The sequence below is a fragment of the Acidobacteriota bacterium genome, assembly GCA_022562055.1.
Classification (GTDB): Bacteria; Actinomycetota; Acidimicrobiia; order Spongiisociales; family UBA5794; genus BMS3BBIN02.
Map to the genome: position 1 here is coordinate 1 of JADFQA010000011.1, position 56,130 is coordinate 56,130.

The 56,130-nt window shown below is 59.5% G+C and carries 61 protein-coding genes (1 of these 61 only partly in view); 37 read left to right on the forward strand and 24 right to left on the reverse strand.

Annotated elements, in window-relative coordinates:
* Positions 1-570 (reverse strand): GAF domain-containing protein (locus IIC71_05115; GenBank protein MCH7668571.1); only part of this gene is annotated, 570 nt, incomplete at its 3' end.
* Positions 571-671: 101 nt separating this feature from the next.
* On the opposite strand from IIC71_05115, the gene IIC71_05120 reads away from it, so the two are divergent.
* From IIC71_05120 to IIC71_05145, 6 genes are all read left to right on the forward strand, one after another.
* Entirely contained in the window at positions 672-1,361 is a 690-nt protein-coding gene (locus tag IIC71_05120) for a response regulator transcription factor (protein MCH7668572.1), read from the forward strand.
* 29 nt (positions 1,362-1,390) lie between these two features.
* A complete protein-coding gene (locus tag IIC71_05125; GenBank protein MCH7668573.1) occupies positions 1,391-2,011 on the forward strand; it encodes a CBS domain-containing protein in 621 nt (206 codons plus the stop codon).
* Positions 2,012-2,275: 264 nt separating this feature from the next.
* Complete coding sequence (locus tag IIC71_05130) at positions 2,276-2,425, forward strand: hypothetical protein (protein ID MCH7668574.1); 150 nt, start codon at positions 2,276-2,278, stop codon at positions 2,423-2,425.
* 338 nt (positions 2,426-2,763) lie between these two features.
* Complete coding sequence (locus IIC71_05135) at positions 2,764-3,000, forward strand: antitoxin MazE5 (GenBank protein MCH7668575.1); 237 nt, start codon at positions 2,764-2,766, stop codon at positions 2,998-3,000.
* On the forward strand, positions 2,997-3,326 hold the full coding sequence (locus IIC71_05140; protein ID MCH7668576.1) for a type II toxin-antitoxin system PemK/MazF family toxin: 330 nt from the start codon (positions 2,997-2,999) through the stop codon (positions 3,324-3,326). Before IIC71_05135 ends, IIC71_05140 begins: the two co-directional genes overlap by 4 nt.
* Before the next feature lie 138 nt (positions 3,327-3,464).
* The gene (locus IIC71_05145) at positions 3,465-6,767 is read left to right on the forward strand and encodes an error-prone DNA polymerase (GenBank protein ID MCH7668577.1); all 3,303 of its coding nucleotides are present in this window, start codon (positions 3,465-3,467) and stop codon (positions 6,765-6,767) included.
* Positions 6,768-6,833: 66 nt separating this feature from the next.
* Here the strand turns inward: IIC71_05145 and IIC71_05150 are convergent, their stop codons facing one another.
* Positions 6,834-7,346 carry a histidine phosphatase family protein gene (locus tag IIC71_05150; GenBank protein MCH7668578.1) on the reverse strand — a complete coding sequence of 171 codons (513 nt, stop codon included), beginning with the start codon at positions 7,344-7,346 and terminating at the stop codon, positions 6,834-6,836.
* The gene (locus IIC71_05155; protein ID MCH7668579.1) at positions 7,343-8,464 is read right to left on the reverse strand and encodes a phosphoserine transaminase; all 1,122 of its coding nucleotides are present in this window, start codon (positions 8,462-8,464) and stop codon (positions 7,343-7,345) included. The genes IIC71_05150 and IIC71_05155 overlap by 4 nt, the downstream gene beginning before the upstream one ends.
* Before the next feature lie 76 nt (positions 8,465-8,540).
* Here IIC71_05155 and IIC71_05160 point away from each other — a divergent pair, with 76 nt between their 5' ends.
* Positions 8,541-9,740 carry a pyridoxal phosphate-dependent aminotransferase gene (locus tag IIC71_05160; GenBank protein MCH7668580.1) on the forward strand — a complete coding sequence of 400 codons (1,200 nt, stop codon included), beginning with the start codon at positions 8,541-8,543 and terminating at the stop codon, positions 9,738-9,740.
* Between the two features lie 15 nt (positions 9,741-9,755).
* On the opposite strand, the gene IIC71_05165 is transcribed toward IIC71_05160, so the two are convergent.
* The 4 genes from IIC71_05165 to IIC71_05180 form a co-directional block, all read right to left on the reverse strand.
* A complete protein-coding gene (locus IIC71_05165; GenBank protein ID MCH7668581.1) occupies positions 9,756-10,898 on the reverse strand; it encodes an aminotransferase class V-fold PLP-dependent enzyme in 1,143 nt (380 codons plus the stop codon).
* Positions 10,898-11,728, reverse strand: coding sequence for an alpha/beta hydrolase (locus IIC71_05170; protein ID MCH7668582.1), 831 nt, complete (start codon positions 11,726-11,728; stop codon positions 10,898-10,900). Before IIC71_05170 ends, IIC71_05165 begins: the two co-directional genes overlap by 1 nt.
* The gene (gene aroQ, locus IIC71_05175; GenBank protein MCH7668583.1) at positions 11,709-12,143 is read right to left on the reverse strand and encodes a type II 3-dehydroquinate dehydratase; all 435 of its coding nucleotides are present in this window, start codon (positions 12,141-12,143) and stop codon (positions 11,709-11,711) included. Before aroQ ends, IIC71_05170 begins: the two co-directional genes overlap by 20 nt.
* A 179-nt stretch (positions 12,144-12,322) precedes the next feature.
* On the reverse strand, positions 12,323-13,087 hold the full coding sequence (locus tag IIC71_05180) for a lipoate--protein ligase family protein (GenBank protein ID MCH7668584.1): 765 nt from the start codon (positions 13,085-13,087) through the stop codon (positions 12,323-12,325).
* A gap of 156 nt (positions 13,088-13,243) precedes the next feature.
* Here IIC71_05180 and IIC71_05185 point away from each other — a divergent pair, with 156 nt between their 5' ends.
* Genes IIC71_05185 through IIC71_05200 form a run of 4 tightly spaced genes read left to right on the forward strand, consistent with a single transcriptional unit; the run spans position 13,244 to position 15,582 of the window.
* A complete protein-coding gene (locus tag IIC71_05185) occupies positions 13,244-13,924 on the forward strand; it encodes a hypothetical protein (protein ID MCH7668585.1) in 681 nt (226 codons plus the stop codon).
* 37 nt (positions 13,925-13,961) lie between these two features.
* Positions 13,962-14,579: a hypothetical protein gene (locus tag IIC71_05190; GenBank protein ID MCH7668586.1), complete on the forward strand. Its 618-nt coding sequence runs from the start codon at positions 13,962-13,964 to the stop codon at positions 14,577-14,579.
* Positions 14,576-15,043 carry a hypothetical protein gene (locus tag IIC71_05195; protein MCH7668587.1) on the forward strand — a complete coding sequence of 156 codons (468 nt, stop codon included), beginning with the start codon at positions 14,576-14,578 and terminating at the stop codon, positions 15,041-15,043. The genes IIC71_05190 and IIC71_05195 overlap by 4 nt, the downstream gene beginning before the upstream one ends.
* Positions 15,040-15,582: an NUDIX hydrolase gene (locus IIC71_05200; protein ID MCH7668588.1), complete on the forward strand. Its 543-nt coding sequence runs from the start codon at positions 15,040-15,042 to the stop codon at positions 15,580-15,582. Before IIC71_05195 ends, IIC71_05200 begins: the two co-directional genes overlap by 4 nt.
* Here IIC71_05200 and IIC71_05205 read toward each other — a convergent pair.
* A complete protein-coding gene (locus IIC71_05205; GenBank protein ID MCH7668589.1) occupies positions 15,579-16,472 on the reverse strand; it encodes an alpha/beta fold hydrolase in 894 nt (297 codons plus the stop codon). The genes IIC71_05200 and IIC71_05205 overlap by 4 nt on opposite strands.
* Positions 16,469-16,981 (reverse strand): universal stress protein, encoded by a 513-nt coding sequence (locus IIC71_05210; GenBank protein ID MCH7668590.1) that lies wholly within the window; start codon positions 16,979-16,981, stop codon positions 16,469-16,471. The genes IIC71_05205 and IIC71_05210 overlap by 4 nt, the downstream gene beginning before the upstream one ends.
* A gap of 149 nt (positions 16,982-17,130) precedes the next feature.
* On the opposite strand from IIC71_05210, the gene IIC71_05215 reads away from it, so the two are divergent.
* From IIC71_05215 to IIC71_05225, 3 genes are read left to right on the forward strand one after another with little or no spacing between them, the layout of a single operon-like run.
* Positions 17,131-17,826 (forward strand): response regulator transcription factor, encoded by a 696-nt coding sequence (locus IIC71_05215; protein MCH7668591.1) that lies wholly within the window; start codon positions 17,131-17,133, stop codon positions 17,824-17,826.
* Positions 17,823-19,034, forward strand: coding sequence for a HAMP domain-containing histidine kinase (locus tag IIC71_05220; protein ID MCH7668592.1), 1,212 nt, complete (start codon positions 17,823-17,825; stop codon positions 19,032-19,034). Before IIC71_05215 ends, IIC71_05220 begins: the two co-directional genes overlap by 4 nt.
* A 31-nt stretch (positions 19,035-19,065) precedes the next feature.
* Entirely contained in the window at positions 19,066-19,836 is a 771-nt protein-coding gene (locus tag IIC71_05225) for an SDR family oxidoreductase (GenBank protein MCH7668593.1), read from the forward strand.
* 29 nt (positions 19,837-19,865) lie between these two features.
* Here the strand turns inward: IIC71_05225 and IIC71_05230 are convergent, their stop codons facing one another.
* Genes IIC71_05230 through IIC71_05245 form a run of 4 tightly spaced genes read right to left on the reverse strand, consistent with a single transcriptional unit; the run spans position 19,866 to position 21,091 of the window.
* Positions 19,866-20,273, reverse strand: coding sequence for a hypothetical protein (locus tag IIC71_05230; protein ID MCH7668594.1), 408 nt, complete (start codon positions 20,271-20,273; stop codon positions 19,866-19,868).
* Positions 20,270-20,467, reverse strand: a complete 198-nt coding sequence (locus IIC71_05235) for a hypothetical protein (GenBank protein MCH7668595.1) — start codon at positions 20,465-20,467, stop codon at positions 20,270-20,272. The genes IIC71_05230 and IIC71_05235 overlap by 4 nt, the downstream gene beginning before the upstream one ends.
* Before the next feature lie 5 nt (positions 20,468-20,472).
* Entirely contained in the window at positions 20,473-20,835 is a 363-nt protein-coding gene (locus IIC71_05240) for a hypothetical protein (GenBank protein MCH7668596.1), read from the reverse strand.
* Positions 20,819-21,091 carry a DEAD/DEAH box helicase gene (locus tag IIC71_05245; GenBank protein ID MCH7668597.1) on the reverse strand — a complete coding sequence of 91 codons (273 nt, stop codon included), beginning with the start codon at positions 21,089-21,091 and terminating at the stop codon, positions 20,819-20,821. Before IIC71_05245 ends, IIC71_05240 begins: the two co-directional genes overlap by 17 nt.
* 285 nt (positions 21,092-21,376) lie before the next feature.
* On the opposite strand from IIC71_05245, the gene IIC71_05250 reads away from it, so the two are divergent.
* Positions 21,377-22,000 (forward strand): hypothetical protein, encoded by a 624-nt coding sequence (locus IIC71_05250; protein MCH7668598.1) that lies wholly within the window; start codon positions 21,377-21,379, stop codon positions 21,998-22,000.
* Between the two features lie 14 nt (positions 22,001-22,014).
* Here the strand turns inward: IIC71_05250 and IIC71_05255 are convergent, their stop codons facing one another.
* From IIC71_05255 to IIC71_05275, 5 genes are all read right to left on the reverse strand, one after another.
* Complete coding sequence (locus tag IIC71_05255) at positions 22,015-22,779, reverse strand: maleylpyruvate isomerase family mycothiol-dependent enzyme (GenBank protein MCH7668599.1); 765 nt, start codon at positions 22,777-22,779, stop codon at positions 22,015-22,017.
* 96 nt (positions 22,780-22,875) lie between these two features.
* Positions 22,876-23,916, reverse strand: coding sequence for a TIGR00730 family Rossman fold protein (locus IIC71_05260; protein ID MCH7668600.1), 1,041 nt, complete (start codon positions 23,914-23,916; stop codon positions 22,876-22,878).
* Between the two features lie 86 nt (positions 23,917-24,002).
* Positions 24,003-24,488 carry a YajQ family cyclic di-GMP-binding protein gene (locus IIC71_05265; protein MCH7668601.1) on the reverse strand — a complete coding sequence of 162 codons (486 nt, stop codon included), beginning with the start codon at positions 24,486-24,488 and terminating at the stop codon, positions 24,003-24,005.
* Positions 24,489-24,530: 42 nt separating this feature from the next.
* Positions 24,531-25,520: an AAA family ATPase gene (locus IIC71_05270; protein ID MCH7668602.1), complete on the reverse strand. Its 990-nt coding sequence runs from the start codon at positions 25,518-25,520 to the stop codon at positions 24,531-24,533.
* Positions 25,517-27,766, reverse strand: a complete 2,250-nt coding sequence (locus tag IIC71_05275; protein MCH7668603.1) for a hypothetical protein — start codon at positions 27,764-27,766, stop codon at positions 25,517-25,519. Before IIC71_05275 ends, IIC71_05270 begins: the two co-directional genes overlap by 4 nt.
* A 64-nt stretch (positions 27,767-27,830) precedes the next feature.
* On the opposite strand from IIC71_05275, the gene arfB reads away from it, so the two are divergent.
* Genes arfB through IIC71_05290 form a run of 3 tightly spaced genes read left to right on the forward strand, consistent with a single transcriptional unit; the run spans position 27,831 to position 30,305 of the window.
* Entirely contained in the window at positions 27,831-28,262 is a 432-nt protein-coding gene (gene arfB / locus IIC71_05280) for an aminoacyl-tRNA hydrolase (protein MCH7668604.1), read from the forward strand.
* A 37-nt stretch (positions 28,263-28,299) separates the two neighbouring features.
* Complete coding sequence (locus tag IIC71_05285) at positions 28,300-29,550, forward strand: insulinase family protein (protein ID MCH7668605.1); 1,251 nt, start codon at positions 28,300-28,302, stop codon at positions 29,548-29,550.
* Positions 29,547-30,305: a 4-hydroxy-tetrahydrodipicolinate reductase gene (locus tag IIC71_05290; GenBank protein MCH7668606.1), complete on the forward strand. Its 759-nt coding sequence runs from the start codon at positions 29,547-29,549 to the stop codon at positions 30,303-30,305. The genes IIC71_05285 and IIC71_05290 overlap by 4 nt, the downstream gene beginning before the upstream one ends.
* 260 nt (positions 30,306-30,565) lie before the next feature.
* On the opposite strand, the gene IIC71_05295 is transcribed toward IIC71_05290, so the two are convergent.
* A complete protein-coding gene (locus IIC71_05295; GenBank protein MCH7668607.1) occupies positions 30,566-31,798 on the reverse strand; it encodes an alpha-hydroxy-acid oxidizing protein in 1,233 nt (410 codons plus the stop codon).
* 889 nt (positions 31,799-32,687) lie between these two features.
* Positions 32,688-33,533: a thioredoxin gene (gene trxA, locus IIC71_05300; protein ID MCH7668608.1), complete on the reverse strand. Its 846-nt coding sequence runs from the start codon at positions 33,531-33,533 to the stop codon at positions 32,688-32,690.
* A 43-nt stretch (positions 33,534-33,576) separates the two neighbouring features.
* On the opposite strand from trxA, the gene dapA reads away from it, so the two are divergent.
* Both dapA and IIC71_05310 read left to right on the forward strand, forming a co-directional pair.
* Positions 33,577-34,473 carry a 4-hydroxy-tetrahydrodipicolinate synthase gene (gene dapA, locus IIC71_05305; protein MCH7668609.1) on the forward strand — a complete coding sequence of 299 codons (897 nt, stop codon included), beginning with the start codon at positions 33,577-33,579 and terminating at the stop codon, positions 34,471-34,473.
* The gene (locus IIC71_05310; protein ID MCH7668610.1) at positions 34,470-36,101 is read left to right on the forward strand and encodes a ribonuclease J; all 1,632 of its coding nucleotides are present in this window, start codon (positions 34,470-34,472) and stop codon (positions 36,099-36,101) included. The genes dapA and IIC71_05310 overlap by 4 nt, the downstream gene beginning before the upstream one ends.
* A gap of 30 nt (positions 36,102-36,131) precedes the next feature.
* Here the strand turns inward: IIC71_05310 and IIC71_05315 are convergent, their stop codons facing one another.
* Positions 36,132-36,347, reverse strand: a complete 216-nt coding sequence (locus tag IIC71_05315) for a hypothetical protein (GenBank protein MCH7668611.1) — start codon at positions 36,345-36,347, stop codon at positions 36,132-36,134.
* 138 nt (positions 36,348-36,485) lie between these two features.
* Here IIC71_05315 and IIC71_05320 point away from each other — a divergent pair, with 138 nt between their 5' ends.
* The 7 genes from IIC71_05320 (at position 36,486) to IIC71_05350 (ending at position 41,308) form a co-directional block, all read left to right on the forward strand.
* A complete protein-coding gene (locus IIC71_05320) occupies positions 36,486-36,725 on the forward strand; it encodes a hypothetical protein (protein ID MCH7668612.1) in 240 nt (79 codons plus the stop codon).
* Positions 36,614-36,874 carry a Fic family protein gene (locus IIC71_05325; GenBank protein ID MCH7668613.1) on the forward strand — a complete coding sequence of 87 codons (261 nt, stop codon included), beginning with the start codon at positions 36,614-36,616 and terminating at the stop codon, positions 36,872-36,874. Before IIC71_05320 ends, IIC71_05325 begins: the two co-directional genes overlap by 112 nt.
* A 150-nt stretch (positions 36,875-37,024) precedes the next feature.
* The gene (locus tag IIC71_05330; GenBank protein ID MCH7668614.1) at positions 37,025-37,444 is read left to right on the forward strand and encodes a hypothetical protein; all 420 of its coding nucleotides are present in this window, start codon (positions 37,025-37,027) and stop codon (positions 37,442-37,444) included.
* Positions 37,445-37,827: 383 nt separating this feature from the next.
* The gene (locus IIC71_05335; protein ID MCH7668615.1) at positions 37,828-39,978 is read left to right on the forward strand and encodes a DNA translocase FtsK; all 2,151 of its coding nucleotides are present in this window, start codon (positions 37,828-37,830) and stop codon (positions 39,976-39,978) included.
* A gap of 132 nt (positions 39,979-40,110) precedes the next feature.
* Complete coding sequence (locus tag IIC71_05340) at positions 40,111-40,374, forward strand: chorismate-binding protein (protein MCH7668616.1); 264 nt, start codon at positions 40,111-40,113, stop codon at positions 40,372-40,374.
* 18 nt (positions 40,375-40,392) lie between these two features.
* Positions 40,393-40,734, forward strand: a complete 342-nt coding sequence (locus IIC71_05345) for a chorismate-binding protein (protein MCH7668617.1) — start codon at positions 40,393-40,395, stop codon at positions 40,732-40,734.
* Complete coding sequence (locus tag IIC71_05350) at positions 40,724-41,308, forward strand: chorismate-binding protein (GenBank protein MCH7668618.1); 585 nt, start codon at positions 40,724-40,726, stop codon at positions 41,306-41,308. The genes IIC71_05345 and IIC71_05350 overlap by 11 nt, the downstream gene beginning before the upstream one ends.
* Before the next feature lie 28 nt (positions 41,309-41,336).
* On the opposite strand, the gene IIC71_05355 is transcribed toward IIC71_05350, so the two are convergent.
* Together IIC71_05355 and IIC71_05360 are read right to left on the reverse strand one after the other, a co-directional pair.
* The gene (locus IIC71_05355) at positions 41,337-42,122 is read right to left on the reverse strand and encodes a hypothetical protein (protein ID MCH7668619.1); all 786 of its coding nucleotides are present in this window, start codon (positions 42,120-42,122) and stop codon (positions 41,337-41,339) included.
* A 26-nt stretch (positions 42,123-42,148) separates the two neighbouring features.
* On the reverse strand, positions 42,149-42,829 hold the full coding sequence (locus IIC71_05360; GenBank protein ID MCH7668620.1) for a cation transporter: 681 nt from the start codon (positions 42,827-42,829) through the stop codon (positions 42,149-42,151).
* Positions 42,830-43,006: 177 nt separating this feature from the next.
* On the opposite strand from IIC71_05360, the gene IIC71_05365 reads away from it, so the two are divergent.
* A complete protein-coding gene (locus tag IIC71_05365) occupies positions 43,007-43,903 on the forward strand; it encodes a histidinol-phosphatase (protein MCH7668621.1) in 897 nt (298 codons plus the stop codon).
* Positions 43,900-45,297, forward strand: coding sequence for a threonine synthase (locus tag IIC71_05370; protein MCH7668622.1), 1,398 nt, complete (start codon positions 43,900-43,902; stop codon positions 45,295-45,297). Before IIC71_05365 ends, IIC71_05370 begins: the two co-directional genes overlap by 4 nt.
* Before the next feature lie 64 nt (positions 45,298-45,361).
* Here the strand turns inward: IIC71_05370 and IIC71_05375 are convergent, their stop codons facing one another.
* Positions 45,362-47,197 (reverse strand): 1-deoxy-D-xylulose-5-phosphate synthase, encoded by a 1,836-nt coding sequence (locus IIC71_05375; GenBank protein MCH7668623.1) that lies wholly within the window; start codon positions 47,195-47,197, stop codon positions 45,362-45,364.
* Positions 47,198-47,671: 474 nt separating this feature from the next.
* Between IIC71_05375 and IIC71_05380 the strand changes: the two genes are divergently transcribed.
* The 8 genes from IIC71_05380 to miaB form a co-directional block, all read left to right on the forward strand.
* Positions 47,672-47,749 carry a hypothetical protein gene (locus tag IIC71_05380; GenBank protein MCH7668624.1) on the forward strand — a complete coding sequence of 26 codons (78 nt, stop codon included), beginning with the start codon at positions 47,672-47,674 and terminating at the stop codon, positions 47,747-47,749.
* Between the two features lie 107 nt (positions 47,750-47,856).
* Entirely contained in the window at positions 47,857-49,257 is a 1,401-nt protein-coding gene (locus IIC71_05385; GenBank protein MCH7668625.1) for a DUF222 domain-containing protein, read from the forward strand.
* A gap of 312 nt (positions 49,258-49,569) precedes the next feature.
* The gene (rimO, locus tag IIC71_05390) at positions 49,570-50,892 is read left to right on the forward strand and encodes a 30S ribosomal protein S12 methylthiotransferase RimO (protein ID MCH7668626.1); all 1,323 of its coding nucleotides are present in this window, start codon (positions 49,570-49,572) and stop codon (positions 50,890-50,892) included.
* Between the two features lie 73 nt (positions 50,893-50,965).
* On the forward strand, positions 50,966-52,216 hold the full coding sequence (locus IIC71_05395) for a competence/damage-inducible protein A (GenBank protein ID MCH7668627.1): 1,251 nt from the start codon (positions 50,966-50,968) through the stop codon (positions 52,214-52,216).
* Positions 52,201-52,764: an RNA 2',3'-cyclic phosphodiesterase gene (gene thpR / locus IIC71_05400; GenBank protein MCH7668628.1), complete on the forward strand. Its 564-nt coding sequence runs from the start codon at positions 52,201-52,203 to the stop codon at positions 52,762-52,764. The genes IIC71_05395 and thpR overlap by 16 nt, the downstream gene beginning before the upstream one ends.
* 134 nt (positions 52,765-52,898) lie before the next feature.
* On the forward strand, positions 52,899-53,957 hold the full coding sequence (gene recA / locus IIC71_05405; protein ID MCH7668629.1) for a recombinase RecA: 1,059 nt from the start codon (positions 52,899-52,901) through the stop codon (positions 53,955-53,957).
* Positions 53,958-54,290: 333 nt separating this feature from the next.
* On the forward strand, positions 54,291-55,811 hold the full coding sequence (rny, locus tag IIC71_05410; protein MCH7668630.1) for a ribonuclease Y: 1,521 nt from the start codon (positions 54,291-54,293) through the stop codon (positions 55,809-55,811).
* A gap of 112 nt (positions 55,812-55,923) precedes the next feature.
* Positions 55,924-56,130, forward strand: partial view of a tRNA (N6-isopentenyl adenosine(37)-C2)-methylthiotransferase MiaB gene (miaB, locus tag IIC71_05415; protein MCH7668631.1) — the beginning only. It continues 1,182 nt past the right edge of the window; the window shows 207 of its 1,389 coding nt (coding positions 1-207); it begins with the start codon at positions 55,924-55,926; the stop codon falls past the right edge of the window.

Genomic DNA, 56,130 nt, shown 5'->3' on the forward strand with positions numbered 1-56,130 from the left:
TATTGAGTCGTGGATGTCGCGGGCGATCCGCTCGCGATCTTCGATGAGGGCAAGGTGACGGATGCGTCGCTGCATGCGCGATGTGTTGACGGCGGATCCAGCGATCACGGCGAGTCCTTCGACGAGTACTTGGTCTTCTTCCGTGAAGCCGCCGTCCTTCTCGGTGAGGTACAAGTTCCCGAAGACTTGGCTGCCGGCACGGATCGGAACTCCGAGGAACGCTTGCATGGGAGGATGGTCAGCGGGCCAACCAGAGCTGTCCGGGTGCTCGCTGATGTTGGCAATCCTGACTGTTTTCGCGGTGCGCGTGATGGTTCCCAGGACCCCCACCCCGGATGGGGGTTTCCCGATCTTGTCGGCTACCTTGGGACTTACCCCGATTTGGAGGAACTCAATGAGTGCCCCGTCGCGTCCGATGACGCCGAGGGCACCGTACTTCGCACCCGAAACTTGCATCCCTGTTTCGATGACCTGGCGTAATAGCTCCGTAAGATCAGTATGCGACATTGCAGCGGCGGCGCCCCTGACGAGGTTGAAAAACTTTTCCTGGCGGAGGAATTCCTGTGGCATGGGTACAGGATACTCCGCTTGTTCCTGGGGCCCCCATCGGTGTTTGCCCTAGGGGCATTTGGCCCTGTGGGATTTGGCAACGCAGGGAGTAGCCTGAACCCATGACAGAGAAACCGCCAGTTCGGGTGCTACTTGTAGACGACCATGAGGTGGTGCGCAAGGGGTTACGTGCACTTCTCGAAGCGGCGGGCGGATTCGATGTTGTGTCAGAGGCGGGTTCGGTGGTCGAAGCGGTCCGCCGGGTCGGTTATGACTCTCCCGAAGTCGTCGTAATGGACGTCCGGCTTCCCGACGGATCAGGTATCGATGCCTGCCGAGAAATCCGCAAGAGATGGCCCGACGTCAAAGTTCTGATACTGACCTCCTACGCGGATGAAGAGGCGCTTGTCGGCGCAATCCAAGCAGGGGCTTCCGGATACGTTCTGAAACGGATCCGTGCTGATGAGTTAGCGGAGAGTATCCAGCGTGTTGCTGCAGGAGAGTCTCTCCTCGACCCAATAATGACCGAGCGACTGTTCACAAGAATTCGCGGCGGCAATTCTGACCCGCTGCTGGCGCGGCTCTCTCCTCAGGAGCGGCGCACTCTCGATCTTATCGCTGCGGGGATGACGAACAAGCAGATCGCCAAACAGATGTTCCTCGCTGAGAAGACGGTAAAGAACTATGTATCAAACATGCTCTCCAAACTTGGGATGAGCCGTCGCAGCGAGGCAGCAGCATACGCTGCCCGCCTCTCTGTGGGATCCCAAGTTCGCTACCCCACCGAAACGTGGGGCGAAGAGCAGCCCTAAGAGGATGACACCCGCCAGTACTTGATGTAATGACCACGAATGTCCTGACGATCGGCCCCGACGAGCCATCAAAGGCAGCCGCTCGGATTATGATTGCCAAAGGTGTTAGCGGGCTCCCTGTTGTTGACAGCGATAACAACGTCATCGGTATCGTGACCGAGGCGGACTTCGTTGTTCAGATAGCCGCGCGTAGCGTTGTTCAACAACATCGCTTTTTCGGTACCGGTAAGTCTCGGAAACGCATTGACATCGTGCGCGATATGATGACTGCTACGCCTGTTGTTATCACGAGTGACGCTCGGATCGCCGATGCGGCACAGGTCATGAACGATCGCCGCGTTAAGCGCCTTCCTGTCGTGTCAAGTGACGGCGCGCTGATCGGCATAATCTCACGGGCCGATATCGTTGGGGCTTACGCACGACCAGACGAAGTCATTGAAGACGCGGTCAGGCAAGATGTTATCAAACGTATTCTCATGATTGATCCGGATGAGCTTGACGTTTCGGTCGTTGAAGGTGTCGTGTCAGTGGCCGGGCGAGTTGACACGCGAAGTGACGCGCAACTGTTAGAAGAACTGACCTTACGCATTGAGGGTGTCGTTGTTGCTGACATCAACGTTGAATGGCGACACGGCGAATCGATCGTGTAACGATCTCACCACAGTGGGTAGGTGGGACTCCCAGAGGTTCGCCGGGTGTCCCGCGGCGGCACCCTATGGCGGAGGTGTTCTGGGTCCAATTCGGCTCGCTGGATCTCTTGGAGGTGGGTCACGGGCAAAATGACCAAGCGTACGTTGGGACGAGCCGAAGCGACGCGGAGCATTCTGGCGCCGCCGCACGTGGAATCGGTCCACCCGACCCGTCTGCGGCTATCACCCGCTGCTGCCGGTGAGATACTTTCGGATGATTTCGAGATGAGCAGAATCATTGGGGCGAGAGACGATGTTCTTCTAGGTCACCACGGTGTCGGGCGGGGCGAACGGGAGGCCGTCGATCATGTTCGCCCGGGATATGAGATCGGGGGCGTCGACATCGCCGTACGCCCCGCCCAGTACCGAGCGTGATGGTGCCGTCTTCAATGGAGATGATGTACACGCCCTCCGTCTCGAGAAATGAGAGCTTCCCGAACCGTCTCGCCCGATCCCAGGTCTCGGGTAGGCAAATGATATCGAGATCATTCTCAAGCGGGATGATCCCCCGAGCAATCATCGGTCCCGACCCAAAAATCACCCACGTTCCGGCTAGCAGTTGAAGCTCCCTGACACGTTCGAAGAGAGGATGGTCGAGGCGGTGATCCATGTGGCAGCCTACCGCTGGGTCGCGCGCCGATGGCGCCCAGGGATGTTGCATCTTGGCCGACGCGCCTCTTGTCGATATGGCATAAATGTGGCATAGTTATGCCATGGCAAGGATACGAGTGAGTACGACAGTGGATGAAGAGTTGCTGAGTGACGCGCGGGAACTCCGGTTGGGGTTGAATGATGCGGCATTGCTTGACGAAGCACTTGCGGCGTTGCTCGCGGTGCACCGGGCGACTCAGATCGACGCCGCTTACGCCGCCTATGATCGGCAACCGCTCGATCAGGCAGACGAGTGGGGCGATCTCGTTTCGTTTCGTGATGCTGCGGCCGGGTCGTGAAGGGCCTTCCGCAACGCGGCGAAATCTGGTGGTGCGACCTTCCGGATATAGCTCGTCGCCCAGTTGTCGTGCTGTCACGGGATGCGGCAATTCCGAGACTTCGACGTGCCATGATCGCCCCTTGCACTACAAACATTCGTGGGCTTCCGAGTGAAGTTGTGCTCGAGCCAGGTGAGGATCCGATTCCGCTGCGATCTGCGGTGAATCTGGACTCCCTAGAAAGTGTCGCTGTCGGTACTCTCACAGATCGGCTCGGCCGTCTCGGTAGCGACCGGATGCGCGAGGTTTGTGCAGCTCTAGCTATTGCTGTGGACTGCCAACCCTGAGACGGTCTGGTTTCTGTTTCGTCAGATGAAGGCTGGCCCTTGTCCGTCGCTGCCGGTGGTGGGTGATGAGGCGGTAGCGAGGTCTGGTATGCCCTCGCTACCGGCAACACCGAACATACGTTCGACTAGGCTGTTCGGATGGCACGGTATGCGGAACTGCATTGTCATACGAATTTCTCGTTTCTTGACGGGGCTTCCCACCCGGCCGAGTTGGTGCATCGCGCCGCAGAACTGGGTTATGAGTCCTTGGCCATCACCGACCACGACGGGTTTCGTGGAGTTGTCAAGATGCACGCCGCCGCTGTGCAGATCGGGCTTCCGATTGTGTACGGCACGGAGATCGGTCTCCCACGCAACCGGGATGAGCAGCCCCGCAAACCAAAAACGAAGCGCCACCCCAAGGAGATCCCGTTTCGGCGCCGTGGTCGTAACAAACGGATGCATGGTTCTAAACCGACGTCCAAGGCTCCAACCGATCATCTAATTCTGCTCGCCCCCGACCCCGACGGGTATGTTGCGATCTCCCGTTTTGTCACCCAGGGGCAGTTCAACGGGAAGAAAGATGAACCAAGGTACACATTCTCAGACCTCGAGTCCGCTGCGCGACACGGCAATCTTGTCGCGCTTACCGGCTGCCACGACGGTGCGGTCCCCAGAGCGGCACAGCGGGGTGATATCGTCGGGGCCGTTCGGGCAGCGCAGATTCTCAAAGGCATCTTCGACGACCGGTTGTACATTGAACTGTCGCACCACGGTATGCCGGAGGACGACATCCGCAACGAGATCCTCGCCGAAGTGGCGCTCCGACTTGGCCTTGCAACGGTTGCGACAAACAATGTGCACTACGGCTATCGATCCGAGGCCAAGATCGCCGACGTTCTCTCGGCTATTGGAGGGCGCCGCAACCTCGACGAGGCTGACGGGTATCGCACGGCAAGCGACCTGCGTTATCTTCGTTCACCCGAGGAGATGGTTGCCCGGTTTGCCCGCTATCCGGGGGCAGTTGAACGAGCCGCCGACCTGGGGCGCGACCTGGCATTCGACCTCACGCTGATTGCCCCCGAACTCCCCGATTTTCCGATGCCGGGATCGTTCACCACGGAGGACGAATACCTCCGTCACCTTGTGATGGAGGGTGCCAAGGAGGTGTATCCAGGTCTCGACGGTGGTATCGCCCCGAATGCGATGCAACGGATGGAGCATGAACTTGGTGTTATCGAAGAGCTCGGATTTGCAGGTTTTTTTCTCGTTGCATGGGACATCGTGCGGTTCGCCCGCTCCAAGGATATCTACTGCCAGATCCGTGGTTCGGGTGCCGATGCAGCGATCTGCCGGTGCATCGGCCTCACCCGTGTTGACCCGATTCGACTCAATCTGCCGTTCGAACGGTTCCTCTCATCAGAACGGGGTCGCCCGCCTGACATCGACATTGACTTTGAAGCCGATCGCCGCGAGGAAGTGATCCAGTACTGCTACCAGCGGTACGGTCGTGAACGCGCCGCAATGGTGTCGAACGTGATCACCTACCGCGCCAAGTCCGTGCTTCAGGACGTTGGTAAGTCGTTTGGTCTCACCCAGGCACAGGTGAACGGTCTCACCAGGTATCTCGACCATCGCAGCGCCAAGGAGTTACGTGACGTGGTGGATCTCCCCGAGGGATTGACTGCTGATTTCATTTACGACTTCTGCAAACGGCTCGACGGGTTTCCTCGCCATCTCGGCATCCACTCTGGGGGGATGGTGGTTGCGCACCGTCCGCTGTGGGAGATGGTGCCGATGGAGTGGGGGCGCATGGAGGACCGTACCGTACTCCAGTGGGACAAGGACGACTGCGCCGCGATGGGGATCGTGAAGTTTGACCTGCTCTCCCTTGGTGCGCTCAACGCTTTGCATCTCACGGTTGATGCGATTCGCGACGTCCACGGTGTCGACATTGATTTGGCAACCATCCCCCAGGAACCGGTTATTTACGACATGTTGACCAAGGCGGATACCGTCGGTATTTTCCAGATCGAATCTCGTGCCCAGATGGCAACCCTGCCAAAGATGAAACCGCGTACCTTCTATGACCTTGCCATTGAGGTGGCATTGATCAGGCCAGGTCCGATCCAAGGCAACTCGGTGCACCCGTTTCTGCGCCGCCGCAACGGTGAGGAACCCGTGCGGTATCCCCACCCAAAGACAGAGCCGATCCTTCGCAAAACCCTGGGTGTCCCCGTGTTCCAAGAGCAGTTGATGGAGATCGTCAGAGTGTGTGCCGGGTTCACACCGGGCCAATCCGACAGGTTACGCCAGGCAATGACACACAAGCGGTCCGACGAAGCAATGGAGAAACTCCGTGACGAGGTGTACGAGGGGATGACGGCCAACGGGATTACCGGTGCGAGTGCCGACGAAATCTGGGAGAAGCTTCAGGGGTTTGCATCGTTCGGTTTCCCCGAGAGTCACTCAGTGTCCTTTGCGTATATTGTGTATGCGGCGTCGTGGTTGAAGTACCACTGGCCGACCGAGTTCTTTATGGGTCTGTTGAATGCTCAGCCGATGGGGTTCTACTCACCAAACTCGCTGATGCAGGATGCCATGCATCACGGTGTGGTCATGTTGCCACCCGATGTGAACGAGTCATGGTTCGATTGCACCGTCGAGCCCTTTCACGCCGAAACGGACGATATTGCGCAGTATTTGGGGATGTCGTGGCGGCGGGGAAGAGGGGCGCTCGACGACCCGATTCGGCTCGCCAGTGCTTTACGAATCGGGTTGCGGTACGTCAAGAACCTGGGGGATGCCGAGATCACCAGGGTTGAGGCTGCACGGATTATTGGCGGGCCGTTTGCCTCACCGGAGGACCTTGCCCAACGCACCGGTCTCAACGAGTCGGCGCTCGAAGCGCTCGCTGCATCGGGTGCCATGGTGTCGCTTGGGGTTGAGCGCCGTGAGGCCATTTGGGCAGCCGGGGCGCTCGGTCGTCTGGGGCCGGACAAGCTGGCTTTGATCGAAGGAGTCGAAGCCCCGAAGCTGAAACCCATGAACCCGGTTGAGGAGATGCAGGCCGATCTTTGGTCGACCGGGATTTCGCCGTATCACCCTGTGGCCTTCATCAGGGACCGGCTCAAGAATATTGGCTGCCTCACTGTTGAAACCACGCTGAACCAGCGCCGCAACCAGAAGGTCGTCAAGGTTGGTGGCATGATCACTCACCGGCAGCGCCCGTCAACCGCAGCCGGGGTGCGGTTTATCAACCTCGAAGACGAGACAGGGCTGCTGAATGTTGTTGTGTTGCCACCGGTGTGGGATGCGAATTATGAGGTCGCCCGCAAGTCGATCGGTGTCGTGATTGAGGGGCGGCTCGAATATCGCGATGGGGTGACGAATTTGGTAGCCCAACATTTCACCGAATGGCCGCTGGAGGCTGCAGTACCCCGAAGCCGCGACTTCCGATAACCCACACTCTGGATTCTGGCGCTTTCTCCGACCGTATACGGTCGTATTTAGCGCCAGAATCCGAAATTAGATGCCGGGGAGGCGGAAGTTTCCGGCTGTGAACAGTCTTGGGTGCAGAACGAACGTGACGGAGCCGCGGGCCTGCGGGGCATCGGTCCAACGATTGATAGCTAGATCAATTCCGACTGCGGTTGCAGTCTTGACTTGTACGGCACCGCCGGTGAGCAGGAACACAAGTTGGCCCCAGGTGGGCTGGTGGCCAACGACCATGAGGGTGTCTACTTCGGTTGGCGCGGTGGCGATCACAGCGAGTGCGGTATAAACCGTTGCACCGTACAATTCGTCGGAGATTGTGATCGATGCGTCCCACGAGCCGACCGAAGCCGCAACTTCGGTCGTGGTTCTGGCCCTCGTCGCCGACGACGTAATGACATGTTGTGGCGCCTGCCCCATCTTTGCGAGCGCAACACCCATGATGCGCGCCGAGCGAAAACCGCGTCGGTTGAGCGGCCTCTCATGATCTGGAGTATTGGTCTCCCAATCTGACTTCGCGTGTCGCATAACGATCAGCCGTTTCATGACACCAGCCGTTCCATCACGTAGTCGAGCGCCTGCGTGGTGCGTTCGATGTCTGCCGGCTCGATGCCGGGGAAACAAGCGATACGAAGCTGGTTGCGTCCGAGTTTTCGGTAGCCACCGATATCGAGAATCCCATTGGCCCGACAGATAGCAACGATGTCGTCCGCGTCGATGCGGTCGTCGATATCGAGCGTGACGACGGTCGGTGAGCGGAACGCCGGTTCAACGAACGGCGTGACAAGATCGTGCGAATCGGCCCAGGAGTACAGGGTTCCCGACGACGTCAGGGAGCGTTCCGCAGCCCATGTGAGTCCACCGTTGTTGAGCATCCACCGGAGTTGCTCGTTAAGTAACCAAAGCGTCGAGATCGCGGGCGTGTTGTACGTCTGATCCTTACGCGAGTTGTCGATCGCTGTTTTGAGTGACAGCGACGCCGGGATCCAGCGGCCAGTGTCAGCGAGATCCGAGATCCGCTCGATCGCACTCGGGGAGCACAGGGCAAGCCACAGACCCCCTTCTGAGCCAAACGCCTTTTGTGGTGAGAAGTAGTAGACATCCACCGCTTCAGTGTCGAACGGAATCGCCCCTGCTGCGGATGTCCCGTCAACCACAGTGATGCCGCCACCTTCTGGTCGCACAAGTGGACACATGACACCGGTCGACGTCTCGTTGTGTATCAGACAGTACGTGTCGACCGAGGCGTCCGCTTGTGGTGGTGCCCCCTGACCAGGAGCAACCTCGATGACCGCAGGCTCGTCAAGATGTGGCGCCGCAGCGGCAGCGGCGAAGAACTTGCTGGAGAACTCTCCGCAGACCACGTGTTGGCTCTTGTTGTGAATGAGACCGACGACCGCTGCATCCCAAAACGATGTCGCGCCACCGATACCAAGGATTACCTCGTACCCGCCGGGGAGGTTGTAAAGGTCCGCGAGCCTGCTGCGGATTGACCCGACAAGCCGTTTGACAGGGGGTTGCCGGTGCGATGTTCCGAGAACGGCACTTCCCTCAGTGGCGAGAGAGTCCAGCGCCGGGCCCCTGATCAGCGATGGCCCGGAGCCGAGGCGGCCGTCCTGTGGGATGAGATCGGTGGGGATCACAATGTCGGGAAGTTGTTGCATGCTCAAAATTCGGTAGGGTGGCGGCGTCACACAAACGCGGGCCGCATCGGCCCGTTCGCCAGGAGATTAATCCACCATGACGCGTGCAGAATCAGGTCTTTCGAAACGGGTTCTCGCAATCACCGAGTCTGTAACGCTCGCGATCACGGCCAAGGCAAGGCAGCTGCGAGCTGAAGGCCTCGACGTGATTGGCTTTGGTGCCGGCGAACCCGATTTTGCAACGCCCGCTGACATCGTCGAGGCCGCCGTTGCGGCAGCTCGCGACCCTGTGAATCACAAATACTCGCCAGCAGCAGGATTGCCGGCGCTTCGAGAGGCAGTCGCTGCGAAGACGTTGCGCGACTCAGGGTACGACGTGCGACCCGACCAGGTCATCATCACAAACGGAGGCAAGTACGCCGTCTATGTTACTTGTCAGGCGCTACTCGACGATGGTGACGAGGTGCTGCTTCCATCTCCGTACTGGGTGACATACCCCGAGTCGGTGAAACTAGCCGGCGGTGTGCCGGTCGATGTCGCATCCGATCTCGGCAGCGGGTTCAAGGTCACCGTCGAACAGCTCGAGGCAGCACGCACTGAACGCACCAAGATGCTGATCTTCGTCTCGCCATCGAACCCCACTGGCGCCGTCTACACCCGCGACGAGATTGTTGCGATCGGGGAGTGGGCGCTTGAACACGACATCTGGGTGATGACCGACGAGATCTATGAACACCTCGTGTACGGCGACAGTGAGTTCCACTCGCTCCCAGTGGTCGTGCCCGAGATGGCAGATCGAAGTGTTGTCGTGAACGGGGTCGCTAAGACATATGCCATGACTGGTTGGCGGGTTGGGTGGCTTATTGCCCCATCCCACGTCGCCAAGGCTGCGGGCACGCAGGTCAGCCACGCGACGTCCAACGTCGCCAACGTCAGCCAGCGGGCTGCGCTCGCCGCGGTCAGCGGGTCGCTCGACGCCGTCACCGAGATGCGAACCGCGTTCGACCGCCGCCGTCTCACCATGACGCGCATGCTTCGAGATATCGAAGGTGTCGAATGCCTCGAGCCCGCCGGTGCGTTCTATGCGTTCCCGCGGGTAAAGGAACTCCTGAACAGAATGGAAATCTCGACAACGCTTGACCTGGCAGCCCGCTTGTTGGAAGATGCCCAGATTGCCGTTGTCCCTGGCGAGGCCTTTGGCGCCCCCGGGTATCTACGTTTCAGCTTTGCGCTCGGAGACAAAGACCTCGAAGAAGGCCTCCATCGGTTCCAGCAGTTCTCTCGCTCGGACTCGTAGTAGACCGAACTGTCCTTAAGCAACGCCGTCCATGAGCTCTAGTGCTGTGTCGATGTGCTGGTCGTCTTGATAGACACCGAAACCGAATCGGAGTCGGTCTGAGCGGACGTCGGTGATGAGCCCACGGGTGCGGTAGACCTCGTGGAGGCGCTGGGCATTGGGCAGCGAAAAGGTCAGGAATCGTGCGCGGACGCCGGGCCAAGCGGGCAATAGTTGTGACGGGTCAAGCGGAGTCTCGATACCTGCAAGGCCTGTCACGAATCTCCGTTGGAGTTGTTGCGAGTGCGCCAGCATGTCAGCAACCGTGACCCCCTCGTCTGACAGCATGCGCATCACAGCGTTGAGGCGGTACAAACCCGAAGGGTCAAACGTGGACCCGAACATTCTCGAGCCGTCCGTTGCGTAACCAACACCATGTTGCGTGTCGGCAAGCGAGCCGAACCCGGCGTACCAGCCCGTCATCACCGGGCGTTCAATCAACCCGGGAGGGCTGTGCAGAAAACACGCTCCTTCACCCGCCATTGCGTACTTGTATCCACCGGCAAGGTAGAACGCCCGGTCGGCGATGTCTGACAGGTCAGTCGGGATGGCCATGAAACCGTGGTATCCATCGATCACGACAATCGTTTCGCCGGTTGGTGCCGCGTCGACGAGGGTACGAAGATCGTCGTTGATGTGACCGGAGTTGAAAAACACATGGCTGACAAACATCAGATCGGGCCGGGTCGCCGCCGCGGCTTCGCTCCATCGTTGTGCGAATGATTCAAACGGTTCGGCGGGGACTGTATGGACCTTGGCAACACCCGCCTCTGCCCATCGGGTGGCCTGTCGGTTCATCGAATGAAACTCGGCATCGGTGGTCAGCAGCGCGAACCCGTGTGGCAGGCTTGAAGCGATGCGCACGATGAACTCGTGGGTATTTGGCGCAAAGGCGATCGTTGTCGGATCGGGCAGACGAAGATGACCGGCTATGTGACGCTGTGCCTCTGGGAGGACAGTTCCGAGGATGTGACCCCATTTGTTATCGGCCATCTCGATCGAGTCGCCCCAGTATTGGTCGTGCGCCTCACCGGTGACGTCGGGCCACAGATGATGCGAGTGGGCGGCCATGTGGTGTCCCTCAGCGGCGAGGGCACGTGTGAATCTATGGGCCAGCATCAGGACGTGCTTCGCAGGGTCGGTCGAGTCACTGCGTTGATCGCTGCGGTTACAAGCGCTGCCGTGAGCGCCGAATCGGGCGCGGTGAGTGTTGCGAGCGCGCTGAAATGGTCACCGCCGGCGAGCACTTCGGTCGTGAGTCCGCAGGCAGCACCCCATTTCTCGGCGAGGATCTGCTGTTGGTCGAGGAAACCACTCGGTTCTTCTGATCCCACGAACGCGGCGACTGCGGTCGGGCCCATCGGTGGTTTTCTTGACGGACTCCACCGGAGGGCATCGTCTTCAGTCATACCGAGCGTCTCATTTAACGGAATCTTCGTGATGGGTGAGAGATCGTATAGCCCGCTCAAGAGGACCGCATCGGTTGATACGCCTTCCGAGACGACCGATGCCGCGAGGTGGCCACCAGCCGAGTGGCCGAACATTGCCACCGGGTAACCGAGCGTGTCAGCGATGATGTTGGCGGCGTCAATCGTGTGATCGATGGCGTCGCCGATCGAGAATTCGGGACATAACCCATAGGGGACAAATCCAACAGCGACGTCGCACGCGAGAGCACCGGCTGCGAGGTGACTGATGTTCGTTGGTGCGCCCCGAACCCAGTACCCACCGTGGACCATCGCAACCGCGCCCTTGACTTGTCCTTCGGGGATGAAGATGTCAATTGCGCGACCCAACGTTCCAACCGGGGAAAACTGCGGCGGGTGAGCAGCCCTGAATGCCGACGCCTCGGCGTCCATCACCTCGATCAATTGTGGAATATTCGGGTGTGGGATCGAGAGATCGTAGGCGTGTTCGGTCATCGATGGGTCAGCCGCTGTGGTTGGCAAGCAGGTACTCGACAGCTTGTCTGTAACCGGGCACCCCTTGCCCGACGATCGAGTGAACACACGCTTGCGCAGTGAAAGAGGTTGCGCGCCACTCCTCACGCTCGTAGATGTCTGAGATGTGGACTTCGACCGTTGGAAGTTCGATCGCTTCGATTGCATCCTGGAGGGCGCGAGAAGTGTGACTTAGGGCGCCGAAATTGACGACAACGCCGTCATAACGACCGATGGCATCGTGGAGGGCATCGATGAGCGCCCCTTCGTGGTTTGATTGGAAACACACCACCTCGGCCCCAAGCTTCTCACCGGCTTCGATGAGGTCGACCTCAAGTTCGGCGAGAGTGATCGAGCCGTACACGTCGGGGCGTCGGGACCCTAGCAGGTTCAGATTCGGCCCGTTGATCACCAAGATGCGCATCGTCGACCTCGTTCGTTCTGATCCGGCAGCGTAGCCGATTTTCGCGTTCTCAAGAAAATGTCACGATGCCCTCCATTGACTCGGGGTGAACCGGTCACTCATGCATATTCGGTGCCGCCATCTTGGAGGGCCCACGCTGATTGCCCGATGCTGCAGTAGCTTGCGGCGGTTCGAAACCTTCATATCTCCACGTCAGGGATGTGGTCGAGCCTCAGCGTCTCAGCTTCTGCCGACGTCCCCGCCGGCAAAGAAGTGCTGACTAGATCGGCGAGCAACGACAGCTCGGTGATGACCGCCGCATGAACATCGTCGGTTGTGACGCCCGGTAGAAAATCCTCAAGGGCCCCGGTGGTTTCCGGCTGCCAGTCGAGGCCGAGATGGGCATACACGGGCATCAGTACTTCCTTGACCGATGCGGAGTCGGTGACAACGATCACGCCACCGATGTGAGCAGCGTGTTTGGTGAGCCGTTGGCCAACCCCCATCACCTTGTGAGTCCCGGCAACGTTGATCGAGTGCTCACCTGGGCAGTACTCACCGGTCACCTCGCCGACTCTGACGTCAACGACTCCGAGGTTTCGAAACGCGTTAGCGAGCAGCGCATCGACCATCGCAAAGCGGTCTTTGATGCCGTCTGGCGGGTAATCGCAGGGGATGGTCCATCCAAATGCGAGCGTGCCGGCATGGAACACAGCCGCTCGACCACCGGCGAGACGCTCGATGGAGCCGAATCCCAGTTCGCGTGCGGCGTTGATCGCACGGGCATACCCCGTTTCGAGCCGGTCACGTTTCCCGAAAGCGACGATGCGTTGTGGGACCCGCAACCAAAAAGTCTCACCACTGCGGGCCTGGGACGCCCGTCTGAGTAGCACCCGCCCGACCGCAGCGTCGAGGCCAGGTTCGCGCGACGAGGGGGTCGTAATGAGAGAAATGGTTCGATCCATAGTGCCAGGTTAGGGAACCTTATAAACCGTCAGATTCGTTGTAATGTCAATGCCGCCGTTCTCGCCTTTGGTGTTCGATAGTGCGCGACACCGCACTATTGAACACGAAACGCGGCTCGTGTGAACGGGGTGCATCGTTGTTAGTAAGGAATCAGCTTGAAGCGACTCGTGGTATTGACGGCCTTGTCTGTTTTGTTCGCCGCTTGTGGCGACGCCGGCCTGCTTGATACCGCAGGAGATCGGTCAAAGGACTTCGTTTTTGGAGACTCGTTACCGACCACCAGCACCAACGCGCCGACCGTGATCGTACCGGCGGGAGGCGGGAAGTTGGTATCTACTAGGTCCGTAGCCTGGTTGAACGATACGCTTTCTGATTCGAATACCGGCTCCGCCGACTTTGTGATTGCCAAGGTGTGGCAGCGTCGAACGGATGAGACGAGATTTGTGCAGGCAAGCAGAGCGGAGATCGCGGCTGCCGTGCCGGGCATCTTCTTCCCGACCGCAGTGCCAGAGGATGTGACATGGGTCACCAGTCAACTGGTGTTCGACCTGGCGTCAGCGACGCTCGATGCTGACGTTTCGGCTGCGTTTGGCCTGTGGTCCGTTGACCCATACACGTCCGAAGAGGGGCGGCGCGGGATCTTGCGGGTAGGGTCGAGCGGCGGAACCACGCTGGTCGAGGGGGAGATTCGCCCAGAGCAAACCGATCTCGGGTTCGTGATGACGTGGGTTGTCGGCACGTATCGTTACGAATTGTTTTGCCCGATTCCGATATCCGAAACTGCTTGTCGCGAAACTGCGGAAAGCTCCCGGCCACTCGCCAGCCAGCTCCCGTAACGCAACGTCGGCATTGGAGCACAGTACGATCAAGAGCATGAGCGCCGACACACCGAAGAAGTCTCAGCGGGGGTCTGGCCGCCGTCGATGGGCGCTGCTTCTCGGACTCGCCGTGGTCGCCGCCGCGTGTTCAGGATCAGCACTCACCACGAGTGCGTATTTCGACCGTGTCGGTGAGTCCACTGCAACACTCGACCAGGCCATGGACGACCTCGGCGCGACGTACAAGGCGGATCTCAACACCTCAATTGACACCCTGCGCCTCGAACACGACCTCGAAGATCGCAGCGAGCTAGCGGCATTTGTGAAAGACCTCACAGAGATTGCGATTTCCAAGACCATCGTGTGGCTCGACGCGTCGACGCAGCCGTTGCGTGACTTTCTCGAAGCTCTCCAGACGACCGATCCTCCGCAAGACATGCGCGCCGGGCACGACGCCTTGATCGATGCGACGCAGCGAGCGCTAAGCGCGCTTCCTGACACGATGGAGCAAGTACGTCAGGTTTCGACGATCGACGACCTGGCGGTGGTCGTCGAAAATTCCAGCTTCGCTAAAGCCACCGAGACTCTGCGTGGCGTGTGCTCCGCGCTCCAAACGGTCGCTCAAGACGAGGGCATTGAGCAGACTCTTGAATGCTTCTCGGACGCAGAATGAGGTGGAGACTCGTGGTCGTCGCGTTTGCTGTTGTACTCGCAGCGTGTACGGCCGCGCCATCACCGTCTTCTGAATTTCCGAGTACGACATCGGCCGTCACGTTGCGGACCGAGACGTCGAGTACGACATCGGCCGTTCCGACAACGACCCTGTCGGCAGGTGATCTGTGTGCCTCCGTGATCGATGTCGAAATGAGTCGGCAGGGCGACACGTGGACGTTTGCGTTAACCGTTCTGTCTGACGATGTAGGTGCTACGGAGTACGCAGATCAATGGGAACTCCGTACTTCCGCCGGCGATGTAATCGCGACCCGGGTTCTCGTTCACGCCCATATCAACGAACAACCGTTTACGCGATCGCTCAGCGGGGTGGAAATACCGCCAGGGACGACGACTCTGATCGGCGTGGCCCGCCACGGTGTGGGTGGCTACTGCGGCGACGTGTTCCAGATCGTGTTGCCGTGACAGTCAGCATCACAATCAACGGCCCCGATGGTCCGCTCGATGTAGACGTGCCGTCGGTCGGCGGCGAGCCCGTGGTCATACCGTTGGTCAGTGCTCTGATCGAGCGATCAGACGGAACCATTTTCCTTCAAAAACGCGCCAAACCTGGCGAGAGCGCATTTGGCCGGTGGGAGCTGCCCGGTGGCCGCTGGACGGCGGGGGAGAGCGCCGCGACAGTGGTACGGCGCGAGGTGAACGAGGAGACAGGTATGACCGTGGTGTCGGTGTTCGGGTCTCACGAGATCTCGGGTGATCTCGGCCGATTCGAGTTGCTTGCACCGGATCTCGTTATCACCGGGCATGGTGGCGCATTTCCGCTGCACGTGACCGTCCTCCGCGTAGAGACGCATGGCTCGCCGCGGCCGCTGGAGGGCGAAACGTCGGACCCCACTTGGATGTCACGGCGTGAGGTAGCGGCCCTACTAGCTAGGAACCGCAACGCGTTCGTGCCTATCGTGGCAGTAATCCTCGACGCGGTCTTCGCCGAGGAAGAAAGCTAAATCGACTCCAGGAACTCGGTGATGCCTGCGCTCACCGCATCACTCTGGTCCTCTTGGAGGAAATGTCCGGCGTCTCGGATGAATTGCGGATCCCCAGCGCCGGGGATCAAGGCGGCCATTTGTCGCGCCACGTCTGCGTTGAATATCGGATCTTCGGTGGAAAACATTACGAGGGCGGGATCGTGCCAGCTAGCGAGGGCATCCGCCACAGCGCGCATCGCGGCGGCGCCCGGATCGGTGGGTGTCTGAGCCACGATGAGCGGAAACCGGTGGGCACCGACTTTGTAGGTCGCATCGGGAAACGGGGCTTCGTAGCCAGCAAGGACAGAGTCGTCCCACGCCGCGACCATCGAGCGTTCCATGAGGAACCGGATTGGCAGGTCGGGAGTCCTTGCCACGAAATTCCGCCACGACATGAACGCCTCCGACAGCGGTGCCCCGGTGAATAGACCCGTGTTCATGACAACCAGGCTCGAAAACCAGTCGCGATGTTCCACAGCCAGACGTAGTCCGATCGGCCCGCCCCAGTCCTGTACGACGGCGGTTCCGGCGTGAAGGCCGAGGGGTTGAAGAATCGCCTCGACGTACTCAATGTGACGCTCGTAGGTGTAGAAGTCTGGGTCGGTCGGTTTGTCAGAGCGTCCGAAACCGGGATAGTCGGGGGCCACCACACGGTACCCGGCAGCGACCAGTGTGGGTATCACATTGCGGTATAGGAAGCACCAGGTTGGTTCCCCATGAAAGAGCACGATTGGCGTACCTTCACCCTCGTCGAGGTAGTGAAGACGCATACCTTCGTGTTCGACGTAATGCGGTTCGAAGTCGAAGTCGGGGAGTGATGCAAACGCCGAGTCAGGTGTTCGCAGCGTTTCCCATTCGCGGTGACTCATTCGATTTCCTCTCGATCGTCAGGTTGGTGGTTCTTTGCCTCGGACGGAAGGACCAGTACTGGCTTCCCTGATTCGATCATGATGCGCGCCGACACGCTCTCCCACGCGGTTTGGTCGAAAAGCTGCCGGGTGGCACCCAGCATGACGACGTCCGCCCCGATCCTCGCTGCAAGATCAGAGATTGCAAGGACAGGATCTTCACCCTCGGTGAACTCAGTCTCCGCGTCAAGGCCCGCTGACCGCAAACCCTGCACCACCGGCTCGGTGAGGCGGGTGCCGCGTTCTTCAAGGTAGAGCGCGATGGTTGCCTCGTCCGCAGTGACCAGCGTCCGATCCGAGCTTTCGTCGAGCGGATGCCACGAATCCCCGCGAATCTCGTCCAAGAACGAGCGGGGCACTTCGACGATTGTCGTGACGGTCACACGGCCGTCGTCGCCGACGAGTCTGGCCGCAAACCTCACTGCCAGCTCAGGAGATAGGGCTCCAGTTGTCGCAATTAGCACATGCATAGTGCGATGTTATAGCGCGCCGAACGCCTATGTACGCAAAATCGAACACCTTGGCTTCGTTTGCCCGTGCGGAGTGACTTCTGAACAGTATGTGAACACACTCCGTGTTGGGTACCGGGAAGTCGCCGTCCGTGTTTCCATGACATATGATCCTGACTATGAACCACCGGCAAAAGATCCTTGTGGTCGATGACGAGCCGATGGTTCGCGAGGTAGTTACCGCCTACCTCGAACGGGATGGCTTTGATGTTCACGTCGAGGCTGACGGTGCGAAGGCCCTCGCCTACCTTGCAACGTCATCACCCGACCTTGTCGTTCTTGACGTGATGTTGCCGGCTGTTGACGGCTTGCAGATCCTTGCAAAGCTCAGGGCCGTGTCTGACGTACCGGTGATTTTGCTGACCGCACGAACCGAAGAACCTGACCGCGTTATGGGTCTTGAGTTAGGGGCGGACGATTACGTCACCAAACCGTTCTCGCCACGCGAACTCGCGGCCCGGGTTCGCTCGGTGTTGCGCCGTTCGAGTCCGGTTAGCGAACCGATGCGTCTTGAGTTCGATGGCCTCATAATCGACGAGGAGTCGCGCGAGGTGACCGTTCGCGGCGAACTCGTCGACCTCACACCGAAGGAGTTTGAGCTGCTCGCCCATCTCGCTGCCTCCCCGAAGAAGGTGTTTACCCGCGGCGATCTGCTTGAGGATGTGTGGGCGTCATCACCCGACTACCAGGATCCATCGACCGTGACGGTGCACATTCGGCGCCTCCGACGCAAGATCGAATCCGATCCTGAGGCTCCGCGGTGGCTCACCACGGTATGGGGCGTCGGTTATAGGTTTGAGCCGTGAAACTCGTCGCCGCACTTGTTGCGTCCGTCGCCGGATCGATGTTGGTGTTCGAGTTCACGATGTCGCCCACGGCCGCCGAGCGCGTGCACCTTCTTCAGATGTTCGTCCCATTGGCTATCTTGACGGCCCTGCTGTGTGGCGTAGTTCTGCGATTCTCACGCCGCCTCGGATCGCTGCGGACCGAGATCGTTGTGCTTGCGGTCGCCTCGACCGCCATCGTCGTCGCAGCCGCCGCCGTCACGGCACGGTTGATGTTTATCGAAGTACACGACTTGCAGTTGCTGTTCGTTGTCCTTGCGTTCGGTCTCTCGCTCGGGATCACCCTGGCGGTCACCGTTGCGCGACCGTTGGCTGAAGACTTGCGGCGGATGGAACAAGCCGCCCGCCGTGTCGCGAGTGGTGACCTCAGCACAACGACCGGCGTCGTCCGGCCTGACGAACTTGGTCGGACCGCAGCGGCCTTTGACTCGATGGTTGCCAAACTCGCTGATGTTGACCGCGAGCGTCTCGCGCTAGAAACCGAACGGCGCGAATTCCTCGCCGCCATCGGGCATGACCTGCGAACACCCTTGGCGGCTCTGCAGGCAGCAGTGGAGGCACTTGAAGACGGCGTCGCACGCGATCCTGCCCGCTATTTGCGCTCGATGCGGAGCGATGTCGATGCGTTGCGACACATGGTTGAGGATCTGTTCACGTTGTCAACGATCGAGGCTGGACGGTATGTCATGAAGTTCCATCCCACCGATCTCGGCGAACTCATCGACGAAACGGTCGACGCACTCCACCCAACAGCGGCTTCTTCTGGCGTGACGCTCTCGGTTCCGCACCCTGAGGCACTCCCGATTGCGGCTGATGACGCCGCACTTCGTCGTGTGTTGCGCAACCTCGTCGACAACGCAATTCGATATGCGGGTGATGGTGGGTCGGTGACCCTCTCTGGCGTAAGAGTCGGCGACACAGCGGTGGTATCTGTGCGCGATAGCGGTCCGGGGTTTCCCGCTCTGTTCGTGGAGCAGGCCTTCGATTCGTTCTCAATGGTCGATCCGGCACGGCACCGTGACTCTGGCGGGGCAGGTCTTGGCCTTGCGATTGCCCGCGGTCTCGTCGAAGGGCACGGGGGAATAATCCAGGCATTTCCCGGTCCGGGCGGGCGTGTCGACTTCAGCTTGCCGATCTCGAGCAGCGCGCCAACGGTGTCTTCGTCGTAGGCTGGCGTCTTTCGAGAGAGGGCGTCACACCGTGGAGATCAGACTGGACGACAAGGCAGTACTCGTGACGGGTGCCAGTCGGGGGATCGGAGAGGCCATCGCGGCGGCGTCGCTCGAGGCCGGGGCGAAAGGCGTTCTAATCACGTCACGTAGATCGGCGAATCTCGACGAAGCGAAGGTTCGTCTTGCGGACGACCGAGTGGTCTCTGTCGTAGCGCCGGCAGACGACGTTGACGCGGCAGAGTCGGCCGTGTCTGCATGCATCGAGGCGTTTGGAAGCTGTGACATTCTTGTCAACAACGCCGGTACGAACCCCGCGGCGGGTCCGATGATGACCGTGGATCTCGGCGCGGTCGGTAAGACGTGGTCGGTGAACCAGCTCGGACCGTTGCTATTCGCACGGGCCGCATGGGCCGGTTGGATGAAAGACCACGGCGGTGTCATTCTCAACATTGCTTCTGTCGGGGGGTTGACGGTCGGAGAGATGCTCGGCGCCTATAACGTTTCAAAGGCCGCTGTGATCCACATGACGCGCCAAATGGCGCAAGAGATGGCTCCCAATGTGCGTGTCAATGCCCTCGCACCGTCGGTGGTGCGCACCCGTCTTGCGGCGGCGTTGTGGGATGGGATTGAGGAGCGGACAGCCGCTGCCCATCCGCTCGGTCGCATCGGTGAACCCGAGGATGTCGCCAACGCTGCGCTATTTCTCATGTCAGATGCGGCGTCATGGATAACCGGTGTGACTTTGCCCGTTGACGGTGGTGCAAGCGGTGCGGTCGGGAACCCCGGCCTCGCCCCGTAGGACGCGGTGCTACCACTCATCGGCGACGGTTACGCCCATGAATCCTTTTCTTGTGCGTCAATCATGAACTCAAGGGCTGTCTTGAGCTCTTTCTGTCGTTCGTTGAGCTTCGCAATCGTGTCTGCATTGTTTTCGTCGATCGCCTTGTTTATGGGCAGCGAGTACGCCTCTGGGTCTTGAACACTGAAGGAAGTGGCGGCAAATGGGGCTTTTATTCGTTGGCTATCCAATTCGGATAGGCGTCGGTCGATGTGTTCGAGGTCGATGGTCAGCGCGGCAACGCTACGGCCGCGATCGGCCGCGAGTCGGATCTCTTTCCGGTAGTCGTCGAGCTCGTCCACTAGCGCGGCCCGGTCGGGGTCGTCGTTGGTCATGGTGCGGAGTTTGGAAGTGAGATCGCGAGCGAAGGCAAGAGCTTCGTCGATTGATGTGCTCATGGGTGTCCTCGATCGGGTCGAAGTGTCCACCCACGGTAGCCAGGCGCAAAACCGGCGTCACGTAAGGCGGGGCCGATCGACGATTCGGCTGGTGTGAGTCCGTTGACCTTGCCGACGGCGTGGCTGCGTCCCTGTACCCACTTGACCAATGCTGAAACTACCTGTCGCGGATCAGCGTCCGGTACAACCATCATGTTTTTTACACCCCGGGTCCAATACGCGGCAATTTCACCCTCAATGAGTACGACTGCGTGTCCGTGTCGTCGTTGGGCCTGATGTCGCCGAGGTCGGACCATGGCAGTGTCGAGCCGTATGGTTGCGACGGATCTGTGGCGCCAATCACGAACGGTCCCGCGTCAGCGGCACGACGCAACACGTCCACCGCTGTGGGTCGTGCAAACTGCGCCCCGCCGAGGCCCTCGACGAAGTAGCCGCGGCGTATCAGGCCAGCCGACTCCAGAGCTGCGAGTACCGGGTAGATAGCGGAGAATCCGCCACGAACCCCTTCGGCACGGACGCCATCTCTGGTGACAATTCCATGGCGGTCAAGGAGGGTGTTCACGAGTGCAGTAGCGCGTTGCTCCTGCGTGGGGGGTGTGTCGGGGCGGACGAGTCGTTGGACGAGGGACCAACGTCAGCTTGTCTATCGCTGAAAGAAAAGCGGCCAACGTCTTGCCCGACCCCGTTGGTGCGTGGATCAACGTGTGTTCGCCGCGTTGAATCGCCTCCCAACCTTTGGTTTGTGCGGGAGTCGCGGACGGAAAGCTCTGCTTGAACCAGCCACCGGTCGCTGACGAAAACTGCGTCAAGATGGTCACATTCGTAGGGTACACGTCCGGTGTGACGGATCCTTACTCGCCGTCATAACTACAAAATCGTCTTACGCGCGACATCGCGCGTAAGAAAACCTATCGGTGGCGCGAACTACAAAATCGTCTTACGCGCGTTGGCGGTCTAAGACGACCCTCGGACTCACGTGTACGCGGAATCGAGGACCCGCGGCGTGGGTTCAAGGTAGGGCCGCCATCGTGATCCGGTAGGCTGCCGTCGCGCTCACATCCCCCGCGCGCTCGAAATTGCTGTCAAAACGGTCGGAGGACCATGTGGATATTGCTGTCAACCTTGTCGAAACCTATCTCCGACTCACCGGGTATTTCACGTTGAGCGAGTTCGAGGTACAGCGGCGTGAGGACAACGGAACCTACACCACGATCACGGACATCGACATCATGGCAATCAGGACGCCGGGCACGATTTTTGTAGGCGATCCTCACGGGAACATGCCGAACGCAATTGTGCTGCAAGACCCGGTGCTCGGACTAGAGGATGATGTCGTCGATGTCATCATTGGAGAGGTAAAACAAGGTGAGGCGGTATTGAATCCGGGGATCAAGGACCACGGTGTGCTGCATTCGATGTTGCGAAGAGTCGAATGGTTATATGACACGCCGATTCAGGACGTAGTTCAAGGGCTCCAACGCGACATGACATGTCGGACGCCGGCGCGCGGAGGAGGCGAGATTCGCACCCGTATTGTCGCATTTGGGAGGGCCGACCGATCAACCGAAAACACGATCTCGATAAGCCAAATGATTGATACGATCATCGGGTTCTTTGAAGAGTATGAGGCAGCGTTTCGTCCGCTCCAATTCAAGGATCCGGCACCGGCGTTTCTCAAACTGCTCCACAAGACCGGCTACAGCCTTTCCCGAGAGTCCGAGTCCTAGCGTCCCGCCATGATCTAGTAGGTGCGGATGATGTGGAGGGTCTGCGCGGCCACGTCGTCGCTGGTGCGGAGTTTGCCTTCGCTGGGCTCCATACGGTGCACCGCAATCCGGCAGAAATCCCCGGCGAGCCCCTTGATGACGTGCGGCGAATCCTTGGGTCCGAAGGTCCACAGCGCATACTTGGGTCCCATGATCTCGACGCGTATCCCGGCTTGCGGGAACTCCACTCCGGCTTGTTCGTACGCCCACGGCAACATGCGGTGTGCTAGCCAGGCCACGTGCCGGATGCGTGGAGTGTCGGCCCTCGGGTCTTCCTCGTCCTCTTCGACGAAGATCTTGTCGTCCATCGTGAACTTGATGTCGAGACCATGCGCCCAGGTCTCAGCAAGCCGCAAAGTCGCGAATGTTTTAGCGTTGACCGCTGCCACCAGCCACGGAATGCGGACGCTCGCATCCATGCGCGAAAGCGGTCCGACGACGCCAGCGCGACCGTTTCGCCACCATTCGATGATCTCCTGGTACCGCCGGTTCCTACCTCTTTCGACTCCCTCCTGGGTCCATTCGTCATACGGTACCTGGAGGATTTTGTCGACGACCGCTTTACCGCTTTCGATTACCTGTGCTGCGAACTCCTCGGTGGCAGCCAAGTGGCTGACGGTATCGAGGATCGTCCATCCTTCACAGGGGGTCTGCCGTTTCCAGTCGCGCTCTTTCACGCCCTGGAGAAATTGGTCGAGCGCTTGCTGTTCGGCGACTAGATCTGAAAGTATTTCCCGCATGATTGAGCCAGTCTAGTGGTCCGGTTTGGGACCAGGAGCCTCATCGGGCCCGTAGACCGTCGATCCGCGTGCCTCTCCAGAGATTTGGAGAACATGTCATACCGAATCGTTGAGGAGGTCGATAAGTTGGCGGAGTTTGCCATGGCTGCGCCGGTCGAAATGAAGTCTCAACCGAAACAGGTCGACGTTGTCGTCGTCAGCGAGTTCGTGTTCAGTTGCCTCAATCTGTTCGATCCGGCCGCCGATGAGGATATCCGCAAAGTCGCTGTTTAGGGTCTCGAGGAGTTCGGTGCTCGGCTCGTGTTTGATCCTCAGTACAAGCTTCGCCTTCACATACCGCTGCGAATGGTAGTTCGCGTAGAAGTGCAGGATCTCCTCACAAGCCTCTTCGCAATCGTTCGTGACCTTGAACAAGCTGAAGTCGTCCGGAGAGATCATGCCCTGGTCTCTAAGGTTCTCGACGAGTCTCACCCACGGTCCCCAGTAGTTGGTTCCCTCAGCTTCGATGAGGACGATGGGGTGGAGATCAGACTTGCCGGTCTGGATGAGTGTGAGCAACTCAAACGTTTCATCCTGGGTTCCAAACCCTCCGGGAAATACGACAAACGCGTCCGATTCTTTGACAAACATCAGCTTGCGGGTGAAGAAGTATTTGAAGTTGATGAGACGCGATTCGTGGATGTACTTGTTGGCGTCCGACTCGAATGGCAGTCTGATGTTGACGCCGAAGGTGTACTCGCGGCCAGCGCCCTTGTTGCCGGCCTCCATAATTCCCGGGCCTGCTCCGGTGATGATCATCCAACGATGGTCGTCTGCCATTCGTGACGCAAAGTCTGCAGCGAGTTGGTAGTTTGGAGATCCCGGTGGTGTTCGTGCAGATCCATAGATCGTCACTTTGGGTATGTCGCGGTACTGGGAAAAGATGACGAACGAGTACCGCATTTCTTTGATGGCTGTGTTTACGAGCTTGAGATCGCCTCGGTCGGTGTCGTCACGCAGCAGCTTGAGGCCGCTCACCATCATTTCAGAAATGAGATCTACGTCATGCTCGTGTCCATCGTGGCCATCAAGAGCGGAGTTTATGAGTTCTGCGAGCTGTGCGTTGAGCGCCGGATCGCCTAGTGAGTATCGGCCCATGTGTTCAACCTACAGTACATCGCCTGCGTACCGGACTATTTCGACTCAGACAGTGTCGTGTGTCGACGTCGAGACACCGTGGAGGGCTAGTCCCGAAAGTTCACGTATTGCAGCGGGAGCCGAAAGTTGAGGTCCTTAAGGAGCGCGATGACGTTCTGGAGGTCGTCACGTTTCTTGCCCTGGACGCGAAGCTGATCGCCCTGCACCTGGACCTGCACCTTCAGCTTGGAGTCGCGGATCGCCTTCCCGAGCTCTTTTGCGGCTTCCTGCGGAATGCCGTCATTGAGCGTGAACGCCGTGCGTACACGGCCCCCGGAAGCCGCCTCGACGTTCCCCTGTGTAATAGCTTTGGTCGATATGCCGCGCTTGATGAGGCGCCCCTTCAACACGTCGATCGCGGCTTCCAGGCGCCCATCGGCGCTCGATTCGATCGTGATCGACTCGTCCGTGAGGTCGATGGCAGTGTCGGTGCCCTTGAAGTCGTAGCGATTGGTGATTTCACGCATTGCTTGGTCAACCGCGTTGCGGAGTTCTTGTTTGTCGGTCTTTGAGACCACGTCGAAAGCTGGCATAGGAATCAGCCTATCACCGACATCGCCCGCCATCTCGGACATTCAAGAGAACGCTGGACCTTTGGGCCCGACACGGACGATTGCCGCCCACACGGTGTCGTAGTGATCTCGGTCAAACGGGTCGATGTGGGGAAGAATGAAGTCTTCCCACGCAGCACGCAGAGGGTCAGCCCGATGGTTGTGCATGTGCAGGCCGGCGGGAAAGCGGTCAAGTACGCTGCGCAGCGACATCGGCGTTTCGACGCGGGTACGGGCGTCCGTTGAGGTGAATGATGTGTTTACTTCCACTGCGAGGCGGGCGATCAATGAGATGAACTCGCTGCCGAGGTTTGCGTGGCGTCGCTTCATCATCTTCGTCAACTCATCCTCTTTAGGGAAGTCCTTTTCCCATACGATCCACCGGTCGGCGAACGCCTTGTTTAGTGTCTGAGTGCCCGCGTAGTCGCGCAAATCGGTCGGATTTAGGGTTCCAAACACTCGAACATCGGCGCGTAGCTTCACCATCTCGCCTGTGGGTAGCTCCAGCGCCTGGTGCCGATCCAAAAGACCGTGCAAGGCGAACAGCGTCTCAGCCCCTGCGGCGTTCAGCTCGGACAGGTTGATTAGCGCTGGGCCACGGAGCGCTCGGGTGATGTCTCCATCCTCCCATCGACTTTCGGTGCCACCTTTGCCGTCGCCGTACAGCTTCACGGACCCTATCAACGTAATGTCGCGCACCTCACCGGTGAGCGGAATGCGATAGTGCGGCATCCGAAGAATCGCCGCAAACTGCTCCAAGTCGTGGTCCTTGCCCGTCCCCATGTGGCCTCGTAGGGCAAGGTGGAGGGGTGTGTCCGCAAACGGTCCGCGCCGCACCGCCTCGAGCGCCGCGAGTTTGTACAACATGCCGAGGTCCACATAGAACGGGTCGGGGGTTGGGATGTGCCCCATGCGACGCTCGTAGTCGGGCAACGATGGGTCGACCACCACGGTTTCGAGTTCGATATCGGGCTCAGCGCCGGTCGGGTGTTTAAACGTGACGACGTCCGTCATGCCGTGTTCCTCTTGTTCGAGGCGTAGTTGATTACTGGTGTGATTGACCACTTTCGAGATACCCCGAGGTGGTTCAGTGTTGTGTGAAGGGTGGAGCGGACGCCGTTGATTATTGCGGCAGTGAGCTCAGTCGGTTTTTCTACGACTTCATGACGCCCATAGGCCGCCTCGACGGTGTTGTCGCCGATCCCTATCCCGAGCACCGTCGTTCCGTTGTGCTCCGTCATCGCTACCGTCTCCGCAAGCGCCTGGACCGAGCCGCGAGTCATGCCGTCGGCGAGGACGACCAGAATCCGAGTTGACGTTCGGCGTCCTGCGAGTCGCTGTGCGGCAAACGCCACGTTGAACTCGTCAACGTTTGCTGCTTTGTCGAACATAGAGATCGGAGGTGCTGCTGCTCTGTCGAGGCGCGCCTGCTGCGCAGCTGCCGAGGGGGCAGAAGCCATCCAGAACAATCCCGCAACCGTGTCCTTCGCAGTTCTCCATCGTTGATCGAACGACTTGAGCAGATAGTGGTTCACAGTGCGGGTGAGACGATCGGCGTTGCTGCCGTAACTCCGTTTGAGTCCACCGGTCGCGGCGTGCCGCCGGTCTGAGAATGTCGCTTCAGAGTCATCAGGCATTGCAGCAAACGCTCGGTTGAATATTGCGACCTCGAACTCGATCTGGAGTTCGTCGCAGAGTTCCGCAAGCGACCATGCTCCCAACGTGGCCGCAGCAAGGGCCCACGGTGCTTGTGCCAGCGGCGAGTTTCGACTTGGCTGGAGCATGCTGGCCGAGCCGTCAATGAGCAGGCTGACGGCGTATGAGCGTCTTGTTGGACGGTCTCGTCTCTCGAACATCCGTTGGTACAGCCCCGCACCCAACAACAAAGCCGCGTACGGTGAGAGGTCTCCCGCGTCGTACCCGGAGCGCAGACCACGGCGTTGGTTGGCAAGGAACAGCGGATACAGCTCACCCGACATCCGCCGCTGGGCGACACCCCACTGTTGCGCGGCTTGCGCAAGCTTGATGTGACCTTCGGCTGCAAATGCTGTGAATCGGTGTGGAAACTCCGTCATAACTAGCTTGCCACTTTGGCCGGTTGGGAGATAAACCGACGGGGCCTCGGAGACACGTACGAGCTGGTCGCTTGCCGGGTCGCCGGCCTGATCTGACGCGCCCTTGCGGCCGTCTTTGGCACTCACCGTCTGCGCTTGGCGTGTCTCCTCATACGACTCCATTGAGGCGAGCGGCGGCGTCACGATTCTGACGGCATCTACGGTGTCAGAGATCGCGTTGACGTCGACCTCCTCTTTGAGCTTTCGGGTCGTGATCGAATCGCTGCGGCCATCTTCCTGCACAAGCCGATGGAGTTTCGCGACCTGGAGGATCTGGAGCGCAATCCCACCAACTGCCCATGGGTCCTGTGCGCCACGAACCTCGTCCAGAAAGGGCTGCGCGTCATCGAGAGCTGCCGCGACATGGGGAGCAGCCCGGCGGGCAACCTCGTCCCTGGTTAGGTAACCACCGACTATGAGGAAACATCCGAGGGCGTATTGGCCAAGTGGGCGGGCGTTTGCCAGCGCTTCTGGGGCAGCAGATCGGTAAAGGTCTCGTAACACGGATCGTGCGCCTTCGAAGGCGTCGAAGAATTGGAACTCCTGCCGAGCATCTTCGAGCGAGAGGAACAACGCTTCGCCAACCATGCCGGCCGCCTCATGCAGTGCGTCGACGAGCGAGACCTCCACGACTTTCTGAGTGAGTGACACATCACCTGGTGTGGGCGCGATGTCGGTGTCGAGGACGTCGGCGACTAAAGCGCCGATCTCGACGTCTTCGTCTTCGAAATCGAAAAGCGCAATGTTAAGCTGGAGTTCTTCTTCGTCCTCGTCATAGAGATGTTCGGCCACGGTCGGGCTGTCGGGCGTGATCCACGATTCCGGGATCGGGCGTTTCTCCTCGAAGTTGGTGGCGATCAGATGAACGACTTCATGTAGGGCCGAGGTGAGAGCAACCTCTGTCGGGGTCACCGGCGCGTGGCGGGCGTAGGCGGCTTGGAACACGGCCGGGTCTAGAACGATCTCGTCGGGACCGCCCGAAGATAGGGAGCCGAGGCGAACTTGGAGGTCCGGGTTGCCTGACAACGAGCGCGCAAAACGCGTGACGGCCGGTGCCACACGCTGGTAGCGGGCCACAACAGCTTCGATAGCCCGTTCTTCGATTGGCAGGATTTCGGCAAGTACCGACGTTGTCCGATCGCGCATAAGAATGCATTGTCTCACATGCGTCAAATCTTCCGATTCCGGCGTTGAGGCCTACGATTGGCTCATGGAGCCCTTGGTGATCGATGCCAAACACGAAATCCCGGGCGCTGAGTTGATTGAGAGTTTCTCGACGTCAGGCGGGCCCGGTGGGCAGCACGCAAACCGCTCATCGACACGGGTGACCCTCACATTCGACCTTGGCGAATCGGAAGTGTTTGACGATCTACTAAAGGGACGATTGCGGCGCAACCTTGGTCATCGTCTAACGAAGGGGGTGCTCGTTGTCGCGGTCGACGACAGCAGATCCCAGTGGCGTAACCGACAGCTTGCTCGAAGCCGGATGCGAGTTCTCTTGGTTGCTGCACTGCGCACGCAGAAGGTTCGGCGACCCACGCGCCCCACCCGAGCCGCACAACGCCAACGCGTCGACGAAAAAAAGGCGCGTGGTGAGACGAAACGTCTGCGGTCCAGGCCTCGGCACGACGACCCGCAGTAGAGGTTTTTCAGACTCCGGGCGCTCCTATCATGGCCGGATGCACTACTCGTTGACCACCCTTGACAACGGTCTGCGCGTCATCACCCAGGCAATGGCGTCGGCCCGGTCCACATCGATTGGCGTCTGGGTTGACGCCGGGAGTCGAGACGAGGTAGGTGCCGAGCATGGTGCGAGCCATTTCCTTGAGCATCTGCTCTTCAAGGGGTCTGAGCGCATGTCGGCTCGCCACATCAGCGAAGCGCTCGATGCGGTCGGTGCCCAGCACAACGCTTTCACATCCAAGGAATACACTTGTTACTGGACCCGTGTCCGGTCGGCCGACACGCCGCTTGCTGTTGACATCTTGTCGGAAATGATCCAGTTCCCTGCGTTCCGTCCATCCGAAATCGACTCAGAACGTCATGTTGTGCTCGAAGAAATCAACATGAACGATGACGATCCGAGTGACGTTGCGCACGAGCAGTTTGTCAACGCAATGTGGGTCGACCACCCAATCAAACCCCCAATCCTCGGTACCCGCAAGTCCATAACGGCAATGACTCGCGACACCATTCACGATTATTGGGCGCATCGTTACACACCTCACTCGGTGGTGGTATCGGCGGCCGGACGGCTGGACCACGACGACTTTGTGGCGCTCATCGAGAAGCACTTCGGAAAGTGGCAGGGTGATGCGCCATCACGCGAGTTGCGGACCCTTAAGTATCGGTCAGGAGTTGAGGTGGTCCGCCGCGACACCGAGCAGGCACACCTCGTCCTTGGTATGCCGGGGTACGTTCGTGATGACGAGCGCCGGTACCCACATCTTGTTGTCGACCATGTGCTCGGTGGCGGCATGTCGTCTCGTCTGTTCGAGGAGATCCGCGAGCAACGTGGCCTGGCGTACTCGGTCCACAGCTTTCGTATGCCGTTTGTGGATACAGGTGCCTCGGCTATCTACGTCGGGACCACACCGTCGCAGGCGCCCGATGTCCTCAAGCTGATTCGCGCCGAACTCGCAAAGATCGTCGAGAGCGGCATCACCACCGCTGAGATGGAGCGTGCCAAGGGCAATGTGAAGGGGAGTCTTGCGCTCTCAATGGAGGACGTAACTTCGACCATGACCCGAATAGGCAGGTCAGAACTCATCGGAATTGAACATTCGAGCATCGACGAGGTCGTTGCTCGCGTCGAGGCAGTCACCCCAGCCGAGATCGCCGAAGTGGCTTCCGATGTCTACGCCGGGCCGTTTGTCCTCGGCGCGGTTGGTCCGTTTGACGCATCTGATCTCGAAGAATTCGTGTCGTGAAGGTCGGCGTTTCTGGTGCCGGGGGAAAGATGGGCCGCACGGTTGCGTACGCCGTGGCTGGGGCGTCCGACCTTGACTTGTCTGGCCTCTACGATCCGCACGCTGTCGATCAAACGTTATGCGAGATCCGTATCGGTAACGAACGTTCCACGTTGTCTGGGTGTGACGTGGTCGTCGAGTTCACGCGTCCCGACGTGGTGTTGCACAACGCCGCTGCGTGGGGCCAAGCGGGTATGCACGCCGTCATAGGCACCTCAGGTTTTGACGATGATCGCATTGCGGAGCTCGAAGGTGTGTGGCCGAAAGACGGACCGAGATGTCTCGTCGTTCCGAACTTCTCTATCGGGGCCGTTGTCATGCAGCGGCTTGCCGAGATTGCGGCACCGCATTTCGCAGCCTCGGAGATCATCGAGTTTCATCATGATCGCAAGGTTGACGCCCCGTCGGGAACCGCGCTGGCCACCGCAAAAAGAATGGCCGCAGTATCCGAGCAGCAACGCTCGGTCGAGTCAGAGAATCTCGTTGTTGGCGCGACTGGAGCTCGTGTCCACGGTATCCCCGTCCACTCGGTTCGTCTCCCTGGCCTCGTCGCACATCAAGAGATCCTGTTCGGGGCGGTGGGGGAGACGTTACGAATCCGACACGACACAATCGATCGCAGCGCTTTCATGCCTGGGGTGCTCGCTGCTTTGCGGGGCATTGCCGACCTGGCCGACCCGGTCACGGTAGGACTCGACGGAATTCTCGGAATCTGAGTCGCTGGTTGGCACTGCCAGCTCCTTGTCGAGAGAACGGATAGTCACGGAGTGCCGAGTGCGTGACGACAGGTTGAACGTGCCGGTCGCATGAAACCGCTGAGACGAATCGAGATCCAGCGGGAATAGAGCCACACAGCTCGTCGAGATGTCGGCATTTGGCGACCTGAACGTTGCCCGGTCTGTGCCCGAGGCACTCGACCGCAGGCATCTTGCGGTCATCGGCCGCTACGCCTGGCGGAACTCACAAGTCGGGATTCTCATCTGTTTTCGCCGCGTCGCGCATGTTGCACGTAGTCGCGAGACAACTCATGGACTGAGGTGCACCCAATCAGGGCGAGGGTTCGTTGAAGCTCGTCTCTGAGAAGGCTAAGGGCGTGGTCGACTCCCCGTTCTCCTGCCGCACCTAGCCCGTACAGGTATGCGCGGCCAGCCATGGATGCTCGCGCTCCAAGGGCCACTGCTTTGACGATGTCGCTGCCGCGGCGCAGCCCGCCATCGCACAGCACCTCCAGTCGATCACCGACAGCATCTGTGACCGGGGCGACAAGTTCAATGGGAGGGGGAGCGCCGTCGAGTTGCCGACCTCCGTGGTTGGAAAGCGCTATCGCATCGACACCGTGGTCAGCGGCGATGACGGCGTCTTCAGTTGTTTGGACGCCCTTGAGAACAATCTTCCCTTTCCAACGATCTTTGAACCACTTGATATCGTTCCAGTTCAGCGATGGATCGAACTGACTAGCGATGAATTCTGAGAGCGAAACAGGGTCGGACCCGTCCGTTACCGATGTTCCGACAACGTTGGCAAATCGGATCGGTTCATGCCGGATAAAGTCCCACGTCCAGCCTGGATGGACAAGCCCGTCAATGATTGTGTCGAGTCCTATCTTGGGTGGAAGGTTGAATCCACGACGCACATCCCTTTCGCGACGACCAAGCACCGCAGTGTCGACGGTTATGACGATCGTCGAGTAGCTGGCGGCCGCGGCACGCTCCAGCATTTCAGCAAGGAGACCCTTGTCAACCCAGACATACACTTGGAACCAGAGGTCCCCGCTTGATACTGCCCTGACGTCTTCGATCGATCGGGTCGCGAGGCTGGAGAGCGTGTAGGGAATCCCGGCTCGTTCTGCGGCGCGGGCGACCGCCAGTTCCCCAGGCGAACACGCGATTCGACTGAATCCGGTCGGAGCGAGCACGAGGGGGAAAGCGAGCCTTCTGCCAAGCACTTCGGTTGAAGTGTCGACGACTGAGACATCGTTGAGAATCCTTGGCCGGAATTCCAGATCACGAAATGCTTGCGTGTTGCGTGCAAGGGTGGTTTCGTCCTCAGCCCCGCCATCGATGTAGTCGAACACACCACGCGGTAGCCTCCGCTTGGCTATGAGACGAAGATCTTCGACACTCGCTGCGCGGTTCAGGCGGCGCGTCACGCTGTTCGTTTCGAAGCCCCGGAAACGAACTACCGAGCGCAGCGTCTTGATCATGCCCATTCTTTGCTCCGTTCGACCTGCGCATCGGCCAATGTGAAATCGGTTGACCCGACCAATAGCGGGTGTCATCCGCGCAAGCGGTTTGCATTGATCTGAAGATAGCGTGCAAAATGCTTTCGCGAAAGATCAGCCGCATTTGAGGATCAACCGCGAGCGGAGGGAGCTCGGACTTCTCGGTCGATGGCAGGCGCTTCTTCAGGAATTTGGTTTGCTGCAACGAGGAGGCTCATCGCCGATGGCGGTGTGGTCTGCGGCGTTTCGCGCTACCCAGAAGGACTGTGGGCGACCGTGAGCCTTGGGGCATTTCTCACCTGTATGACGTCGCCCCGGCGTCGGGGCATGCGTGGCTGCTCAAGCGTCCGGTCGGTGTGCGTCGATTCTTGGCGCGGTCGGTGAGACTTGGTTGAGACACTTCGACGACATGACGGGCAGCGACCCTCCAACGTAGATCGCCATCAACTTGGGCGCGTCGCTGTTGCTCACTAGGCGGTGCCCGTGTGACGCCCTCGTCTCGAATCAATGTCCTTGTCTCGTCGGGCGACGGCAAGCTCGGTTTTGAGTTCGCGGATACGCCTTCTTCAAGCCGCCGGCCTGGCTGGTGACGGACCTTCGCCTTGACTGGTGTCGATCGTTTTGCGCCTTCACCAGTTGTAGATCATCTGCTCGCTGCTCCGGAGGGGTGTCTCAAATACGTGTCGTCTGTGAACAGGTTCGTGCGGTGATCAGCCGATGAGGCGTTGACCGGCCTCTCCGGCACCAACTAGCGGCGCAACGCCGCAGCGTTTCACAACTCACGATTCGGATTATTCGTACCTTGCACACAGCGCGGTCTCACACATCGCGAACGCAAACGTCAATCCCAAGAATCGATCGACGTTGTTCTAGGTGTCTAGAACAAGGCGCTTGCGAGTTGGCGCCGATACGAGATTGTCAGTGGATGCTCGTTGCCAAGCATCCCGAAGACGTCGAGCATTGCGCGTCGGGCGTCGTCGGTGTCTTCGCCCTTGTTCCGCACGATGAGCAGCATGTGATCGAGCGCCGGTTCGTGCTCTCCGCGCGCTGCCAGGGCCTGGGCGAGAGCAAGGCGGACTTCGTCGTCGTCATGGTCGAGATCGAGGGCTGCGGTGAGGGCGTTGATATCGTTGCCGGCAGCGTCGCTGAGACGTGCAGCCGCTTGCAGGCGATCGACTTCGTCACCTGGGGGAAGTTTTCCAAGAACGATGAGGGCGTCCGCAGTTTCTCCTCTGGCGATAAGCATGCTGGCGACGCTCGTGGCGGCGTCGTGGTGATCCGGTACCTCTGCCAGAACACCTCGAAAGAGCATCTCGGCGCGCTCGTTGTCGCCTGCCAGTGCAGCGCCTCGTGCTTCATCTACCGTGCGGTCCAGTTCGGAAGGCAGCATCGACGCGATCCAGTCGCGGACTGCAGACTCAGGAAGCGCGCCCGAGAACTGCCCGACAGGCGAACCGTTGACGAAAGCGACGATTGTGGGGATCGACTGCACTTTGAACTGCGTTGCAAGTTCTTGGTTCTCGTCGATATCCACCTTGGCGAGTATGAACTCGCCGTTCGCAGCTTCGGTGACTCGCTCAAGGATTGGGCTGAGTGTCTTGCAGGGCCCGCACCATGTCGCCCAGAAGTCCACAATCACCGGAATCTCTCGGCTACGAAGCACCACCTCCTCGTTGAAGGTGTCTGTCGTCACATCGACGATATTTGCGCGTTGCTGTTCCATGGACGAGAAGGTTAGTCGACGTCGGTCTGCTAGGTTTCACGCGATGAACGAATCCCTTGAGTCGCCATTTGGACCGGTATTGACCGCTGTCCTCACTCCGTTTGATGAAGCAGGCGCGGTTGACTACGAGACGTTCTGGCGGCTTGTGCGGCACCTCCTCGAAAACGGATCAGACGGGGTTGTCGTCGCCGGAACCACCGGGGAGTCGCCAACCCTGTCAAAGGTCGAAAAGATCGCAATGTTCAAGGCCGCGGTCGAAGCTGCTGCAGGCAGAGGTGTCGTGATCGCCGGCACCGGAACGTACAACACTGCGGAGTCGGTCGAGATGACGCAGCGCGCCGCGGATCTCGGCTGTGACGGCGTCATGGCGGTGACGCCGTACTACTCAAAACCGCCCCAGGAAGGAATCTACCGGCATTTCATGGCGATCGCCGATGCGACCGACCTTCCGCTGGTGGTCTACAACATTCCGGGGCGCACCTCGCGTCTGATCGAAGTCGACACCATGGCGCGCATCACGGAACATCCGCGGGTCGTGGCCATCAAAGACGCCACCGAGGATTTGGATTACGCCGACAAACAGTTCGCGGCGATCGACGGGCAGGCCGCGGTCTACTCAGGTGCTGATGCGTTCACGCTCGAGCTGCTTCGCCGCGGCGGCATCGGGGTTATTTCGGTGGCCGCACATCTGGTCGGCAACCAGGTCAGGGCGATGGTCGACGCGTACATTGCGGGTGAAGAGGAACAAGCGCAAGACCTCCACGATCTGATGTCCGATGTTGTTGACTCACTGTTTCTGGAACCGAACCCGATGGGTCTCAAGGCCGCAATGTCGTCGTTGTGGGGTGCGGTCGGTGACCCGCGGCTTCCTCTGATTCAGGCACAAGGGCAGACGCTGCATCTGATAGAGGTCGGTGTTAGAAAGGTTCTCGGTCAATGACAGTAAAGGTTGGATTTCTCGGGGGCCTCGGCGAGATCGGTCGAAATTGTGCCGTGATCGAGGTCGATGGAAAGCTTGCGATGATCGACTGCGGTCTGATGTTCCCAGAGGCCGAAATGCTGGGCGTGGACCTTGTCTTGCCTGACTTTTCTTGGGTACTCGACCGGGCAGAAGACGTCGAGTGTGTCGTGCTGACGCATGGCCACGAGGACCATGTTGGTTCGCTAGCGTATTTCCTGCGCGAGGTGAACGTGCCCGTGTATGGGACTCGTATGGCTGTGAACTTCGCAAAGTCACGTGTGGAGGAACTCGGCGTTGAGCCCGACCTTCGCGCTCTCGAAACCAATGAGTGGGTCGAGCACGGTCCGTTTAAGTTCACGCTGGTTCGGGTTGCACATTCGACCCCCCAGGCGGCAGGTGTCGTGTTCGACACACCTCAAGGGTTGATCGTGCACTCGGGTGACTTCAAGCTCGACCCGACGCCAATCGACAACAACCCGACTGATCTGCAGACATTCGCCGGTTTCGGGCGGCAAGGCGTCAGGCTGTTGCTTGCCGACTCCACGAATGCAGAGGTGCCCGGTGTGGTCCCGTCCGAGCGTACCGTTGGCCCTCACCTGACCGCCCTGACCGCGGAGGCGGAGGGGCGGGTGATCATTGCGTGTTTTGCAAGCCATGTCCACCGTGTGCAACAGGCGATCCATGCTGTGACCGCTGCGGGGCGCAAGTTTGCGTTTCTAGGTAGGTCGATGATCCGCATGTCAGCGATTGCCCGTGATCTCGGGCTTCTCGATTTCAATGACGAGGATGTCCTTGAGATGGATGATCTTCTGGAGCTACCGGACTACGAGACCGCGGTGATATGTACCGGTTCGCAGGGTGAGCCGTTTGCTGCGCTTTCGTTGATGGCTGCGGGTCAGCATCGTCACATCAAACTCGATGACAACGACACGGTGATCATTTCAGCGACGCCGATTCCTGGGAACGAGTCGAAAGTCTCGCGGGTGATCAACAATCTCACCAGGAGGGGTGTGACGGTTCACCACGGGCGGAACGCAACCGTGCACGTCAGTGGACACGCTGCGCAGGAGGAACTCAAGACCTTTCTGAACATCATCAAACCGCAGTCGTTCATTCCGGTGCACGGCGAGTATCGCCACCTTGATGCACATGCCAAGATCGCTCGCCTGATGGGTGTCCCAGACGTCCACATCCTCGAAGATGGCGACATGATCATTTTGGAGGATGACGGCGAAGCCAGAATCGAGCGGGGGGCGTTTCCAGCGGGCTACGTGTACTTGGATGGTCACGGGATCGGAGACGTTGATGGTGTGCTGCGAGACCGCAGACATCTTGCCGATGACGGGGTCGTGATCGTGACCCTTGGTGTTGATATGCAGAGCGGTGCAATCATCTTTGGCCCCGACGTGGATAGCCACGGGCTCACAGACGAGCCCGAGGAGATCCACAAGATGGTGCGCGAGCGTGTCACGTCGGGCATTACGTCTCTCGACACACCGCTCGATCACGACACGGTGCGGTCCAAGGTTCGCTCAATGACCGGCCGCGCCGTCAAATCTCATCTGGCCCGCCGCCCAGTGGTGTTCCCAGTAATCATCGAGGTTTAATAGTTCTGGCCCACGGTGGTGGGCCGCCCGCTAGGTGGCAGCCAGCCGCTCGAGAAGTTCCTGATTTCGTTCCATTGCGGCCGCGAGCTGTTTCTGGAACGCAGGGTCGTTGCGCCGACTCTCGATGCGATCGGCGATCGCTCTTCTGATCTCCTCAGTCACAGTTGTGTCCTCAACCTGAGCGATGGCCTCGAGGTCGGCCGCGACGTCGGTGGCGAGCCGCAGTGTCAATGCCTTGGTGTTCATGAGCGTCTCCTCGTAGTTGGTCGGCGCCGGCGTAACGTTTTGTCAGCGCGTTGCGTTACGTTGCGTTGGATCTTCCAACATCTTATGTCTAAATATCCAGATGTCAAGATATCAACCAATAGTGGTGTAAACGCGTGTATGTTTGAAATTCCCATCGACGAATACCTTGCAATCGCATCCGTCGTACTCAACGTTGATGTTGCCTCGATCTTGAGGACTACCGACCTTGGTCTTGCAGACTCGGCTCTACATGCGCCGTTTGCTGGATTCGGCGACATGAGTTCTACGCGTCAGATAGCGCGAAAGCCGGTGTTCTCCTGGTCAGACTCATCAAGAACCATCCACTTGTCGATGGCAACAAACGTACGGCCTTGCTAACGACAATGCGCTTTCTTGAACTGGCAGGCTACTCGTGGAGCGTCGGCCCGACCGATGCGTTTGAAAAGTTGCTTGCTATTGCTGCGGGCGAAATGCGTGAAAATGCCGCTACTCGCTGGATGTCCGAGACAGCCGCTCGAATCCCCTGATCGATGACCGTTGGTCATCCGGACCTCTATTGATCCGCGCTTGGATCGGCCACTCATTGAGTGGTCAAGCGGGGTGGGCGCTACAGTTGTATCAGACTCGACGTTTGGCATTGCCAGTCGTGAGCACACTGACGGAATCTGGAGGGGTCCATGGGAGCGGAACTACGAAACCCGAGAAGATGGGTTTCGTCCAAGGGCTGGTCATTCCTCGTCCTCGGGGCCGCGGTCGTCGCTGTCGTGGCGCTTTCGCTATCGCTATTGCCTAGCGGTGCAGCGGAGACGATCGTCCAGGATTGTGATCTGGCGGATTTCGTAGAGAACGATCTGTCTGAAGCATCCGGACGCTTGCCGTCGGGCGAGCTGGTGCGGGTTCTCACGATCGCAGCTGCCAGCGAAACGGATGCCATCTCGGTGCGTAAGGCTGTCTTCAGCGAATGCGCAGACTCAGGTGCCTCGATCGTTAGCGATGGAGTTCTGACGATGTCGTGGCGCACGGCGTGTGGCTCAGGGCTGCTGATGCGCTCCGGTGAAGACAGCATCGTTGTCATTGTCGAGGCCCCGACCTGCTGAACGGTCGCTGCGCTTTCGCCTCCTTCGTCGGTGACGCTGCGCTCCATCGTGTCGGCTCCGCCGACTTGAATGGGTAGGTCGTTGGGCCGATGGAACCGCTGTGGTGGCCAAGGTTCTTGGTTCAGCTTTGCTGAACGGTCGCTGCGCTTTCGCCTCCTTCGTCGGTGACGCTGCGCTCCATCGTGTCGGCTCCGCCGACTTGAATGGGTAGGTAGGTCGTTTGCACAGCGCGGGGGTTGGGGTATCGTTATTGGCCAATGGCTCAAACAACTAAGAAACGTCGGGGTCAAGGGCGGAAAACGACGAGACGGTCGGGCTCCAAGCGATCGACCGCATCAAGAAAAACATCACAAAAGACCGGATTGCTTCCAGCGCTGCGAAGCATGAAAGTGCGGCTCCGAGATCGTCTCGGTCGTCAGACCGACGATGTCTGGGGCGTCGTTCTCCTTGTCGGAGCGATCCTTCTGGGCCTGTCGTTTTTCGACAAGGCGGGTCCCCTTGGCAACTGGTCACGCGACGGTCTCGAACTTCTATTTGGCCTGTGGGCGGTGTTCGTACCGCTGATTCTCGGGTACATCGGTTTTGCAATGGTCGGTTCGATACCGCGCAAAGATTACGCCAGGGTGACGATCGGGTTGCTCGTCGTGTTTGTGTCTTCAATGGCCCTGTTCCATCTGTTGACGGGTGCGGTAGCGCTAGAAGGTTCGCTCGAAGAGGTAGTTGAGCGGGGCGGTGTTCTCGGATCTTTGATTGCGTTTCCGCTCGACAGACTGATTGGTTTCACGGGGGCAGCCGTTGTGCTGTTGGTCAGTGTCGCGATGGGTGCCTTGGTGGTTTCGCGAGCGACGATACGAGACGTGTGGCTCACCGTCTTCGGGAGTTTCCGACGACTGCGAGGTTGGCTCGGTATGCAAGCCGCCGCGACTGTAACTGCTCCCGCCTCGGCCCCACGCCAGGCTGACATCATTGTTGACAATGCAGGCCCGAAGTCGAAGGCTCCGTCCAAACCGAAGATCGCCAAGACGTCGCCACAGAATACGAAACCTCCTGAGGCACGCAGACCCGCGATTCCTGCACCATCGGGGGACGGCTACACCCTACCGCCGCTCGAATTGCTTGATCGTGGCGAAGGCGCCCACCAACCTCGCAAAATGTTGGAACGCACCGCCCAGGACCTTGAGTCTGCGCTGCTTGAGCACGGCGTGGACGCCCGTTTAACAAGGATCGTGCCGGGTCCGACCGTGACCCGCTACGAGATCGAGCTTGCCCCCGGGGTCAAGGTTTCGAAAATCACGAGCCTCAGCCAGGACATCGCCTATGCGTTGGCGTCGGTCGACGTTCGTATTCTTGCGCCGATCCCGGGGAGAAGTGCGGTCGGTGTCGAGGTACCAAACCGAAAGCGTGAACTTGTCACCCTGGGCGACATCCTCACCGCCGCGCATGCTTCGGGGGACACTGATCCGCTCAGGATCGGACTAGGCAAAGACATTTCCGGCAATGCCCGAATGTTGAAGCTCGACGACCTGCCACATGTGCTGATTGCGGGTGCAACCGGCGCCGGCAAGTCTTCGTGTATCAATGCCCTTGTCGTGTCGATCCTGATGCGTGCGAAGCCCGACGAGGTTCGGATGATCATGGTCGACCCGAAGCGGGTCGAACTCGGCCAGTACAACGACATACCCCACCTGCTCACCAGAGTCATCACAAACCCGAAAAAGGCAGCGGACGCCCTCGAATGGGCAGTGAGTGAGATGGATCGTCGTTACGACCTGCTTGCGGATGCCGGGGTGCGCGATATCACCAGCTACCGCACCAAGTGGGAGGCCGGTGGCCTCGACAAGGACGCCTTCGACAAGTTCCCCCGCATCATCATCATCGTCGATGAGTTGAATGACCTGATGATGGTCGCCGGGCGGGTCGTCGAGGATTCCATTGTCCGCATTGCGCAGATGGCGCGGGCAATCGGGATACACCTTGTGCTCGCAACTCAGCGTCCCTCGGTGAACGTTATCACCGGGGTCATCAAGGCAAACATCCCGTCGAGGCTTGCGTTCTCGGTGTCATCGCAGACCGATTCACGGGTTATTCTCGATACGGTCGGTGCTGAAAAACTTATCGGTCTGGGGGATATGCTGGTCGTCACCGCGCGCGAACCAAAGCCAGAGCGGATCCAAGGCGCCTTTGTGTCTGAAGGTGAAGTGCGAGCGGTGGTGGAGTACGTGAAAGCCCAGTGCCAGGCGCAGTACGACGAGAAGGCCGTGTTTGAGGTTGCTCAGAAGAAGGCGTCGCTCAAAGAAGAGTACGACGGCGAGGATCCGACGCTGATGCGCCAAGCAATCGAGCTGATCGTCCGTAGTCAGCTTGGGTCGACATCGATGCTGCAGCGGAAACTACGGGTCGGGTTTGCACGTGCCGGACGCATCATGGACATCCTCGAAGAGCGCGGAATCGTCGGTCCCAGCGAAGGCTCCAAGGCCCGCGAAGTGCTGGTTACCGAGGAACAACTCGACGACCTGTTTGCGGAGTCGTCCTAACCGCTGATCGGCGACACCGGGTCTCGGCCCGTCGCAGTACCCTGTGCACAATGGAGATCTCGGCCCGATTTGATGCGCTGTCTAAGGGTGCAGCTACCTCGTTCCGGTTCTCTGGTCTTATCGAAACACTGGTTGCCTACACCACCGCTGATTGCGTTCGGCGTGTTTGATGAACGAACCGATGTGGAACCCATCACCAGCGGTCCGGTTGGCGCAACGTACTCGATATCGCCATGGCGGTCGCAGATCACCGAGCGCGAACACCGAGCCGGCGTCGATGCAATACGCGCCGCGATCCGGGCAGGCGACACCTACCAAGTGAACTACACGTTTCAACTTGAGGCTGACTTTGATGGTGATCCGCAAGCGTTCTACCGCGATCTCATCGCGACCTAACGCGGCCGCCACGGAGCGCTGATCGACTGCGGGCGGTTTCAGATTCTGTCCGCGTCCCCTGAACAGTTCTTCTCGCTGCGGGGGCGGCAGCTGCACATGACACCGATGAAGGGCACGTTGCCGCGGGGCCGGTGGCTTTCGGAGGACCGCGAACTGTCCGTCCAACTGGCTAAGTCACCGAAAGACCGCGCTGAGAACTTGATGATTGTTGATCTCATCCGCAACGACATCGGAAGAATCGCCGAATACGGGTCAGTCAAAGTCGACGACCTGTTTGCGGTCGAGCCATGCGAGACCGTGTGGCAGATGACGTCGAAGGTGCGAGCGATACTGCGGGTCGGTGGGATGGATGGGTCGTGACGACACTGGCGAGTTGCGGGCCGAATTCAACGTTGCGATTCGTACCGTCACGATCGACACACAGCGGGGCACCGCGACCTACGGCACCGGCGGTGCTATCACCTGGGAATCAGATCCGAGCAGCGAGTACGCCGAAACCCGGTGGAAAGCTCGCCTGCTCACCACCCGGCGGCCCGACATGCGCCTCATCGAAACCATGCGATGGGATCCCGAAGGCGGATTCATGTTCCTCAATGAACATCTCGACCGCATCGTCGAAAGCGGCATCTTTTTCGGGTTCGACGTTAGGCGAGGGGCAATTGTCGAGGCGCTGGAGCTAGTCGCGTCGTCTGCAAGCGCTCCACACATCACGCGGGTAGTGGTTGATCGGGCCGGTAGCGTCGAAGTCGAACAGCGCGAGCAGAGCCTCGCTTGTTTTGCGTCCGATCTGGTTGCGGATGCGAAGGCTGTTCACCTCGCGCTGAGCCCGACCCCAATCGATGTTGACGACGTGTTCTGGTATCACAAGACCACCCAGCGCAGCGGATATGACCGACGGCTCGAGGCGGTTGATGGCGAAGAGCCATCTACATGAATAGCTAGCTGCCTGTCCCCGCGAGGGTTTAAGGGCGGACGGAGTCGAGGAAGTCGAAGATGTCGACGCCGTCTGAGAGTGACCGCATGATGTGCCCTTCGCCGTCTCGGATGTCGAGTGTCACTGTGCCTCCGAGCGATTCCAGCGTATCGGCCGTCTCCCTCATGGGTCCGATCCAGCCGGGGTCCTCTCCACCGACAAACATCGCGACAGGCAGTTTTGCGAGATCGGCAAGGCTGCCCGCATCGGTGGGACCGGCTGGGAAGCCCGGGAACACCAGCACCGAGGCGAAACGTTCCGGCTCGAGGGTGGCGATACGAAAGGTGCTGCGCCCACCGTTGGACACACCTGCGATGTGGTACCGGCCGCCCTCAAGCTTGATCCAGGCAAGCTGGTCGAGGAATTCGGGGATGTACTGCTCTGAACCTTGGAAAAAGAGGACACCGTCTGGCGCGGCCGGTGTTATCACGACCCACCCGCGTTGCATCGCCTGTTCGGCGTAGGTCGATTCTGCAAGCGAAGTCATTAGCCCGACACTCTGATCCCCTGGTGGCAACGCCAGCAGAACGGGGTACTGCTTGTCCGAGTCGAAGTCCTTGGGGAGTATCAGTCCGTAGGTGATCTCGGTCCCGTCTGACATCGTGGTCCTACGAATGTCGACCGTTCCGGGTCTGAGGTCGTCGGGCGCAACAGGCGACGACTGTGGGGGTTCTGATGAGGTCGCCACTGCCGGTGCGCCCGACACCTGCGAGGAACTAGACGCGCCACCGCAAGCCGCAAGCCCGATCGCGAAAAGAAAAAGCACACGTCTCATAACCCAACAGTAGGACGTCACGATCATTACTCGTCCTCGGCACACACCGTGTGATCTGGCGGTTCAACCTGGACAGTGGTGTCGACTATCCCGAACCTGGTCTCGAGTAGGTCGGCTGCTTGGTCGAGCACGTCGTGGTGGTCGCCGCCGGCGGCCACCGTGATGGGCGCTGAAGCTACGTTTTCTCCAGTACTTACTGTCCACACATGCAACTTGTGGATACCGGTGACCGATTCGATCTCCGACAGGGACGACCTGACTTCGTCGATGTCGATACTCTCGGGGGCGATTTGGAGAAGAATCCGCATTGCTTTCTTGCCGAGGCGCCACGCCCGCGGGACGATGAAGACAGCGATCGCGGCACCGATGAGCGGGTCGATGATCTGCCACCCAGTGACCCATATGACGCCGGCCGCAAAGATCACGCCGATGGACCCGATCATGTCTGCCCATACTTCCAGGTAGGCGCCCTCGACGTTGATCGACTCATTGCAGCTTGCGCGCAGCAGCCGCATAACGATGATGTTCACGACAAGACCGACGATTGCAATAACAAGCATGATGTCCGACTCGACGTCGACTGGTGTGCCGAGGCGGATGATGGCGATCGCCATTGCAAGGCCGATGGTGTCGGTGACCATGTGTCCGGCGTCAGAGAGAAGCGCAAAAGATTGGGTGACAATGCCGCCCACGACTTCGGCGACCATGAACACCGAGATGAGGAAAAACGAAATCGTGAGGAGGCGGAGATGCGCGCTTCCCGACCCTTTCGGCACATGGTTGTGGTCTGCTCCTATTCCCAAAACTTAGCATAAAATGGGAAAACGCCGAAGCCCGGTGTGTCGAGTTGGTGTTCGCTGAGATGTGACTACGATCGCGGCGTCATGGGCGACTACCACGTACACCTACATCAACACGGCCCGTACTCCGGCACCGGGCCTCGGCCCGGCGAATACCCTGACGGGCTTATCGAGTCGTACATCGAGGCAGCCGCTGCCCGTGGCGTTACCGAGGTCGGATTTACAGAGCATCTTTACCGTTGTGTGGAGTCGGCGGATGCCCTCGGTCGGTTTTGGGAGCGCGAGCCGCGCACCGACCTCGCCGATCAGGCTGCTGTGTATGTCGCGCAGGAGCGCAAACTTTCGTTGGAACGTTACGTGGAGGTGGTCGAAGCCGCCAAAGACCAAGGCCTCGCCGTGAAACTCGGCCTCGAGATCGACTTTTTCCCCGACACGATGGCTGCGGTCCTTGATCTGATAGCGGACTATCCGTGGGACTTTCTTGTCGGCTCGGTGCATTGGATTGGCGGCTGGGCGTTCGACCAGGACGCCGTGTCATACGAATTTGACCGACGTGGTGTCTCCACAGCGTACGAAGAATATTTCGGATTGATCACCCAGCTTGCGGCGTCTGGCTCGGTGGATGTTCTTGCCCACATCGACCTCGTCAAGAAATTCGGGCATGTGTACCCAGGTTCCTCGGCCGAGCTGCACGAACCGGTTGTGAGCGCCGCGGCCGCCTCCGGTACTGCTGTGGAGGTATCGTCGGCCGGACTCTACAAACCGGTCAACGAGATGTATCCAGAGCGCGGATTGCTCGCAATGTTCAACACCGCCGGGGTCGCGATCACGCTTGCGTCAGATGCTCACGTGTTCAGCGAGTGCGGGCGTGACAACGACGAAGTTGTCCGCTACTCCAGGGCTGCCGGTTACTCCGAGTACGTCGTGTTCGACAAACGTGAGGCAAACTCAGTGCCTCTGCGGACTTTGGCGCAGACATGAAATACTCGAGCACCAGGGGAGGACTCCACGACGCAACCTTTGCAGAGGTACTGCTCGGAGGCCTTGCACCAGACGGTGGGTTGGTAGTTCCGAATGAATACCCGTCCATCGAAGGCAGTCTTGGTGCGCTCGTCGGCGCCGACTATCCCGAGGTTGCGTTTGCCGTGCTGAGAATTTTCATTGGTGAGATGAGCGATTCGGATCTGCGCTCAGTCGTCAACGACGCCTACCGGCCAGGGATCTTTTCCGGACAGGGTGTGGTCCCCGTTGAACACGTTGGGGACCGATGGTTGATGGGGTTGTCGACCGGACCAACGTTGGCGTTCAAAGACTTGGGGATGCAACTTCTCGGTCGGTTGTTCGACTACGAGCTCACACGCCAAGACCGCACACTGACCGTCCTCGGGGCAACATCGGGGGACACGGGTTCGGCTGCCGAGCACGCAATGATCGGTCGCGCTCGCGTGTCGGTTGTGATGCTGTCCCCGCACGACAAGATGAGTCCCTTCCAGGCTGCACAAATGTACAGCATCGATGAGTCCAACATTGTGAACCTGGCGATTGAAGGTGTGTTCGACGATTGCCAAGATATTGTGAAGGCCATCAACGCCGACGCACAGTTCAAGGCGGCACACAACATAGGCGCAGTGAACTCCATGAACTGGGGGAGGATTCTGGCCCAAACCGTGTATTACGTGTGGGCGTGGTTGCAGGTCGGGGCAGACCGTGAGAGCGAGATTGATGTCACCGTTCCAACTGGAAATTTTGGCAATGTGTGCGCGGGTTGGGTCGCCAAACAGATGGGTGTCCCCATCAGACGACTCGTCGTGGCATGCAACGAGAACAACGTGCTGGACGAGTTCTTCAAGACCGGCCGTTATGCGGTTCGTGCAGGCGAGGATGTTGTGACCACGTCAAGCCCATCCATGGACATCGCAAAAGCCTCGAACTTCGAACGGTTTATCTTCGATCTGCTCGATCGCGATGCCGATGTTACGAAGGACGTGTTCGCAAGTCTGACGCCCGATACCCCACTCGAGCTGAGTCCCGCATTGGTCAGCGAAACCGGGTTTGTTAGTGGAACCTCGACCGAAGATGATCGCATGGCGACGATCCGGCAGGTCTACACCGATCACGGTCGCCTGATCGACCCTCACACTGCCGACGGGTGGCACGTCGCATCGCAGTACGTCGATAGTGCGGTCCCGATGGTGACACTCGAGACGGCGTTGCCCGCGAAGTTTGCTGACGCCATTGAAAGGGCGACCGGGGTCGTACCCGCACGGCCGGAGCGCTTCCGCGGCATTGAGGACCTTCCCCAGCACGTCACCATAATTCCTGCCGACACCGGTGTGGTCCGAACCCACATCGAGGCGCTGCAAGCATCGCCCTAGCCGCGTCCTCAGGATTCTTGCGCTCGCTCGTACCGCATACGGGTTCGTTTAGCGCCGGAATCCTTTACCGGAGGACTCGGAGGGCAGTTTGGCGTAACCCCTCGGCATCCAGGCCGAGCTCTCGCAGTATTTTGGCGGGTTTGGCGTGCGGAATGAATTTCACGGGGACTCCCATAACGTCAACACGACACGACGCTCCCATGTCTTCGAGCGCCGTGCGGATACCGGTACCGGCGCCGCCTTGTCTGAAGCCGTCCTCGATCGTGATGACGACGTCGTGGCGGGCAGCATCCTCAAGCATCGACTCGTCGAGAGGTTTGACAATCCGCGGGTCCCACACCGTTGTCTCAATTCCGTCGCTTGCGAGCAGCTCCGCGGCCTCGAGCGCCGGTGCGAGCATTTTGCCGACGCCGATGATGCAGAGCCGGTCGCCTGTACCGAGACGCGCCCGGCGCGCTGACAGGCCTGATCCCACCTCGTCCTCTCCTGCAACAACGGCTTCGGTCTTCGGCCAACGAATCGACACCGGGCCATCACACAGCGAAACGGCGTCGGCCATCATTACCTGGAGTTCCTGATATGACGATGGTGCCATCACTGTCATCCCTGGCACCTTGGTGCACAGCACCATGTCGAGGACTCCGTGATGTGACGGCCCATCGTCTCCCGTGATTCCGGCGCGGTCGAGGCAAAAGATGACGTGCTGACCGAGCAGCCCGACATCCAGGTTTGCCTGATCGAATGCTCGGGTGAAGAACGTCGAGTAGATCGCGACGACCGGTATCAGTCCGCCGAGGGCCATTCCGGCGGCGGCCGTCACTGCGTGTTGTTCGGCGATCCCGACGTCGAAGCTTCGATTTGGGAATCGCTCCGCAAAGGCGAGGACGCCAGTCGAATCGGGCATGGCGGCTGTGATGGCGACCAGGTTGGCGTGTTCCTCGCCGAGTTTGCAAAGGGTTTCCGTGAACGCCGCGGTGTAGCTTCCGGGGCTGATCGAACCGGTATCGTGCATCAGCTTGATGTTGTCGTTCTCCGCCGGTGCGTAACCCCGACCCTTCTGCGTGAGAACATGGACGACGGTGGGTCCGTCGAATTTGGCAGCATTGCGCAGCGCGTTCTCGACCTCTTTGATGTTGTGTCCGTCGAAAGGCCCGATATAACGCACGCCAAGGTGCTCGAAGAAAGCCGGCGGTTCCCAAAAGTGCCTGATCGCCGCTTTCGCTGCTCCGAGAGCCCGGAACAGGAACCCCCCAAAGCGAGGAACATTCTCGGTCACTTCCTCAAGCTTGCGCTGCCGCCGCATGTAAATCGGGTTCGAACGGATCTTGACAAGGCTGCCGCCGAGCATCGAAATCGTCGGTGCGTAACTGCGGCCGTTGTCGTTGAGGACGATCGTGATCTTGCGCCCTGAGTGACCGAGGTTATTGAGGCCTTCAAACGCCATCCCACCAGTCATCGAACCATCGCCTATCACTGCAACAATGTGGCCGTGATCCTTCGAATCGTCCAGGTCCCTGGCGGTTGCGAGGCCGTAGGCATAGGAGAGGACCGTGCTGGCGTGACTGTTTTCGATGATGTCGTGTTCGGATTCTTCGGCACTGAGATAGCCACTTAGCCCGCCCTCTTTGCGCAGGTTTGCGAACCCCTCGCGGCGGCCGGTCACGATCTTGTGGATGTACGCCTGGTGACCCGTGTCCCAGAGGATCAAATCTTTCGGCGATTCGAACACTCGGTGTAGCGCAAGCGTCAGTTCGACAACACCAAGGTTCGAACCAAGGTGGCCTCCGTTAGCCGTTACCGAGTCGACGACCAGCGTGCGGATCTCATCCGCCAGAACATCGAGTTCGTCGTAGTCGAGTCGACGGAGGTCCGCCGGCTCGTTGATGTGCTCCAGATACATTGGTCGAAGGTTCTCCGAAAAGAGGCTCAGCGGGGAATGTCGCGAGAACACTACCGCAAGTCGACACCGACATCTCTCGAATACTGCGTCTTGGTGATCGGCAACCGCCCGTTTCGATTGCACTATCGACGGCTGGCGCGGGAGCAGATCGGGAAGACCCTGGCTGACGAGGGCGCGACCTATTCCGACAAGTAGGGTTGTCTCATGAAGAAAACCACACAAGCCGCCACCTGGTCGGTGTCGGTGGGTTCGCTGGAATGTCCAGAATGCGGTGCGAATGCCGTCTCGACCGCGCCGGCGCCGTGGCGCCGTAGTGTTACCACATTCGTGCTGAAGGGCTCGCGCGTCCCGACGGTGTCGGTTTGTGACGCCGGTCACCAATGGCCCGCGGCGCGGCTGACAACACATCGCATCAAGGGTCGACGGCTTCGATGACCTCAGCGGACGGCGGCGACCGCCACTGACGCTGGAGCCGTGCTTGCTGATCACCAACCGCAAGGCGATGTGTGTGTGATGTTGGACCCTGCTGGTCACCCATTCTGCGTGTTTTAGGGCTTCATTCCGGTGGTGCTGTCGCGGGTGGAAAACACCAGTAAGAATCCCAAGAAATGTTGGGTTTTGGGGTTGACAATCGAACAAGTGTTCGATAGATTACGGGTATGAGTTACGCCCAGTTAGCAGCAACGGACAAACCCCGTAATACGGTGGGTGCTGGCACCGTGACGGGTTCGAGTGGTTCGGATTTCGAACCAATATTCTTTGACACACCCCACATGGACGCCCGGGCAATACCCGTGGGGCTTGATGACATAGAACCCGGTGCCGTCCTCGCGTTCATCCTCGACGGTATCAATATCGGGGAACTGTGTGGTTATGACCGGGTCATAGTGTTACGAGCCCACCAACGCTTGGTATCTCACTACCAAGCACAGCTTTACACAGACATGGCTGGCATCACGACAGTATTCGAGAACCCCACCGACACCCCAAACCACGTCGCCGACCATGTTTCTGGCGAGCCTTCTGGGGGTCCCAGTTTTGATGCTGTCAGGGATGCCGGTGTTGAGATCGGTTGTGCGTTACATCTCACCCGCCGCGCCGCCGACACCGAGCTTGGTGTAGCGCTTGAGCTCACTGGTCGGCTCCCGAGGCTCCATGAGATGCTCACCCTGGGCCTGGTAGATGTGCGGCGGGTAAAATGTATGTCTGCTGCCACTATCCACCTCGACACTGACACCGCCCGGGGTGTGATTGATAGTGTTGCTAACGAGGCCCCCGGGTTAACCACAGGGCAGCTCAGAGCCCGCATCGCGAAACTCTGCATCAACGTAAACCCTGATGATGCTGCCCGACGCTTTCAAACAGCACACGGGGACCGTCGGGTTGTGATGGAAGCAACCACTGAGGGCACAGCCAACCTGATGGGTCTTGCTCTGGAACCAGGCCGGGTAGTGGAGATCACCAACCGGATCAACAACTTGGCTAAAAGTCTCAGACGGGGCGGTGAGACACGCACCATGGACCAGTTACGAGCCGACGTCTACGTCGACCTACTGACAGGCACCAACTATCACGCTGCGGGTCGGGGTGTGATCCATATCACCACCGATCTTCAAACCCTCACCCGCCTCAACGATCATCCTGGTGACCTGGGTGGCTACGGGCCAGTAATAGCTGACATTACCCGCCAAATCGTCGCCCAAAACGCTGACACCAAAACTGAGTGGCGCTGGTCCATTACCGATCCTGACACGGGTGAACTCACCCACACCGGAACCACGACCCGCCGCCCCGGTGCCGCGATACGCCGCGCAGTTGAGATGCGCCACACGACCTGTGTGTTCCCCGGATGCCGCATGCCATCCGTCGAATCCGATTTGGATCACCGTGACCCAGTCACCCACGGCGGACCCACCACGCCGCCTAACCTGGCACCGTTATGCAGGTTCCACCACACCCAAAAACACCTCGACTGGCGCCTCGAAAAACTCGACAACGGCGACTACCAGTGGACCAGCCCCCTCGGCCACACCTACACCACTCGCCGAGCACCACCCTAAAAATGGACCGAACCGGCCCGCGGTTTCCCATCGGAATTGGTGCGATGGGGGGAGCGGGGTGATTCCGCTGCCACCGGGTTGGCCGAAGCCACGGCGCTGGCTGCGAAGTATCCATCGATTACCAGCATTCGTATCTACGAGGTCATGGAGCACTAAACCAGTGCCCCGACGGGCAAAAGGGCTGACACCGTTTCTGGCGACGTCGGCGATCGCTCGGTGCGAAAAGACAAGAGTCGGGTTCGTCGGTGCGGGAACGAACCGAGACGCAACCGGCTGTCGTGCGGTCGGCAGTGCTCTTCTAGACTCTGTGCAATGTCTTCTTCTCCTCCGACCGTGTGGCTTGAGACGCTTGGGTGCGCCAAGAACCAGGTCGATTCGGACAAACTCACCGCGTTGCTTGACACGTCCGGATACGTGATGGCCGCGTCGGCGAAGGTCGCCGACGTGGTGATGGTGAACACGTGTGCATTCATCGAAGCGGCCCGTGAGGAATCGATCGACACGATCCTTGCTCTTGCGGATATCAAGAACGACGGTGCCAACCTTGTCGTGCTTGGTTGCATGGCGCAGCGTTACGAGACCGAGCTGGCTGAAGCGTTGCCGGAGGCCGACGCGGTCCTTGGTCTCGACCGCTACGGCGAGCTGATCTCCACACTCGACACCATGACGGACTGGCGGCCGCTTCGGGTCACGGCGGCGCCGACATCCAAGATGGACATTTTGTACCAGACGAAACGTCCGACACCGACGACGCCGTACGCCTACGTCAAGATCGCCGAAGGGTGCGACAAGAGCTGCACGTTCTGCGCAATCCCGCAGTTTCGCGGCAAACAACGCTCGCGTTCACCGCTGAACATCCGCGACGAGATCGCCGACCTCACCGCACAGGGCGTCGGTGAAATCGTCATCGTTGCACAGGATCTTGCCGCATACGGGCGCGACATCAACGCACCCGGAGGCATCGAGTCACTGGTGCAATTCGTCAGCGATGTTGAAGGCTTGCGAAGACTCAGGCTGTACTACTTGTTCCCTCGTGAGGTCCGGCCAAAACTGATTCACGAGATGGCTTCGAACCCTGTTGTGGCGAACTACTTTGACTTGTCGCTGCAGCACGTCAACCCAGGGTTGCTTCGAGCGATGAAACGTCCAGGCAGCGGGGAGAAACATCTCGACCTCATCGCGCGCATCCGCACGGAGGCCGACCGGCCTGCTTTCAGGTCGAGCTTCATTGTTGGGTTTCCCGGCGAGACGGATGATGAGGTCGAGGAACTTGCAACATTCATGCGCGACGCCACGATTGATTGGGTGGGGTTGTTCCCCTATTCGGCGGAGCATGGAACGCCGGCGGCGGAAATGGCGAACCAGGTCCCGGCCGACGAGATCGAAGAGCGGGTCCGATATCTACAATCCGTCCAGGATGAAGTCACGCTCGAACAGTCGCTCGCCCAGGTCGGACGGCGCTTCGAGATTCTGATCGATCAGGTCGAGGACGAGCGCCCTGTCGGGCGTTCGTATCGCGAGGCGCCTGAAATCGATGGTGTGGTGTTACTCGACACGGGGAAACCAGGAGAATGGGTGACGGCTGAGATCACTGCGGCGTACGGCGTTGAAATGGAAGCGACCGTCGTTTCGTAGCTTCCCGTTCGACCGCCGCGGCAAACGGCATGTGTGGGATGGACACCGGTTGCTGAGGCCGTAACCTATGTCCATGATTGTTGAGACGCTGGCGGTGGGGACCGAGCTTTTACTCGGTCAGATAGCAAACACAAACGCCGCTGCGATCGGTGAACGGCTTGCCGAAAACGGTTTGACCCATCTCCATCAGACAGTTGTCGGTGACAACATGGACCGCATGGTTGGGGCGATCAGACTCGCCATGTCGCGCGCCGATGCGTTGATCATCACGGGTGGCATAGGACCGACGGCTGACGATGTCACCCGAGAGGCCATCTGTCTCGCAACCGACCGAGCGACGGCTTTCAGCGAAGAGTACGCTGCCGAGCTACGAGAGCGATGGCAGCGCCTTGGGCGTGACATGCCGCCGTCGAACCTTCGCCAGGCTGAGTACCCCGAGGGCGGGGAGCTGCTGGAAAACCCGAAGGGATCGGCCCCCGGCGTGTATATCGAGCACGAAGGCACGATGATCTTTTCGCTGCCGGGGGTGCCGGCGGAGATGTTGCCGATGGTGGATGCGCAGGTGCTCCCGCGGATTCTCGCTGCTGCCGGCGACCAGGGCGTTCTGATTAGTCGCATCATTCGCACGTTTGGCGAGTCCGAAGCGAAGGTCGGTGAATTGCTATCGGACATTTTCGAGACAAGCGAGAACCCGACGGTTGCGTACCTCGCGTCGGCATCTGAGATCAAGATACGGCTGACGGCTCGGGCACCAGACGCTGAAGCAGCCCGTGCGCTTATCGCCCCGATCGAAGCGATCGTCGTTGAGCGACTGGGGCACCGGATATTCGGGTTCGACGCCGACACGATCGAGCGTGGATTGGCGTCTCGGCTTCTGGAGCGAGGGTGGACGATTGGTACCGCTGAATCCGCAACGGGCGGCCTTATATCAGGCAGGTTGACGACTATCCCCGGTTCCAGCGGTTGGTTTCGTGGTGGGATTGTTGCGTACCACGAAGACGTCAAGGTCGGAATCCTCGGGGTGTCACCGCTCACGATCGACGAATACGGTGTGGTGTCCGAAGAGGTCGCCATCGAAATGGCGCGCGGTGCCCAAACGGCGCTTGGTGTTGAAGTTGCGGTGTCAGTCACCGGCTCGGCCGGTCCCGACCCGCTTGGCAAAGACGTCGGAACAATGGTCATTGCAGTGGCAACACCCGATGATATCCGTGCCCGTACGTCGCGCTTGCCGGGTGACAGGGAGCGAATTCGCGCATACACGGCGACGGCCGCGCTCCACTTGGTGCGCCTTGCATTGGACGGCGTGTGGTGGGAGACGTCGTAGACATTGACACGCCGCGGCGCCTGTTCGTCGGCGTAGCGGTTGACAACGAGGCTCGTCATACGCTGGCGCACGCCTTGCAGATTGCCGGCGTCGAGATGATCGGCAAGCCGGTTCCGCCAAAATCGTGGCATGTCACCCTACGGTTTCTGGGCTTGACCTCGCCGGTTGTGCAAGACCTGTTCATGCGAGAGCTTGAGGAAACGATCAGCGTTGCGCCGTTCACGTTGCGACTCCACACGATCGGTTCCTTCCCGCGATCCGACAAAGCGACCGTTTTGTGGTTGGGGGCCGACGGGGGAGACGCACTTGCGATACTCGGTGCTCAGTGTGAGGCTGCTGCCGAGGTGGTCGGTTTTGAACCTGAGGGTCGCCCGTTTGTCCCTCACCTCACGCTGTCGCGCATTCGTCCACCCGCCGACGTCCGTGAATTGACCCGTATCGAGATTCCAGCGATTCGGACCAAGGTTGATCGGGTGACGCTGTTCCGGTCGTATTCGGGCGCAGGTGGCGTTGTCTACGAACCGGTCGATGAGATCATGCTTGGCTGAGGTGGCCTTGTGGAGAGGCCTGTGAGCACAGTACTCGACATCGAACACCTGTTCGTATAGAGTGGCGGCACACCAACACACAGAGTTTGTCACAGGTACCGGGTACGTTCTGTTGTACCGCCTGAGAAGGGAGAATCCCGGTGGATTCAGAACAGAGTAAGAATCTTGAAATGGCGATGTCGCAGATCGAACGGCAGTTCGGCAAGGGCGCCATCATGAAGTTGAGCGACAGCGCAGTGCGCAACGTCAGGGCGATTCCGACGGGTGCGTTAGCGCTCGACCTTGCCCTTGGCATAGGTGGTGTTCCTCGCGGCCGGATTGTCGAGATCTACGGTCCAGAGGCATCTGGCAAGACAACCCTTGCACTCCATATCGTCGCCGAAGCGCAGCGCAACGGGGGAGTTGCTGCATTCATCGACGTCGAGCATGCACTTGACCCTGTGTACGCCAAAGCGTTGGGTGTTGATGTGGACGAGCTTCTGATAGCCCAACCGGACACCGGCGAGCAGGCCCTCGAAATCGTCGACATGTTGGTTCGATCGGGTGCGCTCGATGTGGTCGTCATCGACTCCGTTGCTGCACTTGTACCTCGCGCCGAACTTGAGGGAGACATGGGCGATGTCCATGTCGGGCTCCAAGCTCGGCTGATGTCTCAGGCTCTACGCAAGCTTGCCGGCTCGATCAACCGATCTGATACAACGGTGATCTTCATCAACCAGCTTCGTGAAAAGATCGGTGTGATGTTCGGCTCACCTGAGATCACGCCGGGTGGTCGTGCGCTGAAGTTCTACGCAAGTGTTCGTCTAGACGTTCGGCGTATCGAGGCGATCAAACAAGGCACCGAAAACGTTGGCAACCGTGTCCGGGTCAAGGTCGCCAAGAACAAGGTCGCACCACCGTTCCGTCTCGCTGAGTTCGACATCATGTTTGGTGAAGGAATCTCACGAGAAGGCAGCCTGCTAGACGTTGCGGTCGAAGAGGGAATCGTCCGTAAATCTGGTGCCTGGTACACGTACGAAGGTGACCAGCTTGGCCAAGGACGTGAGAAGGCGAAACAGTTCCTTCGCGACACACCAGAGCTTGCAATGCAGCTTCAGGACCAGGTCCTGCGTGCAGTCGGTCTCATAGAATCGGACGATATCTCGTCAGACGCTTCTGCTGTCGAGGCGGACTCCAACGTGGCGGCCGAGTAGTCACCGCAGGACGTCGATCGGTATGGTGCGGCGCGATTGCAGCGCCTCACCATATTTTTGCGAAAACAAGCCATGTAACCGTTCGACATGGGCTACGATCCCATCAACGAGAACCAATACTGAAAAATGGAAACGCCGTACAAAGCACTGATAAGGAGAGAACAGCGTAAGGGAGCCTCTTCGGTCAGACCGACCGAGAACCCCGCAACGCTGACACGACAGAGACAACCGAGTTAAAGCTACCGACCAGGTAGCTAAAGGGCGGGTCATACCGCCGATCTGTCAGTACAGCCACGGTGTCCCAGGATAGGGGAACAAATGACTGAGCCGTGGATGATGAGAGCGGTCGTCAGCGCCCTCCTCATGGTCATCGCATTTCTGGCTGGAAGAGCGGCCCACCGCCGGAAGACCGCCAATGCAACCGCAGCGGCGCAAGCAACGCTGTCTGAGGCGCGCGCCGAGGCGCAGCAGCTACTCCTTCGGGCTGAAGACGAAGGGCGGGCAGTCGCTCTTGCACATCGCGAACGAGAAGAGGAAGCGCTTGAGCATCGGAAGTTCGAAGCGAGCAGCCTAGAGGAACGTCTCGCCCAACGGGAAGCGACACTCGAACAACGCGCCGCAAACCTTGCCAACAGGGAGGAGCTTCTGCTCGAAAAGGAGCAAGGGCTTCAACAAGAGCGCGTCGAACTGGATACCGAAATCGAATCCGTTCGCATCCGTCTCGAAGAAGTAGCAGGGATCGACGCCGACGCAGCACGCACCGAGCTGCTCGAAAGGGTCGAGGATGAGGCACGCCGCGAAGCGATGGTGCTGATGAGGGACCTTGAACTCAAAGCTCGAGAGGAATCTGAGCGAAGATCGAGGCGGATCCTGGCCACCACCATCCAGAGGCTCGCTGCCGAAGTCGTGTCGGACGCCTCCGTGTCGAGCGTGGCGTTGCCCAGCGACGATATGAAGGGACGGATAATTGGTCGCGACGGACGCAACATACGGACGTTCGAAGCTGTGACCGGCGTGAACCTCATCGTCGACGACACACCAGAATCTGTTTCGCTATCGACATTCGATCCGGTACGGCGTGAGATCGCGAGGCGCGCATTGGTGAGACTTGTTGAGGATGGCCGTATCCATCCAGCATCGATCGAGGAAGCGTACGAAAAGGCCCGCTCAGAGGTGGAGCATTCTGTTCGTGATGCGGGGGAGTGGGCGATGCTTGAGGCCAATGTCACTCGCGTTCATCCCGAGATCGTGACTTTGTTGGGCCGACTGCGATTCCGCACGTCATACGGCCAGAACGTGCTCAACCATCTCGTCGAGTCAGCGAACATCGCCGGGATGCTTGCCGCCGAACTCGGTGTCGGTGAAGCCGAAGCACGCCGAGCCGCGTTTCTGCACGATATAGGCAAGGCAGTGAGCCACGAAGTGGGCGGGTCACACGCCCTCATAGGTGCCGAGATCGCGAGGCGGTTCGGCGAGGAAGCCGGTGTTGTTCACGCTATCGAAGCTCATCACAACGAGGTTGAACCGCGGACACTGACAGCAATCATTGTGCAGGCTGCCGATACAGTGAGTGCAGCTCGCCCAGGGGCTCGCCGCGAGGCAATCGAATCGTACGTCCGACGCCTAGAGCGTCTCGAGGAAATTGCGATGGGGTTCGACGGTGTGGACCGAGTGTTCGCCATGCAGGCGGGGCGTGAAGTGCGGGTCGTTGTTGACCCCGGCTCGATAGACGACCTTGCGGCGAGTAGCCTTGCCAGGCGCATCGCGAGAACGTTCGAAGAGGACCTCCAGTACCCCGGTCAAATCGAAGTGACCGTTATCCGTGAGTTCCGAGCGAACGACTTCGCTAGGTAGGCAAACCACTCTGCTGACGAAGGCTACAGTTTGGCCATGCTGGCCATGCCGGCGCATGTGCAACGGTTGCTTGCCGCACGTTACGTAGTTCAACCTAGCGAAGGTTTCAAAGATGAGCGACGTGGTGATCCTCGGGATGCCAACAGTCAAAGAAATGCGTGTTCCAACGCGCGTAGGTCAGAAGTACTTCGTACGCACAATGGGTTGTCAGATGAACGACCATGACTCCGAGCGTATTTCCGGCCTTCTCGATAGCGATGGCATGGTCTCAACCGATGTGATCGAAGAAGCCGATCTGATAGTGGTCAACACTTGCACC

What these genes read in the sequence shown, in the direction of transcription:
- IIC71_05120 (MCH7668572.1), top strand. Translation starts at nt 672, where the DNA reads ATGACAGAGAAACCGCCAGTTCGGGTGCTACTTGTAGACGACCATGAG.
- IIC71_05125 (MCH7668573.1), top strand. Translation starts at nt 1,391, where the DNA reads ATGACCACGAATGTCCTGACGATCGGCCCCGACGAGCCATCAAAGGCA.
- IIC71_05130 (MCH7668574.1), top strand. Translation starts at nt 2,276, where the DNA reads ATGAGCAGAATCATTGGGGCGAGAGACGATGTTCTTCTAGGTCACCAC.
- IIC71_05135 (MCH7668575.1), top strand. Translation starts at nt 2,764, where the DNA reads ATGGCAAGGATACGAGTGAGTACGACAGTGGATGAAGAGTTGCTGAGT.
- IIC71_05145 (MCH7668577.1), top strand. Translation starts at nt 3,465, where the DNA reads ATGGCACGGTATGCGGAACTGCATTGTCATACGAATTTCTCGTTTCTT.
- IIC71_05150 (MCH7668578.1), bottom strand. Translation starts at nt 7,346, where the DNA reads ATGAAACGGCTGATCGTTATGCGACACGCGAAGTCAGATTGGGAGACC.
- IIC71_05155 (MCH7668579.1), bottom strand. Translation starts at nt 8,464, where the DNA reads ATGCAACAACTTCCCGACATTGTGATCCCCACCGATCTCATCCCACAG.
- IIC71_05160 (MCH7668580.1), top strand. Translation starts at nt 8,541, where the DNA reads ATGACGCGTGCAGAATCAGGTCTTTCGAAACGGGTTCTCGCAATCACC.
- IIC71_05165 (MCH7668581.1), bottom strand. Translation starts at nt 10,898, where the DNA reads ATGCTGGCCCATAGATTCACACGTGCCCTCGCCGCTGAGGGACACCAC.
- aroQ (MCH7668583.1), bottom strand. Translation starts at nt 12,143, where the DNA reads ATGCGCATCTTGGTGATCAACGGGCCGAATCTGAACCTGCTAGGGTCC.
- IIC71_05180 (MCH7668584.1), bottom strand. Translation starts at nt 13,087, where the DNA reads ATGGATCGAACCATTTCTCTCATTACGACCCCCTCGTCGCGCGAACCT.
- IIC71_05190 (MCH7668586.1), top strand. Translation starts at nt 13,962, where the DNA reads ATGAGCGCCGACACACCGAAGAAGTCTCAGCGGGGGTCTGGCCGCCGT.
- IIC71_05195 (MCH7668587.1), top strand. Translation starts at nt 14,576, where the DNA reads ATGAGGTGGAGACTCGTGGTCGTCGCGTTTGCTGTTGTACTCGCAGCG.
- IIC71_05205 (MCH7668589.1), bottom strand. Translation starts at nt 16,472, where the DNA reads ATGAGTCACCGCGAATGGGAAACGCTGCGAACACCTGACTCGGCGTTT.
- IIC71_05210 (MCH7668590.1), bottom strand. Translation starts at nt 16,981, where the DNA reads ATGCATGTGCTAATTGCGACAACTGGAGCCCTATCTCCTGAGCTGGCA.
- IIC71_05230 (MCH7668594.1), bottom strand. Translation starts at nt 20,273, where the DNA reads ATGAGCACATCAATCGACGAAGCTCTTGCCTTCGCTCGCGATCTCACT.
- IIC71_05235 (MCH7668595.1), bottom strand. Translation starts at nt 20,467, where the DNA reads ATGATGGTTGTACCGGACGCTGATCCGCGACAGGTAGTTTCAGCATTG.
- IIC71_05255 (MCH7668599.1), bottom strand. Translation starts at nt 22,779, where the DNA reads ATGCGGGAAATACTTTCAGATCTAGTCGCCGAACAGCAAGCGCTCGAC.
- IIC71_05260 (MCH7668600.1), bottom strand. Translation starts at nt 23,916, where the DNA reads ATGGGCCGATACTCACTAGGCGATCCGGCGCTCAACGCACAGCTCGCA.
- IIC71_05265 (MCH7668601.1), bottom strand. Translation starts at nt 24,488, where the DNA reads ATGCCAGCTTTCGACGTGGTCTCAAAGACCGACAAACAAGAACTCCGC.
- IIC71_05270 (MCH7668602.1), bottom strand. Translation starts at nt 25,520, where the DNA reads ATGACGGACGTCGTCACGTTTAAACACCCGACCGGCGCTGAGCCCGAT.
- IIC71_05275 (MCH7668603.1), bottom strand. Translation starts at nt 27,766, where the DNA reads ATGCGCGATCGGACAACGTCGGTACTTGCCGAAATCCTGCCAATCGAA.
- arfB (MCH7668604.1), top strand. Translation starts at nt 27,831, where the DNA reads ATGGAGCCCTTGGTGATCGATGCCAAACACGAAATCCCGGGCGCTGAG.
- IIC71_05285 (MCH7668605.1), top strand. Translation starts at nt 28,300, where the DNA reads ATGCACTACTCGTTGACCACCCTTGACAACGGTCTGCGCGTCATCACC.
- IIC71_05295 (MCH7668607.1), bottom strand. Translation starts at nt 31,798, where the DNA reads ATGGGCATGATCAAGACGCTGCGCTCGGTAGTTCGTTTCCGGGGCTTC.
- trxA (MCH7668608.1), bottom strand. Translation starts at nt 33,533, where the DNA reads ATGGAACAGCAACGCGCAAATATCGTCGATGTGACGACAGACACCTTC.
- dapA (MCH7668609.1), top strand. Translation starts at nt 33,577, where the DNA reads ATGAACGAATCCCTTGAGTCGCCATTTGGACCGGTATTGACCGCTGTC.
- IIC71_05310 (MCH7668610.1), top strand. Translation starts at nt 34,470, where the DNA reads ATGACAGTAAAGGTTGGATTTCTCGGGGGCCTCGGCGAGATCGGTCGA.
- IIC71_05315 (MCH7668611.1), bottom strand. Translation starts at nt 36,347, where the DNA reads ATGAACACCAAGGCATTGACACTGCGGCTCGCCACCGACGTCGCGGCC.
- IIC71_05320 (MCH7668612.1), top strand. Translation starts at nt 36,486, where the DNA reads ATGTTTGAAATTCCCATCGACGAATACCTTGCAATCGCATCCGTCGTA.
- IIC71_05330 (MCH7668614.1), top strand. Translation starts at nt 37,025, where the DNA reads ATGGGAGCGGAACTACGAAACCCGAGAAGATGGGTTTCGTCCAAGGGC.
- IIC71_05335 (MCH7668615.1), top strand. Translation starts at nt 37,828, where the DNA reads ATGAAAGTGCGGCTCCGAGATCGTCTCGGTCGTCAGACCGACGATGTC.
- IIC71_05350 (MCH7668618.1), top strand. Translation starts at nt 40,724, where the DNA reads ATGGGTCGTGACGACACTGGCGAGTTGCGGGCCGAATTCAACGTTGCG.
- IIC71_05355 (MCH7668619.1), bottom strand. Translation starts at nt 42,122, where the DNA reads ATGAGACGTGTGCTTTTTCTTTTCGCGATCGGGCTTGCGGCTTGCGGT.
- IIC71_05360 (MCH7668620.1), bottom strand. Translation starts at nt 42,829, where the DNA reads ATGGTCGCCGAAGTCGTGGGCGGCATTGTCACCCAATCTTTTGCGCTT.
- IIC71_05365 (MCH7668621.1), top strand. Translation starts at nt 43,007, where the DNA reads ATGGGCGACTACCACGTACACCTACATCAACACGGCCCGTACTCCGGC.
- IIC71_05370 (MCH7668622.1), top strand. Translation starts at nt 43,900, where the DNA reads ATGAAATACTCGAGCACCAGGGGAGGACTCCACGACGCAACCTTTGCA.
- IIC71_05375 (MCH7668623.1), bottom strand. Translation starts at nt 47,197, where the DNA reads ATGTATCTGGAGCACATCAACGAGCCGGCGGACCTCCGTCGACTCGAC.
- IIC71_05385 (MCH7668625.1), top strand. Translation starts at nt 47,857, where the DNA reads ATGAGTTACGCCCAGTTAGCAGCAACGGACAAACCCCGTAATACGGTG.
- rimO (MCH7668626.1), top strand. Translation starts at nt 49,570, where the DNA reads ATGTCTTCTTCTCCTCCGACCGTGTGGCTTGAGACGCTTGGGTGCGCC.
- IIC71_05395 (MCH7668627.1), top strand. Translation starts at nt 50,966, where the DNA reads ATGATTGTTGAGACGCTGGCGGTGGGGACCGAGCTTTTACTCGGTCAG.
- rny (MCH7668630.1), top strand. Translation starts at nt 54,291, where the DNA reads ATGATGAGAGCGGTCGTCAGCGCCCTCCTCATGGTCATCGCATTTCTG.